Origin of the sequence: Virgisporangium aliadipatigenens (genome assembly GCF_016863615.1) — a bacterium.
Taxonomy (GTDB): Bacteria; Actinomycetota; Actinomycetes; order Mycobacteriales; family Micromonosporaceae; genus Virgisporangium; species Virgisporangium aliadipatigenens.
On record NZ_BOPF01000039.1, the window covers coordinates 1 to 57,437 of the forward strand.

Consider the following 57,437-nt stretch of genomic DNA (forward strand, 5'->3'; position numbering starts at 1 on the left):
CCGGCCTCGTCCGGGGCGTCCGCGCGGGCGGGTGAGCCGACGTCCTCCGGTGGGGCGTCCGGGCCGCGCGGTGCCGCGACTGAGGAGCGGCCGACGCCGGACGGTCCGCCCGCCCCGCCGCGAGGCGGTGAGCCGGCATCGCGCGATGGCTCGTTCACCGCTGGGGACGTTCCGTCCGCCGGCCGCGCGTCGGGTGGCCCGCAGGCCGACACGCCCGCTCCGTCCGGGGGCCGGGACTCGGATGCCGGTTCGCCGCTGCCCGCGGCCGGGGCGACGTCACGAGCGGCACGCGCCGCCGTGCCGGGGAGTGCGCCCGATGGGCCGTCGCGCCCCGAAGGACCCGGCGCCTCGGAGTCGACCGGAGCATCGCGTTCCGGCGCGGCCGGCAGAGCGACGCCCTCCGGCGCGGCCGGTGGGTCGGCTGCCGGGAGCGCATCGTCCGCATCCGGGCCGGTCCGGCTGGCCAAAACCGGGTCCACGCCACGGCATGCCGCGCCGGATCCCGAGCCGGAGCCGAGCGAGCACGCCGCGGCCCCGGTGTCGCCGGGACGGCCCGGGCGCGAGGAGCAGTCCGGTTCGCCGTGGGCGCAGCCGCCGGCGGTGCCGCAGAGCCGCTCCGACGCCGCCGGGAACGGTGCCGATCCATCGCTCGCCGATCGTCCCTCCGGACGGCACGGTGCGGTGGCGGGGCGCCCCGTCGGAACGTCCGGGCCGCCAGCCGGTGGGCCGGTGGGTGGCGGGCCGTCCGGGCAGGCTCCGGCGGTGGGGTCTTCGCCCTACGGGACACCGCCTCCGTACGGACCACCCGCGGGGTACGGACCGCCCGGACCCGGTGGGCCTCCCGGACCTGGTGCACCGCATGGACCCGGCGTGCCGCCCGGACCCGGTGGGGCGCATGGGCCTGGTGCATCGCCCGGAGCCGGTGGGCCGTCGCAAGGGCCGGGGATGCCGCCGCCTTATGGGCCTGGCGTGCCGCCTCAGGGACCCGGTGCGCAAGGGTCGGGGACCGGCGCACCGCAGGGACCGGGCGCACCCGGGCCGGGATCGAACGTCCCGGCGGGCGGCGCCGCAATGATGCCGCCGTACGGGCCTGGGCCCGGCGCGCCACACGGTGCGCCGTCCCAGGGACCGGGATCGCTTGGGCCCGGCGTGGCGCCGCTCTACGCGCCGGGCGGCGCACCACCGCAGGGACCTGATCCGCAAGGGCCGGGCGCGCAGGGGTCGGGATCGGAGGTCCCGCCGGGCATCGGCACGGTGCCGCCGGGTGCACGGGGGACCGGAGCCGGCGCACCGCCGCACGGGCTGGGCGTGCCACCGCCGTACGGGCCCGCACAAGGGCCGGGGGTCGGCGCACCGCCGCAAGGGCCGGGTGCCCCACCGCCGTACGGGCCGGCACAAGGGCCGGGGGTCGGCGCACCGCCACAGGGGCCGGGTGCCCCACCGCCGTACGTTCCGGGCTCGCCGGGGCCGGGGACCGGCGCGACGCCGCATGTGCCGGGCGTGCCGCCGTACGGGTCGCCGCCGCAGGGCTACGGGCCGGGGCAAGCGCCGGCCGTCCCGCCGGGGGCGTCGCCGAGCGCGCCGATGCCGCTCGGGCACACCTCCGGAGCACCCGCGCCGGGTGCGCCGATGCCGCCTGGCTATCCGCCGGCCGGGCCGCCGCCGCGTGGCTACCCGGGAGGCGAGCCGCCGATCGTGGGTGGGCCGGGTTCGCGAGCGGGCGAGCCGCCTGTCCCGGGCTACGAGCCGGGGGGACCGTCGACGTTCGGTGGGCCGCCGGTCGTTGGTGGGCCGGGTTCTCGGGCGGGCGAGCCGCCGGTTGTGGGTTACCCGACGGGTGCGGGGCCGCAGACGAGTGGGGGGCCGGCGCCGGGGTACCAGGCCGCCGATCCGGGTGGGCCGGGGGGCCGTTCGGAATCGCAGACACCGCCGGGCTACCCGTCAGGAGCGCCGATGCAGGGCTACCCGCCGCCGAACGCGCCGGAGGGACACCAGCCGCCCGCACCGGGCTACGCCGCACCGCCCCCGGGGTACGGGCCGCAGCAGCCCTACGGGGCCGGGCCGGAATCCACCCCGCCCGCGCAGCATTCGCCGGGTGGCCAGGGCGCTCCGGGGTCACCCGGAGCGCAGCAGCCCGCGACGGGTGGGCCTGGTGCTGAATCGCCGGGCGGTGGCCAGTTCCCCCAAAATCAGGGTGAGAACGACGGGTATGTACCGACGGCGGAGGAGTTTGCGCGACGTCGGGCGGTACGCCCGACGAGCCCGGTGGCGTCGATGGGGGTCCGCGGCATCGTCCGGAAGTCGACGATGGGGCTGGTCAGCCTCGCGCCGGGGCGGCGGGAACAGGAGCAGCGGCACCTGGTCGAGACGGTGCGGCGCAACTTCGGCGGCCTGCGCCAGGTGACCGTGGTCAACCCGAAGGGCGGCGCCGGTAAGACGGTGGCGGTGCTGCTGATGTCGATGACGTTCGGGCAGCGGCGCGGCGGTTACGTGCTGGCCTGGGACAACAACGAGACCCAGGGCACCCTGGGCATGCGGGCGCAGCAGGACTTCCACTCCCGCACGGTGCGCGACATGCTGCGCGACCTGAACCACTTCCAGGGCCCGACGGGCCGGGTCGGCGACCTGTCGCAGTACGTGCGTTCGCAGGGCGAGGGCATGTTCGACGTGTTGGCGTCGGACGAGTCGGCGACGGCTGGCGAGATGCTGACGTCGGCGGCGTTCGGCGATCTGCGTGAGGTGGTGAGCCGCTTCTACAAGCTCATCTTCGTCGACACGGGTAACAACGTCCGCGCGGAGAACTGGCAAGCGGCCATCGACGCGACGGATCAGCTCGTGGTGACGATGTCGGCGCGTAACGACTCGGCCGAGACGGCCGCACGGATGCTGGACCACCTGGAGCAGAACGGCCGCCACCGGCTGGTGCGCCAGGCGGTGACGGTGGTGTCGATGCCGCCGTCGCGGCGGGACCTGGACATCCCGTCGATCACGCGGCACTTCGCGGCGCGGACGCGCACGGTGATGCTGGCGCCGTACGAGCGGCTGATCGACTCGGGCGAACCGATCCGGTATGGCCAGATCTCGGCACCCACGCGCCTGGCGTGGCTGCGCATCGCCGCGGCAGTGGCGGAAGGCCTGTAGAGCGCCGCGGCAGTGGCGGAAGGCCTATAGCGCGGCCGCGGTGGCCGAAGGCCTGTGACAGGGGCCCGGGGGCGGATCGACTCGCCCCCGGGACCACAGGCCTGCTTAGCTTGCCAGAGCCTTCACGGCTTCCGGGTCGCTGTCCGCGAGAAACTGCGAGCAGCGTTCGGCTTCCTCGGTCTCGCCGATGGCGTCGGCGGCCCTGGCGAGGGCGTTGAGGCAGCGCAGGAAGCCCTGGTTGGGGCCGTGCGCCCACGGGACGGGGCCGTGGCCGCGCCAGCCGTTGCGGCGCAGCTGGTCGAGGCCGCGGTGGTAGCCGGTGCGGGCGTACGCGTAGGCCGTGACGGGTTCGTCGGCGGTGAGCGCGGCCTCGGCGAGGGCGGCCCAGGCGGCGCTGTAGGTCGGGAACCGCGCCGCGACCCGCTTGATCTCCGTGTCGGAGGTGCCGGCGGCGGTCAGCGCGGCGGCTGCCTCGTCGTCGGCGGGCAGCAGGGTCGGGGGAGCTTCGGGCAGGAGGTTCTGCATCCGACAAATTTAGCGGTTGTCGGCTGAACGGTTGAGCGTCGGTCCAGCGTGCGGATGGTGCGCCGGAGTGTGTCCGAGGACTACAAAAGAGGTCCGGAGCCTCCCCAGGACCCGGTAATGCGGCGGCTCGTCATCTCGGTGGCGGGCCGCCGTCCTCGTCCCAACGGTGTTACCTTGGTACCGTGGTAACAGTTGAGAGGGTTCAGACCGGACTGCGCATCGAGCGCCACACGCTCAAGGTCCTCAAGGGGCTCGCCGAGTACCTCGATCTCTCCCTCGGGGACCTGGTCGAGGGGATCGTGCTGCACGCGTTCGAGGGAAAGACGGCGTTCACCCCGGAGACCAGAGCCAAGATCGACCAGCTCAGGGCCGTCTACGGCCTCACCCTGACCGCCGCCGACGCCCACCATCTGAGGGAACGCCCATGAGTACGTTCGTTCTCCGCGACGGCTTCCCGCTGCCGCTCTCACCGGAGCGCGCCTTCCCGCTCTTCACTGCCCGCGGCGAGGAGTCCTGGGTGCCCGGATGGAAGCCGCGCTTCCCCACGCCCACCGACGACGACACCGCGCCCGGGACCGTGTTCGTGACGGCGCACGACACCACCTGGATCGTGCTCGACCGGCTCGCCGGCGAACACATCTCCTACGCCCGCGTCCGCCCCGGCCACAGCGCCGGCACGGTCTCCGTGGCGCTCGCACCCACCACCGGCGGCTGCACCGTCGAGGTCACCTACGCGATCACCGCACTCGGCGACGAGGGCTGGGCCGACTGGACGGCGATCGCGGGTGACTACGCCGGGTACCTTCGCTCCTGGCAGGAGGCGATCACCGATGCACTATCACGACCACAGCCCTGACGAGATCGAGTCCCGGGAGGAGCTGGCGCTGCACCTGGCGAAGGGCACCCTCGCCGGGCTGACCGTGCAGGGCCTGCGGCTCGACCTGGATCCGCCGGCGCTCGACGCGGTGGACGTGACCGGCACGCTCTTCGTCGGGTGCCGGTTCGACTCGACGGACACGTACACGGCGCTGGTGCGGCGCGGGGCGGTCGTGGTGCCGGAGTTCCCGCACCTGCCGTACCCGATGCAGCCGTCGCGCCTGTACACGGCCCAGGAACTGTCCGCGGGCTTCGAGACGCACGGCTTCGCCGGCATGTACGACACCGTCGTCTACGAACACTTCCGGGCGCACGGCGGGGCGCTGCCGGCCATCCGGGAGGCGCTCGGGCAGCGGATGCACGACCACGGCATCGACGACGCGCTGACGGACATCCTCGACGGCTGGGCCGAGCACCGGGGCGGGCCGGTCGTGGGTGTGATGGGCGGGCACGCCGAGCCGCGCGGTTCGGCCGGATACCGGGCCGCCGCGGCGATCGGCCACGGCCTGGCCCGCGCCGGTGCGCTGGTGGTGACGGGCGGCGGGCCGGGCGTGATGGAGGCGGTGAATCTGGGGTCGTATCTCTCGACGTTCGATCCGTCGGCCCTGGACGACGCCATGGGCGACCTGGAGAAGGCGCCGGACTTCCACGACCACGACCCGTTCACCGCGGCGGCGCTGCGGGTGCGGGACCGCTTCGCGGCGGACGTTCCCGACGACGACGTGCTGGCCTGGTCGAGGCACGGCGGGCTCTCGGTGCCGACGTGGCTGTACGGGCACGAGCCGGCCAACCTGTTCGCGGCCAGGATCGCCAAGTACTTCTCGAACGCCATCCGCGAGGACACCATCCTGCGCCTGGTGCGCGGCGGCATCGTGTTCGCCACGGGGCGGGCCGGCACCGTGCAGGAGATCTTCCAGGCGGCGACGAAGTCGTTCTACGCCACGGACGGCGAGAGCGGGCCGTTCGTCTTCCTGGGGCGCCGCTTCTGGACGGCGGAGCTGCCCGTGGAGTCGCTGCTGCGGCCGTTGCTGGCGCAGTCGCCGCACGGGGACCTGAGCGGCCTGATCATGGTCACCGACGATCCGGCCGAGGCGGTCGACATGATCCTGTCGCACGCCCCGGACGCGGACGCAAAGGAGGGCCAGCACCTCACGCCGTGATGTGCCGACCCTCCGGTAAGAGCTACTTGGCGAGCGTGGTGCCCGTCGAGCGCAGGTCCTCGCAGGCCTTGACGACGCGCTCGGCGAGACCGGCCTCGGCCGACTTGCCCCAGGCGCGCGGGTCGTACGCCTTCTTGTTGCCGACCTCGCCGTCGATCTTCAGCACACCGTCGTAGTTCTTGAACATGTGCTCCACGACGGGGCGGGTGAACGCGTACTGCGTGTCGGTGTCGACGTTCATCTTGACGACGCCGAAGTCCAGCGCGGAGCGGATCTCCTCCAGCAGCGAGCCGGAGCCGCCGTGGAACACCAGCGCGAGCGGCTTCTCCTTGCCGAACTTCTCGCCGACGGCCTTCTGCGCCTCGCGCAGGATCTCCGGGCGCAGCTTGACGTTGCCCGGCTTGTAGACGCCGTGCACGTTGCCGAACGTCAGCGCCGCCATGTAGCGGCCCTTCTCGCCGAGGCCGAGCGCGTCGACCATCGCGATGGCGTCGCCGGGGGTGGTGTACAGCTTCTCGTCGATCGCGCCGACGATGCCGTCCTCCTCACCGCCCACGACGCCGACCTCGATCTCGAGGACGACCTTGGCGGCGGCCGACAGGGCGAGCAGTTCCTCGGCGATCTGGAGGTTCTCCTCCAGCGGCACGGCCGACCCGTCCCACATGTGCGACTGGAACAGCGGCTGCTCCCCGCGCGAGACCCGCTCCTGCGAGATGGCCAGCAGCGGCCGCACGAACCCGTCGAGCTTGTTCTTGGGGCAGTGGTCGGTGTGCAGCGCGACGTTGATCGAGTACTTCTTGGCGACCTCGGCCGCGAAGGCCGCGAACGCCACCGAGCCGGTGATCATGTCCTTGACCGTGGGGCCGGAGAGGTATTCGGCGCCGCCGGTGGAGACCTGGATGATGCCGTCGCTCTCCGCGTCGGCGAAGCCGCGCAATGCCGCGTTCAGGGTCTGCGACGAGGTGACGTTGATGGCCGGGTACGCGAACGCGCCGTCTTTGGCGCGGTCCAGCATCTCGGCGTAGACCTCGGGCGTGGCGATGGGCATGGTGCGCACTCCTACGTGTGGAGGTTCAACTTCTGCCCGCAGTATCCCTGCTCCGTGCGCCCTGGTTCCGGGCGGGGCTGAGATTCAGGTCGTACCGTATAAGTCATGACCCAACCCGGCGAAGACCTGCATGAGCTGGACGTCCCGTCCGGGCGGGCGTTCGATGTGCCTGTCGCGGATGCCTATGAGCAGGATGTTCCGGCGAATCCCGCGACGGAGCGTCCGGTGCCGCGGGTGCGGTTCGACGCCGACGAGGCCGACGTCCTGGAGCAGAGCCAGGTGGTCGACCTCGACGACGACTACGACCGCTAGGGCCTGCCTCGTGGGTCACGTCGAGCCGAGGCGAGGCTCAGGCGGGCGTGATCCGCGAGGCAGGCCCTAGTACCGACGGAGGACGAAGTCGGGGGCGGAGCCTCCGGCGAGGAGGACGTCCAGCCGTCCCGAGAGGACCCAGGCGCCGCGCGGGGTCACCGCGACCGTGGTCGGCGCGCTCACCGGCCACTCCACCAGTCCGGTCGAACGCCCGGAGCGGAACCCGCGCGTCCCGACGATCGTGCGGACGGCGTCGGTGCCCGGGGCGCCGAGCGAGTTGGTGACCGCGATCAGCGTGCCGTCCCGGCGCACGGCCAGCCCGTCACCGCCCACCAGCGGCCTGTCCAGCGTGACCGCGCTGACCGCACGATTCGTTGTGATCTTCAGCAGGGCCCCGGTGGTGTAGTTGACCCCGAGCAGGTAACCCTCCGGGTGCCAGACGATCCCGTTGAGCCCGAAGCCCTCCGCGGCGAACCGCGCATCCGTCGCGAACGGCGTCGCGTGACCGCCCACGTCGACCTTCCACACGGTGTCGGAGACCGTGTCGGAGACATACGCGTTGCCGGCCGGGTCGAGCGTGACGTCGTTGGGCGCGAGGCCGAACCGCACCATGTGCAGCACCCGTCCGGTGCGCAGGTCGAAGATGCCCAACCCGCCGACCTTCTTGACGGTCTCCGGCGTGGAACGCGGACTCACACCCAGGTCGCCGTAGGTCACGAGGAGGCGCCCCCGCCGGGCGTCCACCGTGATCCCGAACGTGCTGATCATCCGCGGGTCACCGGCGAGCGGGCGCACGCCGCGCGGGGTCACCACGGACACGCTCCCCTCGGTGGCGGAACTGACGAGAAGAGCGTTGCGGGTGGGATCCCAGGCCACCCCTTCCGGGTGGAGCCCGGCGGCCGGAACGGTGACCTGTTCGACGGAGTGGGCGCTCGCCTGACCGCCGAAGAGCACGGCCGCCGCGACCACCACGGCGAAAATCGTTTTTCTCATGCGTCCCACCCTGTCGAGGCCGGAACGGCGTTGGCAGGACGGGCTTTCCCTGGGACCGGCAGGTCTACCTTTCGAGCTTCTCGGCGGTCTTGCGGGCGGCGATGAGGATCGGGTCCCACACCGGCGCGTAGGGCGGCGCGTAGCCGAGGTCGAGGCTGAGCATCTCGTCGACGGTCATGCCGTTCCACAGCGCGACGGCCAACGCGTCGATGCGTTTGGCCGCTTCGGCCCGGCCCACGATCTGGCCGCCGAGGAGCCGGCCGCTGCCGCGTTCGGCGATGAGCTTGACCGTCATGAACTCCGCCCGCGGGTAGTACCCGGCCCGGTTGGTCGACTCGACGGTGGCGGTGACGTAGGAGAACCCGGCGCGTTCGGCGTCGCTCTCGCGCAGCCCGGTGCGGGCGACCTCGAGCTTGCACACCTTGGTGACCGCGGTCCCGATCACCCCGGGGAACGTCGCGTAGCCGCCGCCGATGTTGATGCCGGCGACGCGGCCCTGCTTGTTGGCGTGCGTGCCGAGCGGGATGTGCACGGCCTGTCCGGTGAGCAGGTGCACGGTCTCCACGCAGTCGCCGGCGGCCCACACGCCGTCGGCGTCCACGACGCGCATGCGCCGGTCGGTCCGCAGCCCGCCGGTGACCCCGAGCGTCAGCCCGGCCTCCTTCGCGAGGGCGGTGTTGGGCCGGACACCGAGTCCCAGCACCACGATGTCGGCCGGGTGGGTCGCCCTGTCCGTCTCGACGGCGACGACGCGTCCGTCCTTTGTGGACAGTGCGCGGACGTTCTCGTCGGTGCGGATGGTGATGCCGAGGCCGTCCATGGCCTGGCGCACCAGTTCACCCATGTCGGGGTCCACTGTGGACATCGGCTGGCCGGCGCGTTCGACAACGGTCACCTCGACGCCGCGGCGCACCAACGCCTCCGCCATCTCGACGCCGATGTACCCCGCGCCGACGACCACCGCGCGGGCGGGCTTCTCCCGGTCGACCCACTCGCGCACCGCCGCGCCGTCGTCCAGGGTCTGCACGCCGAAGACCCCCGCCGTGTCGACGCCCGGCCAGTCCGGTTTCACCGGCACGGCGCCCGCCGCGTACACGAGCCGGTCGAAGCCGACCGTGCTCTCGCGGCCGCCGTTGTCCAGGTCGCGGGCGGTCACCTCGCGCCTGGCCAGGTCGATCCCGACGACCTCGTGACGCATGCGCACGTCGATGGCGTAGTCCTCGCGGAACGTCTTCGGGTCGCGCGCCACCAGCGCGTCCGGCCCGTCGACGACGTCGCCGACCCAGTACGGGATGCCGCAGGCGGAGTAGGAGGTGAAGTGCCCGCGTTCGAACGCGACGATCTCCAACTCGTCGACCTTGCGCCGGCGACGGGCCTGCGAGGCGGCGGACATTCCGGCGGCGTCGGCGCCGATGACCACGAGACGTTCGACCATCGGTCCAGTGTGCCCGGATCAGGTGCGGTGGAAGGAGAACGCCGGATATCCGACCACCCGCGACGGGTCCCCGGCGGGCACGTCGGCCGAGGTCGCCAGCGCCAGCCGGGTGACCCGCAGTCCAGTGTGCGCGGCCCAGGCGACAGTGCCGCGCAGCGCGAAGACCCCGCAGGCGTCCCGCACCCCGATCCGGTCGGCCGCGAGCGCCTCGATCGCGCCGGCGGTCCGTTCGTCCTGCCGCCGGGCCTGGTCGTCGGGCAGGTAGTGGGAGAGGTCGGTGCTGCACAGCACGACGGTGTCGGGTTCGCCGGCGAGGGCCGCGATCGTCACGACGACATCGTCCGATGTGGACACTCCGACGCACACCGGCACCACGGCCCGCCCCGGCAGAGCCCGCTGCACGAAGGGCACCTGCACCTCGAGGGAATGTTCCGGGGCGTGCGGGGCGTCGTCGACGCGGGCGTGCCCGTCGTGCGCCAGACCGCGGGTGACCGGATCCACGTCGACCTCACCGAGCGGGGTCAGCCACCGTTCCGCACTCGGTACCGCACACCCCTTCAGTGGAACTTTGTGTGCCGGCCCGAGCAGCACCACCCTTCGGATGCGTGCGGCGTGCTTCCTGAGCCGCGCGTACACGTGTGCGGCGACCCGGCCGCTGAAGCGGTATCCCGCGTGCGGCACCACATACGCCGCCGCGAGCCGGTCCCCCTCCGGAACGTCCACACCCGCCAGGTAACTGTCTATTGTGGACGCCAACGTCTCCGGATCGGCCGGGTAGAACATCCCCGCGACGGCCGGGTGCCGGACGGGTGACCGCGCCGCCTCCTCGCGTCTCATAGCGCCAGGGCGCGTCGATCGTGTTTGCCCGCACCGGGTTTCGCCGGATCGGCGAGGCGCAACGGCATCCGCCGCGACCCCCAGCCGCCCTCCGGCCCGTCGAACCTCCCGGGGATGACAGCACCGCAGGCACACCCGCCGTTGTCGTTCAGCCTGTAGTCGTTTATCTCGTACCAGTCACGCACAATGACAGGCGTATCACACTCCGGGCACACGGTGGTCTGGCCGTCAGGGTCGTGCACGTTGCCGGTGTAGACGTACCGGAGTCCGTGCTCCCGCGCGATCCGCCTGGCCTTTCGGAGGGTTTCCGGCGGAGTGCGAGGCACGTCGCGCATCTTGAAGTCAGGATGGAACGCCGAGAAGTGCAGCGGCACATCGGGCCCCAGGTGCTCCGCGAACCACGCGCACTCGGCCGCGATCTCGGCGTCGGAGTCGTTGTGCCCGGGGATGAGCAGCGTCGTCACCTCCAACCACACGTCGGTGGTCTTCAGGTATTCCAGCGTCTCCAGCACCGCCGGCAGCCTCGCGAACGTCACCTTCTCGTAGAAGTTCTCGCTGAACGCCTTGAGGTCGATGTTGGCGGCGTCCATGTGACCGTAGAACTCGGCGCGCGGCGCGGCGTTCATGTAGCCGGCGCTGACGGCCACCGCCCGGATGCCCCGCTCGCGACAGGCGTCCGCGACGTCCATCGCGTACTCCATGAAGATCACCGGGTCGTTGTACGTGAACGCGACGCTGCGGCACCCGAACTTCTCCGCCGCCCGCGCCAACCCGTCAGGACTCGCCGAGGCCGCCAGGGTGTTGGTTTCTCTGCTCTTCGAGATGTCCCAGTTCTGGCAGAACCGGCACGCCAGATTGCACCCCGCCGTCCCGAACGACAACACGGCGCTACCCGGCAGGAAGTGATTCAGCGGCTTCTTCTCGATCGGGTCCACGCAGAACCCCGACGAGCGCCCGTAGCTGGCGAGAACGATCTGGTCGTCGACCCGCCCCCGCACGAAGCACAACCCGCGCTGCCCCTCACGCAGCCGACAGTTGCGCGGACAGACGTCGCACTGGATCCGCCCGTCGTCCAACCCGTGCCAGTGAGCCGTCGGAACGGTGTACGGATCGGCCAGACTCAGCCGGTCGGGATCTTCGGACATGCCGGGTCACCTCCCAGGGCACACGCTACCCGCGGGACTGGTTATCCACAGGCCTCCACAGCGTTATCCACAGGGACGTACACAGCCCCCGGCAAAACCGGGCGACAGGGTCGGCTCGCGCCTGGGATCGTCGGATCCGTGATCCTCACCGTCTCGACCACGCACCGGCCGGCTACCGATCTCGGGTATCTGCTGGTGAAGCATCCTGACCGGGTTCACACGTTCCGCACGTCGTCCGGCGACGCGACGGTCTTCTTTCCCGAGGCCACGCAGGAGCGGTGCACCGCGGCACTGGTGCTGGACGTGGAGCCGGGGCGGGAGTTCGTCAACGACCGGGCGTTCGCCGCGTCGAGCCTGCTCGCGGCCGCGCTCAACCAGGTCTTCCGCAGTGCGCTGCGGGGGTTCTCCAAGGACCGGCCGGAGCTGGCCGGGACGGCCATCCCGCTGGAGATCTCCATCCCGGCCGTTCCGGGCGACGTGGCGAAGTTCTTCGGGCCCCTGGGTTGGACCGTGACGGCGAGCCCGATCCGGCTCGAGGAGCCGTGGGGTGACAGCCGCTACGTCGACCTCACGCTGAGCGGGACGTTCCGGCTCTCCGAGGCGCTCAACCAGGTGTATGTGCTGCTGCCCGTGCTGGACGACGAGAAGCACTACTGGGTGGCGCCGGACGAGGTGGACAAGCTGCTGCGGGCCGGCACGGGCTGGCTCGCCACCCACCCCGAGAAGCGGCTCATCGCCCGCCGCTACCTGGCCCACCAGCGGGCGCTGGTCAACCAGGTGATCGAGCCCGAGGAGCCCGACGAGCAGCGGCCCGAGCGCCCGAGGCCGCTGGCGGCCGTGCGGCGGGCGGCCGTTCGGGCGGCGCTGGAGCGGGCCGGGGCCACCCGGGTCCTCGACCTGGGCTGCGGGCAGGGTGCGCTCCTGGCCGAGCTGCTCGCCGACCGCAGGTACACCGAGATCGTGGGAGTCGACGTGTCACCGGGCGCGCTGGAGACCGCCGCCAAGCGGCTTCGGCTGGAACGGCTGCCGGAGCGGCAGCGTGCGCGCCTGCGCATGTTCCAGGGAAGCCTCGTCTATCGGGACGACCGACTGCGTGGATACGACGCCGCGGTCCTGATGGAGGTCGTGGAACACCTCGACGAGCCGCGCCTGCCCGCGCTCGTCGACGCGGTCTTCGGCCACGCACAGCCGGAAACCGTCATCGTCACCACCCCGAACCGGGAGTTCAACGTCCGCTACGAGGGGCTGACCGGCATGCGTCACGGCGACCATCGCTTCGAGTGGACGCGTGCGGAGTTCCGGGCCTGGGCGGAGGGCATCGCCGGCTACTCCGTCGCCTTCGAGGGCGTCGGGGACGCCGACGAGCTGCTCGGCGCCCCGACCCAGCTGGCCGTTTTCACCCGGAAGGAGAAGTCATGACCAGTGTGGTGCTGCCGGAGCTGTCGCTCGTCGCGCTCGTCGGCATCTCCGGCTCCGGTAAGAGCACCTTCGCGCGAACGCACTTCAAGCCGACCCAGGTGCTTTCGTCCGACGCGTTCCGGGCCATGCTCGCCGACGACGAGAACGACCAGTCCGCGACGGCGGAGGCGTTCGACGCGCTGCACTACGTGGCCGGCAAGCGGCTCAAGGCCGGCCGGCTCACCGTCGTCGACGCCACGAACGTCCAGGAGCACGCCCGCGCCTCCCTGGTGAAGGTGGCGCGTGAGCACGACGTGCTCCCCGTGGCGATCGTGCTCGACACCGACCTCGACACCTGTTGGGAACGCACGGAGGCGCGTACCGACCGGGACTTCGGCAAGGGTGTGCTGGTGCGCCAGCACCGCGCGCTGCGCAAGTCGGTGAAGCGCCTCGCCCAGGAGGGTTTCCGGAAGGTCTTCGTCGTCGCCGATCCGTCCACTGTGGAGGTTTCCTACCAGAAGCTCTACAACGACCGGAAGGAACTGACCGGGCCGTTCGACATCTTCGGCGACGTGCACGGCTGCTACGACGAACTCGTGGCGCTGATGGGGAAGCTCGGCTGGGAGGGCACCACCCACCCGGAGGGGCGCACGGCCGTCTTCGTCGGTGACCTCGTCGACCGTGGGCCGAACGCGCCCGCGGTGCTGCGGCTCGTCATGGAGATGGTGGCGGCCGGCACGGCGCTGTGCGTCTCCGGCAACCACGAGGCGAAGCTGCTGCGCAAGCTGCGCGGGCGCAACGTGCGCGTCTCCCACGGCCTCGCCGAAACCCTGGAACAGCTCGAAGCCAGCCCGGTCGAGGGTCTGGAGGGCTTTCTGGACGGCCTCGTCAGCCACTACGTGCTCGACGGCGGCAACCTCGTCGTCGCGCACGCCGGCTGCAAGGAGGCTTTCCAGGGGCGGGCGTCGGGCCGGGTGCGGGCGTTCTGCCTGTACGGGGAGACCACGGGTGAGACCGACGAGTACGGGCTGCCCGTGCGCTACCCGTGGGCGAACGAGTACCGCGGGCGGGCCATGGTCGTGTACGGGCACACCCCGGTGCCGCGCGCCGAGTGGGTCAACAACACCATCTGCCTCGACACCGGGTGCGTGTTCGGCGGCGCGATGACGGCACTGCGCTACCCCGAACGCCAACTCGTCTCCGTGCCCGCCGCGCGCGAGTACTACGCGCCGGCCAGGCCGCTCGAGACACCGCGCGGGGAGGGTCTTCTCCTGACGGACGTCACCGGGCGGCGTTCGATCGACACCGGCTACGGCCGGACAACCGTCAGCGCGGAAAGTGCCGCGGCGGCCCTGGAGGTGATGAGCCGGTTCGCGCTCGACCCGCGCTGGCTGCGGTGGCTCCCGCCGACGATGGCTCCCTCGTCGACCTCCACCGTCGAGGGCTACCTCGAACATCCGGCGCAGGCGCTCGCCGACTACGCCAAGGTGGGCGTGACCGAGGTGGTGTGCCAGGAGAAGCACATGGGCTCCCGGGCCGTCATCCTCGTGGCGCGCACACCGGAGGCGGCCGAGGCGGCGTTCGGGATCGCCGGGCCGGGAGCGGTGTGGACCCGCACGGGGCGGCCGTTCTTCGCGGACGCGGGCCCGATGCTCGACCGCGTGCGGGCGGCCGTGGACAAGGCCGGGCTCTGGGAGTCGCTGGGCACCGGGTGGGTCATGTTCGACGCGGAGATCATGCCGTGGTCGGCCAAGGCGCTCGGGCTCATCCGCGACCGGTACGCCTCGGTGGGGGCCGCGGCCGGCGCGGCGCTGCCCCGCGCCCTGGCCGTGCTCGACGCGGCGGCGGGGCGTGGGCTCGACGTCGCCGCGCTGCGCGATCGGATCGCCACCCGGGCCGGGCACATGGAGTCGTTCCGGCGGGCGTACCGGCAGTACTGCTGGCCGGTCGACGGGCTGGAAGGGCTGCGCGTGGCGCCGTTCGCGGTGCTGGCCGCCGCCGGCCTGAACGGTGTCACCCGACCCAACGACTGGCACCTGGAGCACGTGGACCGGCTGGTGGCGGCCGACCCGGAGCTGTTCGCCCCGACCCGCCGCATCGTCGCGAACGTGGCCGACGTCGACGCGGTCACCGACTGGTGGCTGGCGCTGACGGCCAACGGCGGGGAGGGGATGGTCGTGAAGCCGCTCGCCGGGGCCGACCCGGCCGGCCGCGTCCAGCCCGGGCTCAAGTGCCGGGGCCGGGAGTACCTGCGGCTAATCTACGGGCCGGACTACACCCTGCCGGCGCAGCTGTCGAAACTGCGCCGGCGGGGGCTGGGTCGGAAATGGCACCTGGCACGGGCCGAGTATCAGTTGGGTGCCGCGGCACTCGATCGGTTTGTCGCCGGGGAGCCGCTATGGCGCACCCACGAACTCGTCTTTGCGATTCTTGCGTGCGAGAGCGAGCCGGTGGACCCGAGGCTGTGAATATTCGCAGGCTTTACGCGCCGGTGGTGGCGCGCTTCTTCGAACGGCGTTCCCGGAAAATCTCGATGAATACCGGAAGCACCGAGATGAGGACGATCAGCGCCACCACCGGGAGGATGTACTTGTCGATGTCCTCCGGCGGAATCAGGTCCCGGATCTCCTTCGCGAGCAGGTAGCCGGCGAGGATGATGCCGTCGGTCCACAGGAGGCCGCCGATGACGTTCCACATGAAGAACTGGCGGGCCGGCATGTGCAGCACCCCGGCGACCGGGTTGAGGAACGTGCGCACGATCGGGATGAAGCGGGCCAGCACCACGGCCTTGGCCGGGCCGTACTTGGTGAAGTAGTACTCGGCCTTGTCGACGTACTCCTGCTTGAACAGCCGCGAGTTGGGCCGGGCGAACAGCTTCCGGCCGTAGCGGGCGCCCAGGTAGTGGCCGAGCTGCGCACCGAGGATGGCGCAGATCGGCGCCCCGATGAGCAGCAACGTCAGGCTGAGCTTCACGCCGACGAGGTCGACCGCCACGGTGGAGGCGGCGACGCCGGCGAGGAAGAGCAGGGAGTCGCCCGGCAGGAAGAATCCGACCAGGAGTCCGGTTTCGGCAAAAAGGATGGCCCACACACCGAAAATCCCGCCGGCTTTGATGTAGCCCTTGGGGTCCAGTGGGTTGAAGGCCATGACCTCGGACAAGGCCCGGGTCTTCTCAGCGGTGTCCACGGAGAGTCAATGTACCGGCCGTCAGACACTGACGGATGAACCGCCCGGCCACTCCGGCGGAAGGCCGCGCAGCGAGTCCGCCCGTCCCAGCGCCAGCGCGGCATAGGTCAGCCTGGCTGCCTCTTCGAGGTTGAAGACGCGCTTGAGGGCCAGATCGACGGAGTCCCCCAGGACCGAACACCCATGGTTACCGAGCACCACACAGTCGGTGCCGTCGCGGGAGGCGTCCGCGGCGGCCTCCGCCACCTCCGTCCCGCCCGGCGGGTGGAACGGCGTCCGAGCCACCCGGCGCACGAAGAACCGGTGATCGGTCGTCACCAGGCGTACCGGCTCATCCAGTGCATCGAGCAGCAACAGCGCCTGCGGATGCAGGTGGATGATGGCCGACACGTCCGGCCGGGCCCGGTAGGTGGCCACGTGCAGGGCCAGCTCACTGGTCGGAGCGGGCCCGCTGATCAGCGAACCGTCCCGGACGCGCACGCGCGACAGCTCCCCCACGGAAAGCTCGTCGAGCCACGCACCCGTCGGCGTCACCCAGATCTCGTCGGGGTCCTCAGCCCGGGCGGACAGGTTGCCGCCCGAGCCCACGACGAGACCCGCCGCCACCACTTTCCGGCCGGCCCGCACCAGGTCTTGGCACGGGCCGCGTCCGTCGACCACCCGCTACCGGGGGGCCTTACGGGTGGCGCGCTTACGCGGCGGGGTCAGCAGATCCGCGATCGTCCCGATCGCGGTCGGCACCAGCCGGTAGAACGCCCACACACCACGCTTCTCCCGCTCCAGCAGACCGGCTTCGGTCAGGATCCGGAGGTGGTGGCTCACGGTCGGCTGCGAGAGTCCCAGCGGCGCGGTGAGGTCACACACGCACGCCTCGCCATCGGGCGAGGACTGGATAAGGCTCAACAGCCGAAGGCGCGCCGGGTCGGCGAGCGCCTTCAGGACGCCGGCAAGTCGCTCGGCGTCAGCACGGTCGATCGGCTCGCCGGCAAGCGGCGAGATCTGAGGCATCGTCATTTCAGCCAACGCAGTTCCCACAAAACCCATCCTTCCACCAACCAGCATCGACTCGCCTGCATATACGCAGGTCCGAATCGACATTTTTTCAAGCCATGAGGCCGAGGTCAGCCAACGAGAACGCTGAGCGATAGATCATCCCAGCGGCGCGAATCGCCTCACCCGCGCCGCGATCGACGATAACCGCTACACCGGTCACTTCGGCGCCATTCCGCCGTAATGCCTCCACAGCGGTGAGCACACTCCCCCCGGTGGTCGACGTGTCCTCCACCGCGAGTACCCGTCGACCCGCTACGTCAGGCCCCTCGATACGTCGCTGAAGCCCGTGAGCCTTCTCACCTTTCCGTACTACGAAAGCGTCTAGTTCACGGCCTTGGGCAGCGGCGGCGTGGAGCATTGCGGTCGCCACCGGATCGGCACCCAGCGTGAGCCCACCGACGGCGTCGAACTCCAGGTCGGAGGTCGCTTCCAGCATGACCCGACCAACCAAGGGTGCTCCGGCATGGTGCAACGTCAGCCGACGCATATCGATATAGCTGTCCGCCTCCCGTCCTGACGACAACACGACTCGGCCATGCACAACGGCCACTTTCTGAATAAGTCTACGCAGCTCATCGCGGTCCGACATGGATCGCAGCGTATCCGGTCAGGATCGGTGAACGCCCTCGAAGTAGCGCTGCGCCGGCGGCGTGAGGAGCAACACGGCGGCGACGAGGGCCATCGTACCGAGCACCATGGAGCTGATGGATATCGATACGACCACTGCTTGGTCGAGCGAGGTCGTCGAGTCCGGATTGATTACGGCCTGTCCAAGTGCGCACACCCGGAGGAGCCCCAGCGCGCCCAGCAGAGCCGCCAACAGGAACCGGGCGACGTTGCTGCCGCGGCGGGTGTGCGTCGCCGCCAGCACCACCCCGGCGGCCGGAACCAGCCACGCGAAGACCACCAGCATCGCGTAGAACTCGACGACGAGCCGTTCGACGGTGCTGTTGAGATCACCCGAATCCTGCGAGACGGCACCGGCGAGAGCGAGCATGATCAGGAGAATCTCGGCCAGGGCGACGGCCACTCCCGTGTACGACAGGCCCACGGCGGTCGTCACCACGGCGCTGCCGACGGTGCGGGCACCCGGCTCGCGGGGCGGTGCCGGCGGGCGTGGCGGCCCGGCAAACCCGTAGTTGCTGTCCGGGTCGAACGGCAGCCCCGCCGCCGCGGTGCCCGCGAGAGCCGCGGCGGGCGGCATCGGGGGAACCGCCCCCGACGCGGGGACAGGCGACAGCGAGGGGGAGGCCCATCCGTCGTTCGTGCCCGACATAGCTCGGAGCGTACTAAGCCCGGTCTCCCGGGGACGGCCTACCGATCCGACCGCGCACGTCCCGCGAGATCCGCCGGATCAGCCGTCGCGGTAGATGCCGCACGCCCCACACCACGACCTTGTACCGCAGGCCGGGCACGCTCACCGGCCGGCCGCGCCGCAGGTCCCGCAGCCCCTCGCGCACCACGGCGTCGGCGTCGAGCCACATCCAGTCCGGCGTCCTCGACATGTCGATCCCGGCCCGCGCGTGGAACTCCGTGCGCGTGTACCCCGGGCACAACGCCGTGACGCGCACCCCGAGATGAGCGACCGCCCCGGCGATCGACTCCGAGAAGTTGGTGACCCACGCCTTCGTGGCCGGATACGTCGACCCCGGCTGCATCGACGCGAACCCCGCCACGGACGACACGTTGACGATCCCGCCGTGGCCGCGGTGGACCATGCCGGGCAGGGCCGCCAGGGTCAGCCGCATGACCGCGTGCACGTTGACGCGGAGCAGTTCCTCCTCGGCCGCCACGGAGGACTCGAGGAACGTCCGCCCCAGGCTGAAGCCGGCGTTGTTGACGAGCAGGTCCACGTCGCCGAGCCGGGCGGCGACGGCGTCGCAGCCTTCGGGCGTTCCCACATCGGAGGCAAGGACCTCGACGGAGCGACCCGTGTCCGCGCGGAGCACACCGGCGACGGAGGCCAGTCTCTCCGCGTCGCGGGCGACGAGGATCAGGTCGTAGCCCTCATGGGCGAGCCGACGGGCGAACGCGGCACCGATGCCGGACGTGGCACCGGTGACCAACGCGCGACCCGTCGGCTCCATCTCCTACGCGGACGGCGGGTAGTAGCCGCCGTCGACCGGCGGCTGCCACTCCGCCTGCGGCTTGCGGAAGAAGTCGTGCGACTGCGGCAGCGCCAGCAGGATCACCGCGATGAGCACGAGGATCAGCTGGAGGACCGAGCCCCCGGTGGAGACGAGGTTCGCCCAGCCCGGGGTGGCGTCCTCGATCCGGCGGGCCAGCTCGTCCTGGTCGATCCCGTTGACCTCGCCGCCGCCCCCGAGAAGGCTACCGGCGGCGGTGCCGAGCAGGCTGAACGAGACGCAGCAGAGGAACAGACCGCCCAGCACCCAGGTGACGATGCGGGCGGGCTGCTTGCCCTTGGAGTCGAAGAAGCCCAGGATGACCCAGGCGACCGCGAAGAGCACCGCGAGGCCGATGCCCACGTAGACGCCGATGTTGGTGCTGGTGATGATCAGGTCCCGGTCCTGGCCCTCCGGGACGTAGTCCTTGACGGCGTCGAGCGTCGGCCCGATGACCGCCAGGGCGGCGATGATGCCGAGCAGCTGAAGCGCCGCCAGCGCGTACAGGCAGTACACGGCGACGGTGACGGTGGTCGGCCTGGCCCTTGGGGCGGCGGGCTGGCCCGGCGTTTCGGGATATGCCATCAGGTATTCCCTTCGTGTGTTCCCGCGGTCACGCTATCGACCGCCCCTCGGGCTCGCGACCGTCCTGAGAAGGAGATCGTCTACGTCGTCTTGCGGGTGGATATCGCCCTCCGGACGGAGAGCCGCTTCTTGTCGTCGCCGAGATCGACCAGAACCCGGTCGCCGTCGTGGATCTCGCCGGCGAGCAGTGCCCCGGCCAACTGATCCCCGATGGCGGTCTGTACCAAACGCCGCAACGGCCGGGCGCCGTAGACCGGGTCGTACCCGAAGTCGGCGAGCCAGTCCCGGCCCGCGTCGGTGACCTCCAGCAGCAGCCGCCGGTCGGCGAGCCGCTTGGCCAGCCGGTCCAGCTGGATGTCCACGATCGAACGCAGATCCTCGCTGGTCAGGCCGTGGAAGACGACCACGTCGTCGAGCCGGTTGAGGAACTCCGGCTTGAAGTGCCCGCGCACCACCGCCATCACCGCGTCGCTGCGCTGCTCGTCCGAGAGCGTCGGGTCGGCGATCACCTGCGAACCCAGGTTGCTGGTGAGGATGAGGATCGCGTTGCGGAAGTCCACCGTGCGCCCCTGACCGTCGGTCAGCCGGCCGTCGTCGAGCACCTGCAGCAGCACGTCGAACACGTCCGGATGCGCCTTTTCCACCTCATCCATGAGGACGACGGAGTACGGCCGGCGGCGCACCGACTCGGTCAGCTGGCCGCCCTCCTCGTACCCGACGTAGCCGGGCGGGGCACCGAGCAGCCGCGCCACCGAGTGCTTCTCGCCGTACTCGCTCATGTCGATGCGGATCATGGCGCGTTCGTCGTCGAAGAGGAACTCGGCCAGCGCCTTGGCCAGCTCCGTCTTGCCGACGCCGGTGGGCCCCAGGAAGAGGAAGCTGCCGGTGGGGCGGTCCGGGTCGGCGATGCCGGCGCGCGCCCGCCGCACGGCCGACGAGACGGCGGCGACGGCCTCCTTCTGCCCGATCACCCGACCGGTCAGCTGCTCCTCCATGCGCAGCAGCTTGGCGGTCTCGCCCTCCAGCATCCGGCCGGCGGGAATCCCGGTCCAGGACGCCACCACGGCCGCGATGTCGTCGGCGCTGACCTCCTCCTTCAGCATCGCGCCGGCCGCCTGCAGGCTGGTCAGCTCCGCCTGGGCGCGGGTCAGTTCCTGCTCCAGCTCGGGGATGCGGCCGTAGCGCAGCTCGGCGACGCGGGCCAGGTCGATGTCGCGTTCGGCGCGCTCGGCCTCGCCGCGGAGGCGTTCGAGCTCCTCCTTGACGGTGCTGATCCGGCCGATGTGCTCCTTCTCGACGTGCCAGCGCTCGGTCAGGGCGGAGAGCTGCTCCCGGCGCTCCGCCAACTCGGCCTGGAGGCGGCTGAGGCGTTCGGCGCTGCCGGCGTCGGGCTCCTTGGCGAGCGCCATCTCCTCGATCTCCAGGCGGCGCACCACCCGCTCGATCTCGTCGATCTCGGTCGGGCGCGAGTCGATCTCCATGCGCAGCCGCGAGGCGGCCTCGTCGACCAGGTCGATGGCCTTGTCCGGCAGGAAGCGGTCGGTGATGTACCGGTCCGAGAGCGCGGTCGCGGCGACCAGCGCGCCGTCGGTGATCCGCACGCCGTGGTGCACCTCGTAGCGTTCCTTGAGGCCGCGCAGGATGCCGATGGTGTCCTCGACGCTCGGCTCACCCACCACGACGGGCTGGAAGCGGCGCTCCAGCGCGGGGTCCTTCTCGATGTTCTCCCGGTACTCGTCGAGCGTGGTGGCGCCGACCATCCTCAGCTCGCCGCGGGCGAGCATCGGCTTGAGCATGTTGCCGGCGTCCATCGAGCCCTCGCCCTTACCGGCCCCGACCACCGTGTGCAGTTCATCGAGAAACGTGATGATCTGTCCGTCGGAGTTCTTGATTTCCTCGAGAACGCTCTTGAGCCGCTCCTCGAACTGCCCCCGGTACTGGGCACCGGCGACCATCGCCGCCAGGTCCAGCGACACCAGGCGCTTGTCGCGCAGCGACTCGGGCACGTCACCGGCCACGATGCGCTGGGCCAGCCCCTCCACGATGGCGGTCTTGCCCACGCCCGGCTCGCCGATCAGGACGGGATTGTTCTTCGTGCGCCGGCTGAGTACCTGGATGACCCGGCGGATCTCCGAGTCGCGGCCGATCACCGGGTCGATCTTGCCTTCCTTGGCCCGGGCGGTCAGGTCGACGCTGTACTTCTCCAGCGCCTGGTAGGTCTGCTCGGGCTCGTCGCTGGTGACCTTCCGATCGCCGCCCCGGACCTGGGGGAACGCCGCCACGAGCGCCTCCTCCGAGGCACCCGAGCGCTTGAACAGCTCGGCGACCTGCCCACCGGTGCGGGCGAGCCCGACCAGCAGGTGCTCGGTCGAGGTGTACTCGTCCCCGAGCGAACGGGCGACCTGCTCGGCGGCCCCGATCGCGTTGGCGAACTCCCGGGACAACACCGGCTCGGCCACGCTCGAACCGGTGGCCGAGGGCAGCTTGTCGAGGGCGAGGGCGGCGGCGCGGCGCACGTCGGCCTGGTTGGCCCCGACGGCGCGCAGCAGTGCGGTGGCGGTCGAACCACCGGTGTCCAACAGAGCCAGCAGCAGGTGCCAGGGCTCAACGGTGGCGTGTCCGCGCTGCTTGGCCATGGCGACCGCGGAGGTGATCACCTCGCGGCTCTTCCTGGTGAGGCGTTCGGCGTTCATGACTCCCCGATAGGTGAGTGAAGGACGGCGTGGATACGGGTTGAGTCTACCCGGCTCAACTTTCCGCGCCTACTCTCCTTCGAGCACAACGTGGAACCAGGACCGCTCCCCGCCCTGCCCGACACCGAGCCACACCTCGCCCGGCCGGCCGAACGCCTGCACCGTGCCGTCCGCCGCCGCCCGCACCCGCTGCACGTAGCCGCCGAGATCCTTCGGCCACCAGTACCCCGTGTTGGACAGGAACCCGAACCGGCTGCCGGCCATCGCCAGATAACCACGCCCGAGCGCCACCGACGAGGTGCGCTGCGGACCCAGATCACGCGCCTCGCCGACCCCGAACCAGTGCCCGTCGCCGAGCAGCCACACGTTCACGATGCCGGACGGGCCGCCGGTGACCAGCCACAGTTCCGTCCCGTCGGCGGAGACCTCGAGGTCGACACTGGTCGGCGCCGGCGAGGAACCGGGTGGATCGGGCACCGCCTCCCAACTGCGGCCGCCGTCCCGGCTGGTCGCCACGTGCACCCGCCCCTCCTGCACGGACGCCGCCCACCGCTGGCGGGTCGCCGCGGCCGTCGCGCCGGCCCGCACCTGGCCCGGCAGCGCCGCCTGGCCGACCGGCACCTCCACCTCGATCAGCGGCCGGGTCTGACACACGCTGCCGAACGCGCAGTCCGGATCGCTGTCGCGCGCCGCGGCGATCAGTTCCGCCGGCAACTCGGCGACCGCCGTGAACGTCCGGCCGCTGTCGCGCGAGAAGAACCAGCTCCGCGGCCCGGTGTAGATCAGCACGGTGTGCGCGTCGACGGCGTCCATGTGCAGCTCGTCCGCCCAGGCGAACGGCAGCGGCCGCTCCAGCCAGCTCTGCCCGCCGTCGAACGTCACGAACAGCGCGCCCCGGCACCGCTGCCCGCAGTCGGCGAAGAGCGCGAAGCCGGTCTCCGATGACACGAACTCCAGCCCTCGAACCTGCTGACCGGTGAGCACGTCCACTTTGTTGTACCGCTCACCGGTGGGCACCCGCGGCACCGGGGATCCCATCGACGACGGTGCCGGCCGGGGCGGCGGGGTCGGCTCACAACTGCCGCCACCGCTGGCCGCACCGATCAGAAGCAGCACGATGAGCAACGTCGACCGTCTTTGATGCGTGCCCATCGGCGCCCCCGCTGCCAGTGAACACCCGGCGTCGAAGTGCCGTCTACACCACGTCGCGAATAACGGTATGTGATCGGCCGATTTCGGGGTCTTCCGCTCGAGCCCATCGACCGGTTACCGTGACGCCGTTCCACCCCTGGGGCCGGGTATCGGGAGTCGCCGTGAGCGTGCAGCAAGAGTCTTTCCGGGGTTTCGCCAACCCGGTCGATCCGGCGCCCGAGGAGTTGCGGGCGTGGGCCTACCGACCTGACTCCGTTCAGCTCGAGGACATGCCGGTCGACTGGGACCTTCTGGTCTCCAGCGATCGTCTGGTCCCCACGGTGTTCGAGCTGGCGCTGGATCCGGCCTGTCCGGCGCGGCGGTTCGCGCTGCACTCGCTGTACATCTACGCGGCCGACGCCATCCGGACCAACTTCCGGGCGCACCCGAAGCGGAAACTGCGCAAGTTCGTGGAGCTGGCCGAGGAGCAGGGCGACCAGTGGCTCACCACGTGGGCGCACAACGTGCGGCAGCTGCAGAGCGACCCGAGCCGGTTCGACTACCACGACTGGTGCGAGGGCGGGCTCGTTCGCAACCCGCGCCGCATCACCTGACCCCTTCGGGTAGTCGCCTCGGGCACACCGCACGTCACCGCCGCCTCTCGTCGGAGACAGTGACACGCGTCCATGCTCGACGCATGAAGTCACTGACACGCATAGTGATCACACTGGCGGTCGCCGGTTCGACGTTGGCGATCGCCGGCGCACCGGCGCGAGCTGCGTCCTGCACGACGCAGCGTTCCGGCACCAACGGAGCGTCGGCCACCTGCACCTCCGGCACCTACCGGGTCGGCATCGAGTGCGTCGTCCTGAAGCCCGGCGACCCGATCTCCACCATCCACTACGGCCAGTGGAAGACGGGCGGGGTCGCCTCGACGAAGTCCTGCGCCGGCGGCTCGCGCCTGTTCGACTTCTGGGCGGAGGAGGACTAGCCCGTCATACGCGAACGGGTGCGGCCCTGGGGGGACGCACCCGTTCCGCGGCGAACCGCTACCGCTGCCGCCAGACCACGACGGCGCTCTGGCTCAGCGGGACGATCTCCCGCCCGCGCGGGAACCCGGCCGAGCGGGTCTGCTCCAGGAGCTGATGCGCGTGCTCCAGCGCCTGCTCCAGGTCGGCGACCCGCTGCTGCAGCTCGGTCACCCAGTTCTCCAGGTCGATGATCCGCTTGATGCCGGCGAGGTTGACGCCCTCTTCCTGGGACAGGCGCTGGATCTCGCGCAGCAGCGCGACGTCGCGGGCGCTGTACCGGCGGCCGCCGCCCGGCGTGCGCTGCGCCTGGACCAGCCCCAGCCGGTCGTACTGGCGCAGCGTCTGCGGATGCATCCCGGCCATCTTGGCGGCCACCGAGATGATCAGGACCTTGGCCTCGGCCTCGAACTGCGTCACTGGGTCGACCTCCGTCCCGCCGCCCGGCGCAGCTCCGCGTCGATGCGGTCCCGCGACGCACGCGGGATGTGCGCGGCGAACTCCTCCAACGCCTTGCGCGCCTCCGGCGACAACTCCTTCGGCACCTCGACCTCAATGGTGACAAGCAGGTCGCCCGGCGCACCACCCCGGCGCGGCACCCCACGCCCCCGAACCCGCAGCACCCGGCCGGTCGGCGTCCCCGGAGGCACCCGCACGGTCACCTGACCGTCGAGCGTGGGCACGGTCAGGTCCGCGCCCATCGTGGCCTCCACGAACGTCACCGGCAGCGTCAGCGCCAGATCGTGCCCGGTGCGCGTGAACAGGTCGTGCTGCTTGACCCGGATCAGCACGTGCAGGTCGCCGGGGGGCCCACCGCGTTCGCCCGGCTCGCCCTTGCCGGCCAGCCGGATCCGCTGCCCGTCGGCGACCCCCATCGGGATGCGCACGGTCATGGTGCGCACCTTCGAGACGGCGCCGCTGCCCCGGCACTCGGGGCACTTCTCGTCGACGATCGTGCCCACGCCCTGGCAGTCCCGGCACGGGTCGGCCAGCTGGAACGCCCCCTGATTGGAGGTGACCAGGCCGACCCCCTTGCAGGTCGGGCAGGTGCGCGGCTCGGTGCCCGGCTTGGCCCCGGAACCCTTGCACACCTCGCACTGCCCCGGCGCCCGGATGGTCAGCGGCAGCGTGGTGCCCTGCACGGCCTCGACGAAGTCGAGCGTCAGCTCCGCTTCGACGTCCCGTCCGCGGTTGCGCCGTCCGTCCGCCTGCTGGCCGCCCGCCTGGAAGAACGAGCTGAACAGGTCGGAGATCCCGCCGCCGAACCGCCCGCCTGCCGCGGTGCCCGCACCGGGAGCCGGCCCCCGGTTGGCGAACAGGTCGCCGAGGTCGAACGGCACGCCTCCGCCGCCACCCCCGCCGGTGCGCGGGTTGCGCCGGAACGCACCCGAGCCGAACAGCGCGCGGGTCTCGTCGTACTCCTTGCGCTTGGCCGGGTCGGAGAGCACGGCGTTGGCCTCGGAGACGTCCTTGAACTTCGCCTCCGCGGCCTTGTCGCCGGGGTTGTGGTCCGGGTGCGACTCCCGGGCCAGCTTCCGGTAGGCCTTCTTGATCTCGTCGGTGGAGGCGGATCGGCCGATCCCCAGCACCTTGTAGTAGTCCTTCTCCAACCAGTCCTTGGAGCTCACCGTCCGCCTCCCCTCCGCTTACTCAGGATCCGCCACGCCGACCAGGGCCGGTCGGAGCAGCCGTTCGCCCAGCAGGTAGCCGCGGCGCATAACCGTGACGCACGTCGGCTCCGTCACGTCGGCGGAGGTCGAGTGCGCGACCGCCTCGTGCCGGGTCGGGTCGAACGGGTCGCCCTCCTCGCCGAAGGGCGTGAGGCCGAACTTCCCCACCGCCGCGACCAGCTGGTCGGCCACCGCCGCGAAGGGACCCGTGAGGTCGCCGTGGTCGCGTGCCCGATCCAGATCATCGAGAACGGGCAGGAGCGCCGCGAGCACGTTGCCGCTGGCCTGTTCGACCACCAGCGCCTTGTCCCGCTCGACCCGCTTGCGGTAGTTGGCGTACTCGGCCGTGATGCGCTGGAGGTCCTTGGTGCGCTCCTCCAACTGGGTGCGCACCTTGGCCAGTTCGGCCGGGCCGTCCTTCTCCGCGGCCGGCGCCGCCTCGGGCTCGGCCTCCTTCGCTTCCTTCTCCGCGGGGTCCGTCACGGAGTCGGCGGACTCCGTGACGTCCTTGGCGTCCGCGTCGACCTCGTCGGCCTTCGCGGCGTCGTCGGTCACGCCCTTGTCGGCGTCACGCGGCGCGTCGGTCACTTCTTGTCGTCCTCGTCAATGATCTCGGCGTCGACCACGTCGTCGGCGGCGTCCGTCTTGGTGAACGACGGGCCGCCGCCCGCCGCGTCACCGGCGCCACCGTCGAAGGGACCGCCGCCCGGCGTCTCACCCGCACCGGTCGCCTGCGCCTGCTGGTACAGCGCGCTGCCGGCGGCCTGCGAGACGGCCACGAGCTTCTCGTGCGCGTCCTTGATCTTCTCGGTGTCGGTGCCGCCGAGCGCGGAGCGCAGGTCGCCGAGCGCGTCCTGGATCTCGCCCTTGTTCTGGTCCGGGATCTTGTCGCCGTTCTCCGCGAGGAACTTCTCGGTCTGCCACTGCAGCGCCTCGGCGAGGTTACGGGTCTCCGCCTCCTCCTTGCGCCGCTTGTCCTCGTCGGCGTGGTCCTGGGCGTCGCGCATCATGCGCTCGATGTCGTCCTTGGGCAGCGCGGAACCGCCCGTGATCGTCATCGACTGCTCCTTGCCGGTGCCGAGGTCCTTCGCACCGACGTGCACGATGCCGTTGGCGTCGATGTCGAACGTGACCTCGATCTGCGGCACGCCACGCGGCGCCGGCGGGATGCCGGTCAGCTCGAACGTCCCGAGCTTCTTGTTGTACGCCGCCATCTCGCGCTCGCCCTGGTACACCTGGATCAGCACGGAGGGCTGGTTGTCGTCGGCGGTGGTGTAGACCTCGGACCGCTTGGTCGGGATGGTCGTGTTGCGCTCGACGAGCTTGTGCATGATGCCGCCCTTGGTCTCGATGCCCAGGGACAGCGGGGTCACGTCGAGGAGCAGAACGTCCTTGACCTCACCCTTGAGCACACCGGCCTGCAGCGCGGCGCCCACGGCGACGACCTCGTCCGGGTTGACGCCCTTGTTGGGCTCCTTGCCACCGGTGAGCGTCTTGACCAGGTCGGTGACGGCCGGCATGCGGGTCGAACCACCGACGAGGATCACGTGGTCCACGTCGCTGACCTTGATCCCGGCGTCCTTCACGGCCTGCTCGAACGGGCCCTTGCAGCGGTCCAGCAGGTCCTGCGTCATCCGCTGGAACTCGGCCCGCGAGATGCTCACGTCCAGGTGCAGCGGGCCGGAGGCCGACGCGGTGATGTAGGGCAGGTTGATGGTGGTGTTGGAGGCGGCGGAGAGTTCGATCTTCGCCTTCTCGGCGGCTTCCTTGAGCCGCTGCATCGCCATCTTGTCCTGCGCGAGGTCGATCCCGTGCTGCCCGCGGAACGTCTTCACCAGGTGGTCGATGATGCGCTGGTCCCAGTCGTCACCACCGAGGTGGTTGTCACCGGAGGTCGACTTGACCTCGATGACGCCCTCGCCCAGCTCCAGCAGCGACACGTCGAACGTGCCGCCACCGAGGTCGAAGACCAGGACGGTCTCCTCCTTGGAGCCCTTGTCGAGCCCGTAGGCCAGGGCGGCCGCGGTGGGCTCGTTGACGATGCGGGAGACGGAGAAGCCCGCGATCTCGCCGGCCTCCTTGGTGGCCTGCCGCTGGGCGTCGTTGAAGTACGCGGGAACGGTGATGACGGCGTCGCTGATGGTCTCGCCGAGGTACGCCTCCGCGTCGCGCTTGAGCTTCATCAGCACGCGCGCCGAGATCTCCTGCGGGGAGTAGCCCTTGCTGTCGATGTCGATGGACCACTTGGTGCCCATCTCCCGCTTGACCGAACGGATGGTCCGGTCCGGGTTGGTCACCGCCTGCCGCTTGGCCACCTCGCCGACGAGCACTTCGCCGTTGCGCGCGAACGCGACGATCGACGGCGTCGTGCGGGCGCCCTCGGCGTTGGCGATGACGGTGGGTTCGCCACCTTCGAGAACGGCGACCACCGAGTTGGTGGTCCCCAGGTCGATGCCGACCGCACGTGCCATGGTGGTGTTCCTCCGGATTGGCTATGCATGGAGAGTTGAGTCTGACGGGCTCAAGGTTAGAAGTTGAGTCTGCCAGGCGCAAGTATGCCCGACCGCGGGTTGGACTGTCGCGTTCGGCACTGATCAGGCACCCTTTACACCGTGACCTCACAGAGCGACCCTTCGCAGCCACCGGGCGAGTCCGGGCGGGCGCGGGCGCTCACCCCGGTTCCCCTGGCCAGGCGCACCAACAAGCCCAGCGAGCCGGGGCCGCCGGGGCCGCAGCCGACGCCCCGACCGGAGTCCGAAACACCGGCGGTCCCATCGTCGGTGACCGAACCGTTACCTACCCGGACGCCGCGCGAAGAGGCCGCGCCGGACATCCCTTCGGACGCTCCTGCGCCCGCTCCCGCCGAGGCCGCGGCGGGGCCCCAGCCCGACGGGCCGGCGCCCACCGAGCCGACATCCACGGAGACGCCCGCCGAGCCGACCGACGAAGCGCCGTCGGCCGTCGACCTGCCACCGACCGACGAAGCCGATCAGACGGAGCCGCCGGGCGAGCCCGCGCCGCCGCCGCAGCACGAGCCGGGGGACGGGGCTGCGGCGGAGCCGGAGACACCCGCCGTGCAGGAGCCGGACGTTCAGCAGGTGCGGCTCACCCTTCCCGAGATCCCCGCGGAGACGGATAGCGGGGCGGGGCCGGAGGCCAGGGCCGACGAATCGGCCAACCCGTTCTTCGCCCCGGCGTACGACCCGACGTTCATGCGGGAGGAGCCGCTGTTCCTGCCCGCCGACCAGCCGGATCCCTCCCTGCGCGGTGGCGCCCGCAGCCGCCTCGCCGCCGCACCCGCCGCACCGGAGAGGCCGGCCCGGGAGACGCCGCTCCCGGAGAAGCCGCTCCAGAAAAAACCGAAGCAGCAGCCGGACATCACCGCCGGCGGGGTGCCGTTCCTGATGCAGGCGCTCGGGCGGCTGCGGGACGTGCTCGTCTCGACCAGGTACACCCTGCGCACCCCGAGCGCGGAAAGGGCCACCGCGGACGCGGCCGCCACCCTGGCCCAGCTCGACGACTACCTGCTGCCCCGGCTGAGCCGGCTCGACGCGCCGCTGCTCGTGGGGGTCGGCGGTTCGACCGGTGCGGGCAAGTCGACGCTGGTCAACAGCCTGGTGCGGGCGCCGGTGAGCACACCGGGCGTGCTGCGGCCGACGACCCGGGCGCCCGTTCTGGTGTGCAACCCGACGGACTCGTCGTGGTTCTCCGCCAATCAGCTCCTGCCGGGGCTCACCCGCACCGCGAGCCCGAGCAACGACCCGGAGTCGATGCAGGTGGTGACCGCGCCGGGAATGACGCCGGGGCTGGCGTTCCTGGACGCGCCCGACATCGACTCGGTGGTGGAGGCCAACCGGGCACTCGCCGGGCAACTGCTCGCCGCCGCCGACCTCTGGCTGTTCGTGACGACGGCCGCGCGCTATGCGGACGCGGTGCCGTGGGGGCTGCTGCGCACCGCCCGGGAGCGCGGCACCGTCGTGGCCCTGGTCCTGGACCGGGTTCCGCCGGGGGCCGCGGACGAGATCGGGCCGCACCTCATGGGCATGTTGCGGGAGCACGGCCTGGCGAGCGCCCCGCTGTTCGTCCTGCCCGAGACCTCCCTCGACGGTCAGGGCCTTCTGGCGGAACGGGTTGTGCTCCCCCTGCGGGCCTGGTTCGACAAGCTGGCGAGTTCGGCGGCTGCGCGTTCGGCCGTGGTGCGGCAGACCGTCGGCGGGGCGGTCGACGCCCTGCAGCCGACCGTCGGGCGCCTGTCGGCCGCGGCCGAGGACCAGGTGAGCGCGGTGCAGGCGCTGGACGAGGCGGTGCGCACGGCGTACCGGGAGGCGTACCAGGCCGTCGAGAAGGGCATGCGCGACGGCGTGCTGCTGCGCGGGGAGGTGCTCGCCCGCTGGCAGGAACTGGTCGGCACCGGCGACCTCATGCGTGCGCTGCAGGCGCGGATCGGCCACGCGCGGGACCGGGTGGTGGCCGCGCTGACCGGGCGACCGGCGCCGGGGAAGCAGTTCCAGGCGGCGCTGGAGTCGGGCGTGGTGACGCTGATCCGCAGCGCCGGTGCCGACGCGGCCGAACGCACGGCCGCCGCCTGGCGGGCCCACCCGGCCGGCAAGGAGCTGGTGACGGCCGAACTGGCGTTCCCCTCGCCGGAGCTGGGCGAACGCGCCGAACGGCTGGTCCGCGACTGGCAGCGCGGCGTGCTGGACCTGGTGCGCGAGGAGGCGCAGGGCAAGCTGGCCCTGGCCAAGGCGAGCGCCTACGCCGTGAACGCCACCGGGCTGCTGGTGATGGTGAGCGTCTTCGCGGCGACGGCGTTCATCCCGACCGGGGCCGAGGTGGCGACCGCGGCCGGCACGACGATCGCGGCGCAGAAGGTGCTGGAGGCGATCTTCGGCGATCAGGCGGTGCGTTCCCTGGCGGAACGGGCGCGCACGGATCTGCTCAAGCGCGTCCGCACCGCCCTGAACGCCGAGGCGGACCGGTTCGACGCGGTGCGCGCCTCGACCGGGGTCGACCTCGGCTCTGCGCAACGGCTGCGCGACGCGGCCGCCGCCGTGGCGACCGCCCGCCGGGTCACCGACCTTCCGGCGCACGCGACCCAGGAGCTGCCCCGCCTCGCGCTGAACGGCGCCACCCGGCCGCCGACGGAGGAGCCCACGTGACGCTCACGACCAGCCCGTCCCGCGTCAACGCCGACGATCTCGTCAGCCGGGTCGAGGCGCTGAACGCGTTCCTGCAGACGGTCACCGGTGCCGTGCCGGAGGCGACGCTCGGCAAGGCCCGCGAGGTGGTGACGAAGGCCGGCAAGCGGCTCGCGCTGTCCCGGGACCACACCGTCGTGGCGCTCGCCGGGGCGACCGGCAGCGGCAAGTCCAGCCTGTTCAACGCCATCGCGAAGCTCCAGCTCTCGCAGGTGGGGGTGCGCCGGCCGACGACCGGTCTGGCACACGTCTGCGTCTGGGGACCGGACCGGGCCAAGCCGCTGCTGGACTGGCTGGGCGTGCCGTCGGGGCGCCGGTTCAGCCGGGAGAGCGCGCTCGACGGCGACGACGAGGCCGCCCTGCGCGGGATGGTGCTGGTCGACCTGCCGGACTTCGACTCGGTGCACGAGTCGCACCGCGCCGAGGTGGACCGCCTGCTCGAACTGGTCGACCTGGTGGTGTGGGTGCTCGACCCGCAGAAGTACGCCGACAAGGTGGTGCACGAGCAGTACCTGAGCCGGTTCACCCGGCACCGCGACATCACCGTGGTCGTGCTCAACCAGGCCGACCTGCTCGGTCAGACCGACGCCGAACGCGTCGTCGCCGACCTGCGCCGGCTGCTCGACGCGGACGGGCTGGTGGACGTTCCGGTGGTGATCACGTCTGCGGTGACGGCGCCGGGGACAGGTGCCCTGCGCCATGCGCTGGAGTACGGCGTGTCGAGCCGGCAGGGCCTGCTGCGCCGGTTGACCGCCGACGTGAAGGCCGTCGCGGAGGACCTCGCGCCGCTGGTGTCGGTGGAGGCGGGCGAGGCCGCGCTGGACCGGGACACGGTGCGCCGGCTGAGCGACGCGCTCGCCGACGCCGCCGGTGTGCCGGCCGTCGTGGAGGCCACCGAGCAGGCCTACCTGCACCGGGCGGGCCGGGCGATGGGCTGGCCGCTGGTGCGCTGGTTCCGGCGGATGCGGCCGGATCCGCTGCGGCGGCTGCACCTCGGGGGAGCGGGGCAGGCGGAGGTGGTGCCGGCGAGTTCGCTGCCGACGTCGACCGCCGCCGAGAAGGCCGCCGTGGCGCTCGCCGGGCGGGCCGTGGCGGACCGGGCGGTGAGCACGCACGGCTCCGGCGGCGTGCGCGCGCTTCCCGAGCCGTGGCCGGCCGCGTTGCTGGCGGCGGCGCGCTCGAAGCTGCACGACGTTCCCGACGCGCTCGACGTCGCGATCACCCGGACGGATCTCGGGTTGGCCGAACACCGGCTCTGGTGGCGGGTGGTGGGCATCGTCCAGTGGGTGGCGGCGGCGGTCGCGCTGGTCGGGCTCGCCTGGCTCGGGGTGCGGCTGTTGTGGCTGGTGCTGGGGCTGCCGGACCTGCCGGCGCCCACGTACGGCGGCATCCCGCTGCCGACCGCGATGCTCGCCGGTGGCCTGCTGTTCGGGTTGCTGCTGTCCGTGGTGGTCCGCCCGCTGATCACCATCGGCGCCCGCCGGGCCCGTCGCAGCGCCGACAAGAAGCTGCGCAACGCCGTCGCCAACGTGGCCGCCGAGATGATCGTCGAACCGGTGCGCGCGGTGCTGGGTTCCTACGGGCGGGCGCGGGAGACCCTCGCCCTGGTGCGGAAGAACTGAATGGACCTGCCCTACCTGCGGGAACACCCCGAGCATCTGCCGGCGTTCCTGACCCATCAGCGGCTGCGCGAGACACCCGTCTCCGGCGGCTCGATCTGTGTGGCGCAGCGGCTGACCCTGGAGGACGGCGCGTCGGTCTTCGCGAAGTCGCTGACCGGTGCGCCCGACGGCTTCTTCGCGGCCGAGGCCGCCGGGTTGCGGTGGCTCCGCGAGGCTCAGGCCGTTCCCGTGCCGGAAGTTTTGGTGGAACTGCCGGAGCTGTTGGCGCTCGAATGGATCGAGCCCGACGAGCCGTCGAAGCCCGCGGCGGAGCGCTTCGGGCGCGACCTGGCCGACCTGCACCGGGCCGGGGCCGACGCGTTCGGCGCGCCCTGGCCGGGGTTCATCGGGCGGCTGCCGTTGGACAACGCGGCCGGCGACGCGCGGTGGGCGGAGTGGTTCGTGGCGCGGCGGCTGGCGCCGTTCGTGAAGCTGTCGGTCGACCGGGGCGCGATCTCGGCCGCCGACGCCGCGGTGCTGGACCGGGCGCTGGAGCGGATCCCGGCCCTCGGCGGCGACGAGCCGCCGGCGCGCATCCACGGTGACCTGTGGTCGGGCAACGTCGTGTGGGCCGCCGACCGCGTGTGGCTGGTGGACCCGGCCGCCCACGGCGGTCACCGCGAGACCGACCTCGCGCTTCTCGCACTTTTCGGTGGAACGCCTCTGCTGGAACGCGTCATCGCCGCCTACGACGAGGCGTGGCCGCTGGCCGACGGCTGGCGCACCCGGGTCCCGGCGCACCAGCTGTACCTGCTGCTGGTGCACACCGCGCTCTTCGGCGGCGGCTACCGGGACGCCGTGATGCGGGCCGGGCGGGCACTCCTGTGAGCACCCGCCCGGGCCCCTGTTACCAGCGGTTCTTCGGCAGCGACGGCGCCGTGGCGCCGCGCGCGTGCGGTTCGAAGACCGGCTCGACGGCCGGGCAGCTCGCGCCACGCGGCGGCAGCTTGCCGGTGATCAGGAACGCGTCCGTCTTGCCGGAGACGCAGGTGCTCTTCTCGTAGGCGTAGTGCCCCCAGCCGTCGTAGCGAAGCAACGGCGCCTTCGCCTGGGACGCGGCGGCGGTCGCCCACTGCCACGGGGTCGCCGGGTCGTACCGAGAGTTGACCATCAGGAGCGAGTCGACGCCGCGGATCTTCAGGTCGTGCTGCGGGTTGCGGACCCTGTTCTCCAGGCCGATGCAGCCGAGCGTGGCGCCCCAGCCGAGCGGCGACACCTGCATGTCCGGCGCCACCAGGGTCTGCGACGCGATGCGCATGGCCTTCAGTTCGGCGTAGTTGCGCACCGGCAGCGCCCAGTCCTCGCAGAACACGGCGGTGAACGGGTCGGTGACCAGTTCCTGCACGGTCGGGCCCTCGAACGCGCCGGCCGGCAGTTGCGCGGTGGCGCCGTTGCCGGCCTTCTCCAGGGTGTCCATCAGCTCGGTGACGTAGTCCCAGTTGGGGCCGTAGAACGAGCCGTTGAGCTCGCTCAGGTAGCGCAGCGGCGTCACGACCCAGGTGCTGCCGTCGGGCAGCTCGAAGACCAGTTCGCCCGCCTCGGCCTTCTTGAGGATCTCGTGGTGGATCGCCCGCACGTCACGGCCGTGCTGGATGCACAGCGTGCTGCGTCGACACCAGGCGACGAACTGGTCGAAGTTCTCCTGCGCGGCGCGGCTCTCCGTGCTGACGAAGCCCCACGTGGTCTTCAGGCTGTGGTCCATGTTGCTGTCGAGCACGAAGCGGCCCACCCGCTGCGGGAACAGCTCGGCGTAGGCCGTGCCCATCAGCGTTCCGTAGGAGATGCCCAGGTAGTTGAGCTTCTTGTCGCCGAGGCCGGCGCGGATCGCGTCCATGTCGCGGGCCACGCTGTTGGTGTCCACGAAGTCGTACAGCGGTCCGGTGTTGCGCCGGCAGTTCTCCACCCAGGCGCGGTTGAACGCCTTCAGCTCGTCGAACTGCGCCTGATTGGTCGGCTCCTCGAAGGCCGGGAACGGCTGGTCCTCGCACTGCACCGGGTGGCTGTTGCCGACCCCGCGCGGGTCGAACCCGACGAGGTCGTAGTGCCGCTGCAGTTCCTTGGTGAAGATGTCCCCGGTCTGCTTGATCAGCTCGGCGCCGGGACCGCCCGGACCGCCAGGGTCCATGACCAGGGTGCCCACCCGGGCGGCCGGGTCGAGCGCCTTGCGCCTGGCCAGCGCGATCTGGATGGTGGGGCCGTTCTTCCGGCTCCAGTCGATCGGAACGGTGACGGTGCCGCAGTCGGCTTCCGGAGCGTCCACGCACGGCGCCCACGCGATCGGCGGGACCGCGCCGGCCCCGTCGGGTGCCGGTGCCGCCTTCGCGACCCCGGGCAGCAGGCCCACCAGCGTGACGGCGCCGGCGAACGCGACGGTGACGCGTCTGCCTGTTCGGTTCACGTAGCCTCCCCCTAGTTCATCAACGAACTTGACTGGGGAAAACCTTGGTACATCGATGCACATCACGCATCCCCCTCAGGAGGCACGGGCACCCTTAGGGATCCGGGTAGGGTTGGCTGATGACGGTGCGGGCACTGACCGACCGCTACGGTCGGGTCGCCACCGACCTGCGCGTGTCGTTGATCGACAAGTGCAATCTGCGCTGCACCTACTGCATGCCGGCCGAGGGCCTGACCTGGCTGCCGAGCGAACGACTCCTCACCGACGACGAGGTCGTTCGCCTCGTGCGCATCGCGGTCACCCGGCTCGGGGTCGATGAGATCCGGTTCACCGGCGGGGAGCCGCTGCTGCGGCCCGGACTCGTCGGGATCGTCGCCGCGACGGCGGCCCTCGATCCACGCCCACAGATCTCGCTCACCACCAACGGCATCGGCCTCACCAGGCACGCGTCGCCGTTGCGGGAGGCCGGGCTGGACCGGATCAACGTCTCGCTGGACACCCTGGAGCCCGAACGCTTCTTCGAGCTGACCCGCCGTCGCCGACTGACGGAGGTGCTCGACGGGCTCGATGCGGCACGGGCCGCCGGGCTCGGGCCGATCAAGCTCAACACCGTGCTGATGCGCGGGGTCAACGACGACGAGGCCGTTCCGCTGCTGCGTTTTGCGCTGGCCCAGGGCTACGAGCTGCGGTTCATCGAACAGATGCCGCTCGACGCCGGGCACGTGTGGCGGCGGGACACCATGGTCACGGCCGCGGAGATCCTGGCGGCTCTGCGCACGACGTTCCACGTGGAACCGGACCCGGAGCATCGCGGCGCCGCACCCGCCGAGACGTGGCTGGTGGACGGCGGACCGGCGAAGGTCGGGGTGATCGCGAGCGTGACCCGCCCCTTCTGCGGCGCCTGCGACCGGACCCGGCTCACCGCCGACGGCGCCGTGCGCTCGTGCCTGTTCAGCCGCACCGAGACCGACCTGCGCGGGCTCCTGCGCGACGGCTCCTCCGACGACGCGATCGCCGACGCGTGGGCCGGGGCGATGGCCGCCAAGCTGCCCGGGCACGGGATCGACGATCCGTCGTTCCTGCAGCCGAGCCGGCCGATGTCGGCGATCGGGGGCTGACATGGTGCTGGTGCGTTACTTCGCCGCCGCGCGCGCCGCGGCCGGGGTCACCGAGGAGAAGATCGAGGCGGACTCGCTCGGCGCCGTGGTCGAGGCCGTCGTTTCACTTCACGGGGAACGCCTCGCGCGGGTCCTCACCGCATGTAGCTTCCTGGTCGACGGCCTCTCCAGCCGTGACCTCGCCGCTCCGTTGCAGCCGGGGGCGACCGTCGACGTGCTGCCCCCGTTCGCCGGAGGATGATCATCGTAGTGTTCTTCGTGGTGCTGTTCGCCGTTCTCGGACTGCTCCACCTGTACCTGTGGAAACGGCTCGTCAAGGACACGTTCGTCAGTCGCCGGCGGCGACGCGTGGGCGGGTGGGTGACGGTCGCGCTCGCCGTGATGACGGTCGGCACGTTGATCGCCACCCGGTCGGCGCCGATCTCCGTGTCCCGGTGGATCGCGTGGCCGGGGTACGTGTGGCTCGCGATCATGTTCTACCTGTTCGTGATCCTGCTGGTGTTGGAGATTCCGCGGCTGGTGCTGCGGCTGACCTGGGCGCGCGGGGGCGCGGATCCCTCGGCGCCCGCGGTGTCGGCGGCGGCCGGGTCGGTCGGGGTCTCCCGGGACGACGACGCGGCCTCTTCCTCCTCCCCCGCCTCCTCGGACGACCCGGCCAGCGGTGTTGTCGGCCGGGACGTCGGCGTCGACGCGGTCGCATCGCCGGGTGCTGCCGGGCCGGCCGGGACCGGCGCCGCGGCTCCGGATACCGACGGGGCGGCGCCCAACCCGTCGCGGCGGCTGCTACTCGCCCGCGGTCTGGCCGTCGCGGCCGGCGTGACCTCCGTGGCGACGGTCGGCTACGGCATGACCCAGGCCCTCGGCGGCCCGCAGCTCGACCGGGTGCGCGTCCCGCTGGCCAGACTCCCCCGCGGCATGGACGGCTTCCGCATCGCCGTCGTCTCCGACATCCACCTCGGCCCGCTGGCCGGCCGGGCGCACACGACCCGGATCGTCGACGCCATCAACGGCACCGACCCGGACCTCATCGCGATCGTCGGCGACCTGGTCGACGGCAGCGTCGAGGAACTCGGTGCCGCCGCCGAACCGCTCGCCCGGCTGCGCGCCACGCACGGCAGCTTCTACGTGACCGGCAACCACGAGTACTACTCCGGCTATGAGCAGTGGATCGACGAGGCCGCCGAGTTGGGCCTGCGCCCCCTGCAGAACGAACGCGTCGAGATCGACGGCCTCGACCTCGCCGGCGTCAACGACGTCACCGGCGACGCCTTCGCGCACGGCCCCGACTTCGAGAAGACGCTCGGCGACCGGGACCGCGACAAGGCGGTCGTGCTCCTCGCCCACCAGCCGGTGGTGGCCGAGGACGCGGCCCGGTACGGCGTCGACCTGCAGCTGTCGGGCCATACGCACGGCGGGCAGATCCAGCCGTTCGGGGCGCTGGTGGCCGTGGAGCAGCCGATCGTGTCCGGGCTCGGGACTGTCGACGGCACCAAGGTCTACGTGACGAACGGCGCCGGGTTCTGGGGGCCGCCGGTGCGAGTGGGAGCGCCGCCCCAGGTCTCCGTGATCGAACTCCGCACCACCTGACCGGCCCGCGCCGGCCCTCAGTCGAGCAGGTAGGGGCCCTGGGTGACGGCCAGTCGGGCACGGCGCATGCCACTGCGGTAGGCGATGGCCCAGCCGTCGTCGCCCTGGGGCAGCTGAGCGATGTCCGCGTCGGCGACGGCGATCTCCCGGTCGACGTCGGCGAGCACGCGGCGCCGTTCGGCCCGGCGGGCGTCCTCCACCCAGGAGGCGAGGATCAGGATCGCGCGCGGGTTCATCCGCCAGGCGAGGACAGCGTCGCGCTTGTCGTAGACGGTGGTGACGTCGCGCATCGCGTGGGCGAGCACCTCCGCCGCACCGGCCTCGGAGATCGGCGGCCTCTTCGTGGTCGTCATGCCGAGCGATCGTGGCGGATATCGGGCCGCCGGCGCAGGTGCCACGGTGGGGACATCCGCTGTCACCTTCCGCTGTCCTGCGCCGCGCGCGAGACTGGGCCGCATGGGCGACGACCGGCCCCCGTGGGCCCGACGGCTACGCGCGGAACGCCTCGCCCGAAGCTGGTCACAGGCCGACGTGGTGCGTGCGCTGGCCGCCCACGGAAATCTCGCCGGCCACGACTCGCTCGTGCGCCAGTGGAAGCGCTGGGAGTCCGGCGAGGTGCACCCGGGTCCGTTCCACCAGCGGATCATCGCGCGGACCTTCGGGACCGCCACGGCCGTGATCTTCCCGCCCGAGCGCGATGACCCCCGTCCGACGGCCGACGCCGAGCTGTCCACGGTCGAGGTCCTCGAACGCATCCGCGCCTCCGCCGTCGACCAGGCGACCATCGACGCGCTGCGGCACACGGTGCAGCGGCTCAGCCGCGAGTACTCGCACGCCTCCCCGGCGCCGCTCCGCGACGAGGCCCAGCGCTGGCTGTCCCGCTTGACCGGATTGCTCGACCGGCGACTCAGCCTCGCCCAACACCGGGAGGTGCTCGTTCTCGCCGGGCGGCTGGCGCTGCTGGTGGGCTGCGTCGAGTACGACCTGGACCGGCGCGCCGACGCGGAGGCGACCCGCCGTGCCGCGCACTCGCTCGGCAAGGAGGCCGGGAGCGCGGATGTGGTCGGCTGGGCGCACGAGATGAGTGCCTGGTTCGCGCTGACCCAGGATCGCTGCCGCGCGGCGATCGCCGCTACCGATGCCGGCCTCGACGCCGTCGACCTCTCGCACAGCGTCGGGGTGCAACTGCTGGCGCAGCGTGCCCGGGCGTGGGCCCGCCTCGGCGACCGGCGCGAGGTCGAGATCTCCCTGGATCGCGGCCGGGCGCTGCTGGACTCGCTGCCCTACCCCGAGGACGTCGACGATCACTTCGTCGTGGACCCCGCCAAGTGGGACTTCTACATCACCGACTGCTATCGCGATCTCGGCGAGGACACGCTTGCCGCCATGTACGCCCACGAGGTGCTGCGCACGTCGACCGATCCGACGGGTGCGCTGATCAAACCGATGCGCGCGGCGGAGGCACGTATCACGCTCGGCGTCGTGGCCGCGCGGGCCGGTGAACTGGAGGAGGCGCTCGCCGAGGGCGAACGGGCGCTGTCGCACGGCCGCCGTTCGTTGCCGGGCCTGCTGATGCGATCCCGCACGCTGGCCGCCGCGCTGCGTAAGCGCTTCCCGGGAGAGCGTGCCGTGGACGAATTCACGGAGCGGCTGCGCGCGCTCGCGTCCTGACCGACGGATGATCGTGGATCTTGGTGCACGAGGGTTGATCCACTGCGCCGGAGGCAGCACTGGTGCTCCACGATCCACGATCTTCACCCTGGGGAGCACGCCCCGACCGGCGTGGCGGTGTCGGCCGCCGGGACGCGGGCGTGACATCATGCGCTGTGCCTCCGGACAGCGTCGGAACTTTCGTTGCGGACCTGCACATCCACTCGAAGTACTCGCGCGCGTGCAGTCGCGATCTCGACCTGGACAACCTGACCTGGTGGGCCAGGCGCAAGGGCATCACCCTGCTGGGCACCGGCGACTTCACGCATCCGGCGTGGTTCGACCATCTGCGGGATGCGCTCGTGCCGGCCGAGCCCGGCCTGTATCAGCTCGCCCCGGAACGCGCCGAGGCGATCGCCCGCAAGCTGCCGCCGGTCCTGGCGAGCGCGGATCAGCCGGTGCGGTTCCAGCTGTCGGTGGAGATCTCCACGATCTACAAGCGTGGCGACAAGACGCGCAAGGTGCACCACCTGATCTACCTGCCGGACTTCGAGGCGGTGCAGCGGTTCAACACGGCGTTGGGGCGGATCGGCAATCTCGGCTCCGACGGGCGGCCGATCCTCGGGCTGGACTCGCGGGACCTGCTGGAGATCACGCTGGAGGCGAGCCCGGACGGGTACCTGGTGCCGGCGCACATCTGGACGCCGTGGTTCAGCGCGCTCGGTTCGAAGTCGGGTTTCGACGCCATCGCCGACTGCTACGCCGACCTGGCCCACCACATCTTCGCCGTCGAGACGGGCCTCTCCTCCGACCCGGAGATGAACTGGCGGGTCTCCTCGCTCGACAACTACCGCCTGGTGTCGAACTCCGACGCGCACTCGCCGCCGGCCCTGGCCCGCGAGGCGACGCTGTTCAGTACCGCGCTGGACTACTTCGCCGTGCGCGAGGCGATGCGCACCGGCGAGGGACTCAGCGGCACGATCGAGTTCTTCCCCGAGGAGGGGAAGTACCACGCGGACGGGCACCGCGCCTGCGACGTCAACTGGCAGCCGGCGCAGACCCGCGAGGCACAGGGGCGCTGCCCGGTCTGCGGCAAGCCGCTGACGGTGGGCGTTCTGCACCGGGTGGAGGAGTTGGCGGACCGGCCGGAGGGCTACGAACCCCAGGGAGCCCCGGACGTCACGCACCTGATCCAGCTGGCCGAGATCCTCGGCGAGGTCAACCGGGTCGGGCCGAAGTCGAAGACGGTCGAGACGCAGCTGCGTTCGATGGTGTCGACGCTCGGCCCCGAGCTGGGGATCCTGCGCGACGTGCCGCTCGACGACGTGACCCGCGCCGGCGGCGAACTCGTCGGCGAGGCCATCGGCCGGTTGCGTCGCCGCGAGGTGCACCGCGTCCCCGGATACGACGGCGAGTACGGGGTCATCCGCCTGTTCGAGGACGCCGAACTGCGCACCGACGGCGCGGACACGCTGTTCGACGTGGCGCCGGTGCCGAAGCAGCGCACGGCCGAACCCAAGCCGAAGGCGCCCCGCGTGAAGGCCGAGCCGCCCGCGCCGCCTCCCCCGCCGCCGCCCGCCGTCTCCCCGCACCGGGAGTGGGAGCCCATGCTGGCCGGCATGGAGGAGGTCGGCACCGGGCTGCTCGACCGGCTGGACGCGTTGCAGCGGGTCGCGGCGGCCGCGCCCGGTGGGCCGGTGCTGATCGTGGCCGGCCCCGGGACGGGCAAGACGCGCACGCTGACCCACCGGGTGGCGTACGTCTGCGCCGAGCTGGGCGTCTACCCCGAACGCTGCCTCGCGATCACGTTCACCCGCCGGGCCGCGGAGGAGCTGCGCGAACGCCTCGACGGCCTGCTCGGTCCGGTGAGCGCCGACGTGACCGTGGCGACGTTCCACAGCCTGGGCCTGTCGATCCTGCGGGAGAACGCCGCCGCCGTGGGCCTGTCGCCGGAGTTCCGCATCGCGGAGGAGTCGGAGCGGATCACGGCGCTGATCGAGTCCGGCGCCGCGAGCACCGAACGCGAGGCCCGCAAGCTGATCACCAACGGCGTCCCGGGTGAGCACACAGCCGCGTACGCGAAGGCGATGCGGGCCCGCGATCTGGTGGATCTCGACGAGCTGCTGACGCTCCCGGTGGCGCTGCTGCGCGACGACCGGAAGGCGAAGCAGCGCTACCGCGAGCGCTTCGAGTGGATCTTCGTCGACGAGTACCAGGACGTCGACCCCGTGCAGTACGAACTGCTGCGCCTGCTCTGCCCGCCGGACGGCAACCTGACCGCGATCGGGGACCCGGACCAGGCGATCTACTCGTTCCGCGGTGCCGACGTCGGCTACTTCCTGCGCTTCTCGCAGGACTTCGAGGACGCCCGCACGGTGCGCCTGACCAGGAACTACCGCTCGTCCGCGCCGATCCTCGCCGCGGCCGTCCAGGCGATCGCCCCGTCGTCACTGGTGCCGGGGCGGCGCCTCGACCCCGCCCGGGTCGACCCCGAGGCGCCCCAGATCGCCCTCTATCCGGCCGGGTCGGTGGACGACGAGGCGGCCTTCGTTGCCCGTTCCATCGATGAATTGGTGGGTGGGACGTCGCACCGCACGGTCGACTCGCGGGCGGCGACCCCGGACGGCGTCGGTTTTTCCGACATCGCGGTCCTGTACCGGACGGACGGGCAGGCGGCGGCGGTCGTGGACGCGCTGTCGCGGGCCGGGATCCCGGTCCAGAAGCGCTCGCACGACCGGCTGCGGGACCGCCCGGGCGTCGCGGTGATCGCGCAGGAGCTGCGCTTCGCGAGCGGGCTCGGGGGCTCGATCGCGGCCCGGATCCGGCTGACCGCCCAGGTCCTGACCGAGCGGCCGGCGCTGGACGCCGCGGTCCCGCCGGAGGACCTGTGGTCGGCGGTCGAGCTGCTCACCCCCCTCGCGGCCCGCTGCGGCGACGATCTACCTACCTTCCTGGGGGAACTGGCAACCGGCGCCGAGGTGGACGCGTGGGACCCGCGCGCCGACCGGGTGACCCTGTTGACGCTGCACGCGTCGAAGGGCCTGGAGTTCCCGGTGGTGTTCCTCGTGGGCTGCGAGGACGGCCTCGTCCCGCTGCGCCGGCCGGGGAAGCCGCTGACGCCCGACGAGGAGGCCGAGGAGCGCCGGCTCTTCTTCGTGGGGCTGACCCGCGCGCAGGACCGCCTGTTCGTGTCGCACGCCAGGCGCAGGTTCCGCCACGGCGCCGAACGCGACATGCCCGTCACGCCGTTCCTGGCCCCGATCGACGCCGGCCTCTTCGAACGGCGGGGCGCCGATGCCCCGAAACGCCCGAAGGACCGCCAACTCCGCCTGATCTGAGTGGTCAGCGGCGTTCGGTGGAGACGACCAGGGCCACGCCGGCGATGATCACTGCGCCGGACGCGATGATCGCCGGGGTGATCGGCTCGGCGACGAAGAGCGCGCCCAACGCGACCGCCACGACGGGGTTCACGTACGCGTACGTGGCCGTGAGCGAGATCGGCGCGCTCTGCAGCAGCCACACGTACGCCGTGAACGCCACCAGCGAGCCCGCGATCACCAGGTAGGCCAGCGCCGCCCACGATCGCGCGGAGACGTCCCACCCGCTGAGCGGTTCCCCCGAAAGAACCCCGCCCAGCAGCAGCACAGACCCACCGACCAGCGACTCGTAGACGGTCGCCACGAAGGGATCGGCCGGCAACGGCAGGTACTTCGACGCGAACGACCCCGTCGCCCAGCACGTGGCGGCCCCGAGCACGATGAACGCCCCCACGACCGGCACCTCCCCGGTCCGCCCGCTGAACCACACCAGCCCGGCCAACCCGCCGAACCCGACCAGCACCCCGGCGAACGTCTTCACCCCCGGCCGGTCCCCGCTGGCGGCGCGCATCACCACGACCAGCAGCGGCACGAGCGCGACGAGCAGGGCGGCGACGCCGGACGGCACCGGCCCACCGGGCGGGTCGGCCTCGGCGAAGACGACGACCCCGTTGCCGAAGGCCAGCAGCAGCGAGCCCACGAGCCCGGCGGCGAGGAACTGCCGCACACTCACCCGTAGGCGGCGAACCCCACCCCGAACGGCGAGAATCGCGGCCAGGATTCCGCTGGCTAGGACAAACCGTATACCGGCGGACAACAACGGCGGTAAGGTCTCGACGGCGATCCGGATCGCCAGGTATGTCGACCCCCAGACGACGTACACGATCAGTAGCGCCGTCCATACGGCCGCCCCGGAGGGCGGGGGCGCAACCGGATCGGGCGAACTCGGGGCCGGATCGGCAACCGGAGTGCTATTGGTAGGCGGCTCCATCGCTGATCCACGCTACGGTGACCGGAGAAGCCGTGTCCCGCGTTCCGTGACCGGTGTCTCAGCCGAACGGGCGTGGGTACAGAAGGGTATGCGGATGTCGATGTACGGACCGCCCGGCGGACCGTACCCGGACCGGCGGGACGGCGAACGGGCGCCCCGCGAGCGGCGCGCCTGGGCCGACGCGGCCACCAGGGATGCTCCGCCGCGCCGCGAACCGCCCGCCGCGCCGCCGTCCGCATCGTCGACCCCGGCCGGGCGGTCCGGCTTCCGGCCCACCGAGCCGGTCGGCTACCGGTACTCCGACGCCGGCCGCGGCGAACCCTTCGCCGGCGAGGCATTTCCCGGTACGCCCTTCCCCGGTGAGTTCGACTTCGGCGGGCCGGACCGCGGCGGGCGTTTCCGCAACGCCGGCGACGACGGGCGCCGCGACCCCGGTGCCGATCCCCGGCGCGAGGCCGGCCGGCCCCGACACGCCGGCAATCCGGGAGCCGACGCCCCCGATGGCCTTCCCCGCGGCCCCGGCGCCGACTTCCGCCGCGGACCGGCCGACGCCGCCGGGCGCCGCGACGCCGGTGCCGATCTTCGACGCGAGCCGGACACGGCCTTCCGCCGCGACGCCGCCGCCCGCCGCGACCCGGCCGCGACGGCGCAGCGCCGGGAGCCGGTCGCCATGCGGCAGGACCGGGCGATGCGCCACGACTCCCCCGGCGGCGACCTCAGACGCGGCAGCACGTTCCGCCAGGACGGCGCTCCCGGCGGCAACGGCGGCGACCTGAGGCACGAGCGCTACGACCGCCGCGATTCCGGCGTCTCCGGCGGCGGCCCCTACGACGGCGGCAACTGGCCCGGCTGGGCCGACGGCGTGACCTGGCAGGACGACAGCCGCGCCCGGGGCAACGCGCGCGAATACGACCCGGGCCGCCCGGGTGGGCATGCCGTTCGGGATGTCGAGGACGGGACCGATCTGTACCGGGCCGGCTACGACTATCCGTCGGAGTGGGAGGATCCCGGCTTCGTCGAGCCCGGGTTCGTGGATCCGAGATATGGGCCGGGGCCGGACAAGCCGGGCGAGGTGTGGGCACCGGCCCGTGCGCCGGAGGGCGGCGGCGGGCGCGTCACCCGGTGGATCGTCGGTGTGCTGTGCCTGCTGGTGCTGGTCGCCGGGGGCGGCGTGGCGTACTACCTCATCGCGCGGGACCGTTCGGCGGGGGCGGGTGACACCGCCGGTCCGTCGCCGGCCGCGGAGCCGCCGGCGCAGGCGTCCGCCAAGGCGAGCGCGCCGCAGCCGTCCGCGGCGGCGTCACGCAGTTCGGCGGCGGGGCCGGCGGAGGATGCGCGCACCGCGAAGGTCGGCGACTGCCTCGTCAACAAGGGCACGGAGAGTAAGCCGGAAATGCGCCGCGTGACGTGCGCCGCGAACACCTACCAGGTGCTGAAGCGGATCGACGGCACCGCGGACAAGAGCAAGTGCGACGGCACGCCGAGCCTCACCGACTGGTACTTCTACGATCACCCGGACAACAGCCGGGACTTCGTGCTCTGCCTCAAGAAGCGGACCTGAGGCGGCGCCGGAGCGGCGCGACACGCCGTGTCGGCTTTTCCTGCCGGGTCGCTTTTGAAGCTTCGTACGGCTGTGCTAATCTCGCCGAGTCGCTTTCATCTGCGGCAGGACCTGCACCTTTGCCGTCCGCTACAGCCGTATAACGCTGTCTAGCGCTAACTTTAGACTGCCCGATAGAGCCCTCGCATGCCCCAAAACGAGGATGCTCTACCGGTATCTAGGCGTCTGGCTAGACAGCCGGATAGAGTCCTCGCGTGGATCCGGTCCGTAACCCGTATGCCCCTGGCGCCGGCCAACGCCCACCCGAGCTGGCCGGCCGGGACAGGGAGCTCGAGGTCTTCGACGTCGTTCTCGAACGCATCGCGCGTGGCCGCCCGGAGCGCTCACTCGTACTCGCGGGACTACGCGGTGTAGGCAAGACCGTTCTGCTCAACACGCTGCGCTCGCAGGCGTTCTCCCGTCGGTGGGGTGCCGGCAAGATCGAGGCGCGTCCCGATCAGTCCCTGCGCAGGCCCGTGGCGGCCGCCCTGCACATGGCGATCCGCGAGCTCGCCCCCCGGCACCGCGTCCCGGATCGGATCGACGACTTCCTGGGCGTGCTGAAGGCGTTCGGACAGAAATCGAATCCGACCGGAAAGCTGCGGGACCGGTGGCAGCCGGGGATCGACGTGCCCGCGGTCGCCGGGCGGGCCGACTCCGGCGACATCGAGATCGACCTGGTCGAACTCTTCACCGACGCCGCCGCGATCGCCACCGACCTGGGGACCGGCGTGGCGCTGTTCATCGACGAGATGCAGGACGTCGCGCCCGACGACCTCTCCGCGCTCTGCGCCGCCTGCCACGAACTGTCCCAGACCGGCGCGCCGCTCATCGTCGTCGGCGCCGGCCTGCCGCACCTGCCGGCCCTGCTCTCGGCGCAGAAGTCCTACTCGGAGCGGCTGTTCCGGTATCAGCGCATCGACCGGCTCGACCGGATCTCCGCCGATCTCGCGCTGACCGCGCCGGCCGAGCGGGAGGACGTCGAGTTCGAGGTCAAGGCGCTCGACGAGCTGTACGAGGCGTCCGGCGGCTACCCCTACTTCGTGCAGGCGTACGGCAAGGCGACCTGGGACCACGCGCCCCGTTCGCCGATCACGGCGGCCGACGTGCGGGTCGCCGCGCCCGAGGCCGAGGCGGAACTGGCGGTCGGCTTCTTCGGTTCGCGGTACGAGCGCGCCACCCCGGCCGAGCGCGAGTACCTGCGCAGCATGGCCCTGCTCGCGCCGAGCGACGACATGGCCGGTGCCGTCCCGACCGCGGAGATCGCGAGGTCGCTCGAGCGCAAGCCCGCGAGCCTCTCCCCGGCCCGCGACGCACTGATCAAGAAGGGCCTCATCTATTCAGGGGAGCGCGGAACCGTAGCCTTTACCGTTCCCCACTTCGGTCGCTATCTCCGCAGCCAACCCACAGAGTAAAGAGCTTCATTGCGACGGTCCGTCGGGCGCATTACCGCTGCTCCCGCCGGACCGCTCCGCTTCCCCGTCCGCGTGCAGTTATTCGGTGCGGGGGATCGGGATCTCACGCTTCTCGATGGCCGCGGCCATGACCTCCGGGAAGAGGTCCGGCGTGCAGGCGAAGGCGGGGACGCCCAGCGCGGCGAGCGCGGCCGCGTGTTGGTGGTCGTACTCGGGGGCGCCGTCGTCGTTCAGCGCGAGGAGCACCACCACCCTTACGCCGGCCGCCGTCATGGCGGCCACGCGGCGGAGCATCTGTTCGGCCGAGCCGCCCTCGAAGAGGTCGCTGATCAGGATCAGTACCGTGTCGCGCGGCCGGGTGATCAACTGCTGGGCGTAGGCGAGGGCGCGGTTGATGTCGGTGCCGCCGCCGAGCTGCGTGCCGAAGAGCACGTCGACCGGGTCGGCCAGCCGTTCGGAGAGGTCGACGACCGCCGTGTCGAAGACGACCAGCGACGTGCGCAGCGCCGGCAGCGACGCCAGCACCGAGGCGAACACCCCCGCGTACACCACCGACGTGGCCATCGACCCGGACTGGTCGACGCAGAGCACGATGTCCCGCTTGACGGCGTTGGTGCGGCGGCCGTAGCCGACGAGGCGTTCCGGGACGACGGTGCGCAGGTCCGGCTGGTAGTGCTTGAGGTTGGCGCGGATGGTGCGATCCCAGTCGATGTCGCGATGGCGCGGCCGGGAGGTGCGGCTCGCCCGGTTGAGCGCGCCGTTGACCGCCGCTCGGGTCTTCTGTTCGATGCGTTTGCGCAGGTCCTCGACGACCTTGGCGACGACGGCACGCGCCGTGCGGCGGCTGGCCTCCGGCATGACGCGGCCGAGCGACAGCAGCGTCCCGACGAGGTGCACGTCCGGCTCGACGGCGTCGAGCATCTCCGGTTCGAGCAGGAGGCGCTGGAGGCCGAGGCGTTCGATGGCGTCGGCCTGCATGACCTGAACGACGCTGGACGGGAAGTACCGCCGGATGTCGCCGAGCCAGCGGGCGACGCGCGGCGAGGAGGAGCCGAGGTCGCCACCGCGCGAACCGCCACCGGGCGTGCCGCGCCCGTCGGAGTCGTAGAGCGCGGAGAGCGCCTCGTCCATGCCGGCGTCGGTGGCGGAGAGCTCGGTGCCCGTCCCGTCGGCGTCTCCCCCGCCCAGCACGAGCCGCCACCGCCGCGCCTTCTCCTCATCCACGGCCCACCCCCAGCAGCAGTTCGACGGTCGGCAGGACCAGGTCGCCGCGCTCGTGCGGGCCCGCCGGCTCGGCCGGAGCCGCATCAGCGGAGTCCCAGCGGCGCACGCGCTCGCCGATGGCCCGCCGGTGCGGCGCCGGGAACGCCCCGAACGTCCGCCGCAACAACGGCAGCACCTCGTCGAAGTTCCCCGCGGGAATGCCCTGCAGCCAGGAGTCCACCAGCCGCAGCAGCGGCTCGTCGTGCAGCAGCACCAGCCCCCCGCCGGCGACGAACCCCTCGATCCACGCGGCCCCGTGCGCCGGCGGCACCCCGACGGTGAGCACCGCGCCGAGCCGCCGTCCGACGGTGTCCCGGTCGAGTCGTCCCGCGTCGTGCAGCAGTCGCGCGAAGCGGCCGCCCAGCAGCCCCGGCAGGTCGGCCCGGTCGGCGACCTTCGCCACGGCGTCGAGCCACTCCCCGAGGGCCTCTTCGGACAGCAGCGGCACCGCGGAGTGCACGGCGTCGACGCGTTCCTTCATGGCGCGCGCGGCGTCCTCGTCGAGCCCGGTGACCGCGGCGGCGAACCCGACCCGGATGCGCGTCAGCATCGTGGCGGTGACGACCCGCAGCGAGGCGACGTCGGTGCCGCGCACGTCGCCGTAGCGCAGGGTCCTGGCCAGTTCGGGCAGGGCGTCCATCAGGTGCGCCACGTCGGTGTCGAGGGCCATGCGGTCCGAGAGCGCACGCAGCACCCGCCCGAACGCCCCCGGCAGGTCGGCCAGCAGGCACCGCTGCACGAGGCGGGACACCTCGCCGAGCGTGTTCGCGGCGCCGGCGAGCTCCACGGCGCGCGTGGTCGCCGCCGCCGGAACCGTTGCCCCGTAAGCACTCGCCGCGATCACGTCGACGGCGAACTCGGGCTGCCACTCCAGCCGCCACGCCTCCCAGAACGTCCCCCTGCCGCCGCGGTCCTCGACCGGCTTGCCCCACGGCACGTCGAGCAGCCGCAGCCGGTGCAGCAGGCGGCTGCGGTCGGCGTCGATCTCGCGCCGCAGGTCGAGCCGCTTCTCCTCGGTGCCGGCCGAGGGCGGGAAGCGCAGCCGCTTCTGGGTCGCGGCCAGGTCCCGGGCCAGTGGCACGCCGGGTGTGTCCGCGGGGATCTCGCCGAGGCGTTCGCCGATGACGAGCCGGCGGTTCACCAGTTCGACCCGGAGCTCGTCGCCGTCGCAGAGCACGGCGCGGGTGGCGTCGGTGACCTCGGCGAGCCCCGCGAGCGGCCGGCCGCGCAACGTGGCGAGCGCCTGCGCCAGCCGAACGGCCTCGATGACGTGCGCGCTGGAGACGGGCAGCCCTTCCGCGCGCAGGACCGCGGCGACGGCGACGAGCCAGCGTTCGATGACGCGGTCCGGCGCGGTGAACAGGTGGTGGTACCAGCCGGGCGAGGTGACGCCGGCGCCGTAGCCGCGCCACGAGGCGAGCCGCCCGTGGGTCCACGGCACCCAGGTGAGATTGACCTTCGTCCGGGCGAGCCCCTTGAGGGTGCGCGTGTCGTGCGCGGCCGGCGGCAGCGGGTCCGTGAGCGCCGGCACGTGCCAAGCCCCGCACACGACGACGACGGTCGCGAACGCCTTCCGCGCGGCCCGGATCTGTTGCCGCATATAGGCTTCGCGCCGCTCGTCATCGCCCGAGGTGCCCTGGCGGACGGCGCCCATGGCGGCCGCGATCGCCTCGAACGGCGCCAACGCATCACCGTCCACAGTGGACGTCTGATGCTCGACGACGTCCTCCCACCACCGCTCGGGATCGTCATAACCGGCCGCGGAGGCCAGCTCCCCGATGGGATCCTGACGCACACTGTCCACAGTGGACTCGTCCGCCGGATCGCTCCCGGCGGCGAACCGGATCGCCGCCGGCAGGTCGATGAAGCGCACCGGCACCTCGTGCGTCACCGCCCAGCGGATCGCCTGCCACTCCGGCGAGAACTCCCCGAACGGCCAGAACGACGCCTTCGCGGCGGCATCCCCCGAGGACGGGTAGGCGAGCAGCGCCACCGGCGGCCGCAGCCCGTCGTCGAGCGCCCACGCGACGAGCGGATCCGCTTCCGGCGGCCCCTCGATGAGCACGATGTCCGGCCGCACCTGCTCCAGCGCCCGCGCGACGGCGCGCGCGGAACCCGGCCCGTGGTGCCGGATGCCGAGCAGGTGGACGGCCGGCTCACTCACCGGAGCGCGCAGCCCGGTAGAAGTCGCGCCAGCCGTCCCGTTCCCGCACCACGGTTTCGAGGTACTCCTGCCAGACGACGGCGTCGGAGACGGGGTCCTTGACGACGGCCCCGACGATGCCGGCCGCCACGTCGCCGGCCCGCAGCACCCCGTCGCCGAAATGCGTGGCCAGCACGACGCCGTTGACCAGCACCGAGATGGCCTCGGCGGTGGACATGGTGCCGCTGGGCGACTTGAGCCGGGTCCGGCCGTCCTCGGTCACTCCCGCGCGCAGCTCCCGGAACACGGTCACCACCCGCCGGATCTCCTCGTACGCCGGCGGCAGGTCGGGCAGTTCGAGCGCCCGCCCGAGGTCGGCGACGCGGCGCGACACGATGTCGATCTCCTGCTCGGCGTCGGCGGGAACGGGCAGCACCACGGTGTTGAACCGCCGCCGCAGCGCGCTGGAGAGTTCGTTGACGCCGCGGTCCCGGTCGTTGGCGGTGGCGATGACGTTGAACCCCTTGCGCGCGGCCACTTCCTGCCCCAGTTCCGGGATGGGCAGCACCTTCTCCGACAGCACGGTGATCAGCGAGTCCTGAACGTCCGACGGGATGCGGGTCAGCTCCTCCACGCGCGCGATGCCACCGCCGGCCATCGCCTTCATGACGGGACTGTCCACGAGTGCCGCCCGGGTGGGCCCCTCGGCCAGCAGGCGGGCGTAGTTCCAGCCGTAGCGGATGGCCTCCTCGGGCGTGCCGGCCGTCCCCTGCACCATCAGCGTCGAGTCGCCGCTGATGGCCGCCGCGAGATGTTCGCTCACCCAGGTCTTGGCCGTCCCGGGCACCCCGAGCAGCAGCAGCGCGCGGTCGGTGGCGAGCGTGGCGACGGCGACCTCCATGAGCCGGCGCGGCCCGATGTACTTGGGCGTGATGACGTCGCCGTCACCCAGCAGGTACGTCACGACGGCCTGCGGCGACAGCTTCCAGCCGGGCGGCTTCGGCCGGTCGTCGCCGGCGGCCAGCAGGGCCAGCTCGGTCGCGTACTCGGCCTCGGCGTGCCGGCGTACCACGTCAGTCACGGGTTAGCTCCTCGTTCATCCGGTAGCGGAACCGCAGGACGTCGGTCAGATGGTCGACGGCCGACAGGCGCGGGTCGTCGGGACGGTGCCCGGCGAGCGTGTCCCGCAACGCACCCAGGCCGTCCACTGTGGACACCGGCAGCCGCGTGCCGGCGAGCGCGGTGAGGCCGGCGAGCCGCCACGCGGAGGCGCCGCCGCGGATCAGCACGCCGAGCGCGTCGACCGCCGCCTCGGCCAGCGGCCGCGGCCACGGGCGGGGGCACAGTTCCAGCAGGCGTTCGACGCCGGCCGCGGTCGCCCGGCCGGGGTCGCGGCGCAGCACGGCGGCCGCCCGTTCGGCGCGCAGGTCGACCGGCAGCACCTCGTACAGCGCCTCGAGCAGGAGCCGGTCGTCGGGCCGCTGCGAGGTCGACGGTTCGCTCCAGAGGCGGTCGACCATGACGGCGGCCCACTCGCTGTTGTCCTGGCCGGCGGCCGCCCGCCCGAGCCCGCGCCGCAGCACGCCGGTCCACTCGTCGTCGATCGCCTTGTCCAGCAACGTTTCCGGCCGTCCCCAGGTGCCGAGCGGCGTGCGCGCCAGCACCTCCTCGAGCCACCACGCGCGCTGTCCGGTGCCGGCCGGGGCCCGCGCCGTCACGCCGTCGCGCTGCATCGACCGGTCGCACTGCGCCGGTGGCCGCACGTCGACCCGCGCGCCGTCGACCCGCACGCAGCCGCGCGCCCGCACGGCCATCCGCAGGGCGTAGGCGCTGTCCGGCAGTCGCGCCAAGAGATCGAGGGCGACCACCCTTACCTCTCGTCGCGGGTCGTCGAGCGCGCGTTCGAGGATGTCCTCGTCCACTCTGGACAGTCCTATGTGGAACGTCTTCAGCAGCGCCGCGCGGTCCTCCGCCGTCTCGCTGTCCCACGTGGTGGTGAGCTGCATGCGCGCCAGGTGCGGATCGCGGCGCCGCACCGCGCTGAGGTGACCCACCCGCCGGCCGATCGGTGCGAGGTCCCAGCCCTTGACGATTTCCCGCTCGTCGGTCTCGCCCAGCAGGTAGCGCCACTCGTCCCGCTGAACGGCGAGCCAGCGGGCGCGTTCGCCGCCGGCCTTCGCGAGCGCGGGGCGCAGCTGCCGGTGCCGGCGACCCAGGTCGAGCAACTCGGGCAGCAGTTCACCGGGTGCGCGCCGGCCGGCGCCGAGCCACTCGTCGACGAGTTCGAGGCGGGTCTCGGCATTGCGCGCGGCACCGGCCACCCGCACGGGATCGAGCAGCCCCGCGAGCCGAACGGCGGCCGCCCGCGGCGCGGCCGGCACGGTCTCCTCCGGCGCCGCCTCCGGCAGCGCGACGCCGGCCTCGGCCCGCACACCCGCCCGCATCCGCAGCCCCTGCGCGGCGGCGGCGTCGAGCAGGGCGCCCGGGCCGCCCGGGACCGGCCGCCGGTCGGTGCCCACCAGGGCGGCGGAGACGACATCAGTCCACTGCGGTCCCTGCAGGCTGCGGTCCTCGCTGCTCACAGTACGACCACCCGCCCCTCGACCCAGGCGGTGAGCACCCGCACGCCAGAAAGGCCGTACTCGCCGAAGACCCGGCACGGCCTGCCCCCGGCGGCGGCCACCAGGTCCCACGGCTCCCCGAGCAGCGGCAGCGCGTCACCGGCGGCGTCGATCAGGTGGGTGCGGGTGGGCACCACGCCGTCGAGCAGCACCGGCCACCGGTCGGTCCACGGATCGCCCGCGAGCGCGGTGGCCCACTCGTCCAATGCTTGCTGGATGCCGACGCCTTCCGGCTTGCCGCCGGTCTGCTCCCCGCGCGTTTTCACCAGCGCCCGCAGCGGCGCGGCACCCGGATAGAAGCACAGCTCGCCGGGAAAGGCGGTGCCCGGCACGAAGTCCCCCACGAGCGGCTGTCCCGGCCCGGCGAAGCTCATCACCAGCGCGGGCCGCCCGGTGGCGTTCCCCCGAAGCCACGCCCGGCGGGTGCTCAACTGCTCGTCGATCTCGTCCCGCACGCCCAGCACGGCCCAGGTGTCGGCGACCGGCGCGGTGGCGAGCACGTCCTCCGTCCGGACCTGGATGCCGACCCGCGCGGCGACCGTGGCGGCAAGCTCCGCCGGCAACTCCGCACGCCGCAGGAACCCGCGCACGAGCAGCCGCAGCAGCCCCAGCTCGGTCACCAGCCGCTCCGGCACCCCCGACACCGCCGCCGCGGCGAGGCGCCGCACCATGGCCGCCGCGCCCGGCGCCTTCGCGTCGACGAGCCGCGCCGCCTGCAGGTCGAACGGCTCGTACCCGGCCGTGGCCAGCCCGGCGACGCCGGCGCGCACCTGGTCGGTGAGCCACCGGTCGAGCTCGGCCAGCCCGGCCTCCACCTGCTCGGCCCGCTTCGCGACGGTCTTCGGGTTGACGGTCCGCGGCGCCGCGGTGGAACGGCGTGCCGCCCGCGCGGCCCGCGCCGCCATCCAGGCGTCCGCCCACTGCGGCGGCAGGTCGGGCTTGACCCGCGCGTCGGACCAGCGCAGCAGCAGGCCGACCGCGTGCTTGCACGGCACCTTCCGGCTCGGGCAGGTGCATCTGAACGCGGGACCGCTCAGGTCGACGACGATCTGGTAGGTGCCGCGGCCCCGGCATCGCCCCCACACCGCGTCGGCCTCGTCCCACCCCTCGTCCGACCACCCGGAGTCACCGGCGAGCGACTGTGCGGCGCGGCCGGCCGACGCGTCGGGGGCCAGCGCGAGCACCTGCTCCGGGCTCCATCGGGGCACCTCGACCTCGGCCATCGCATCAGAGCGTAGTCAGTGGGTCCGACGTTTTCGGAAACGGCCATACCTTGCGTAAACGCCGCACTACCGGGGTAGAACGCTTCCATGGCGCTCATTCGTACAGCGGCCCGGACCCTGCTCGGCGCACTCTTCGTCACCAGTGGCGTCCAGGCCTTACGCAACCCCGACAGGTTCGTGACCCGAGCCAAGCCGGTCACGGATCGCATGTCCACCGCACTGGAGGCGGCGAGCCTGCCCACCGACACCGAGACGCTCGTCAAGGCGAACGGCGCGATCCAGGTTGCCGGCGGCGCGCTGCTGCTGACCGGTATCGCGACCCGTCCCGCCGCGGCGGCGCTCGCCGGTTCGCTGGTCCCCTCGACCGTGGCCGCGCACCCGTTCTGGGCCGAGTCCGACCCCGAACGCCGCGCCGACCAGCAGGTCCAGTTCGCCAAGAACATGGGTCTGCTCGGTGGGCTGCTCTTCGCGACGATGGACCGGGGCGGCAAGCCCTCCCTCGCGTGGCGCACCAAGCACGCCGCGAAGGCCGCCAAGCGCGAGGCCAAACTGGCCGGCGTCACGACGGCTCTCGCCGGTGCGTCGACGGCGCAGAAGGCCGGCAACGCGGTGCGTCGCGCCGGCGGTGCGGTCTCCTGGACCGCGGGCAACGCCGCCGGACGGGCCACCGGTGCCGCGAAGCGTGCCGGCGACGCCGCGAGCCACGCGGGCCGTTCGGTGAAGCGCAGCGCGAAGACCGCACGCCGCGAGGCGCGGATCGCGGTGCGTGCCGCCCGCCTCGGCCGCAACCTCCCGTTCTGACCGTTGACGCGTGAACTTCGTGAAGTTCGCGCACACCGGGTTCGACCGGCCGGACCGGCGGCCGCCGCTCGGCTACGGTGCGGAGGATGTCGACCACGGCCGGTCCGGCGGACAGGGCGGCTCCCCTTGCGGAGCTGCTGCGCCGTGCCGAATGGAGTCCCCGACAGCTCGTCGCAGCGATCAACCGCAGCCTCTCGCAGAACGGTCGCGAGAGGTTGCGGCTTGATCCGACCGCGGCGTACCCGTGGATCCGGCGCGGCTACCGGCCACGTCCACCCATCCCGGCCATCGCCGCCGGTGTCCTGTCGGCACGTCTCGGCTGCCCGATCACCGAGGCGGATCTCTGGCCGGCCCACCGCGATCGGGGACTGCCAGCGCGTGGAGCCGCCGAGAAGCTGGACGGCGACGTTCTCACCGCACTGGACGACCTCGTCGTCCTCGCGGCCGCTCCGGCAGCTCCCATCGTGGAGGCCTCCGGCCGGGACCTGTTGACCGCCGTCCGTGACCGGTCCACCGCCGGAAGCCCGATCCCCTCGCCCCGGGCCGGTCGCGAACATGTCGGCGCCGAACAGGTCGACCTGATCAGCGCCCACGTCACGGCCCTGCGCCGGCTGGACGACCGGCACGGCGGCGGCGTGCTGAGCATCCGCTACATCACCGGCGAACTCCGCAACGTCCGCGACCTCGTCGCGGCGGCCAACCACACCGCCGGGACCGCCCGGCGGCTCACGGGCGTCCTGGCCGACCTGGCTCAACTTCTGGGTTGGCTGCACTTCGACGCCAGCAACTTCGGCGCGGCGGAGCGCTACCTGCTGTTAAGTACGGCCGTAAGTCGCGCAGCGGGGGCTACCGACCGTGCTGCGAACGCCATCGGCATGCTGGCGTACGTGTCGGCTTCCCGGGGCCACGGCAGGGCGGCGGTCGGGCTGGCGGAGACGGCGCTCGGCGAGGGAAGCGGCGACCCGGTACTCCGCGCGCGGCTGCTCGGCCGGGTGGCGACCGCTGCTGCGGCGAGCGGCGACCTGGAGCTGTTCCTGAGGCGTGCTGATCAGGCGGTCGAAGTGCTGAGCGGCGACGACCGGTCCGGTGCGCCGTTTCTCTACTACCTGAATCCGGCACAGCTCGCGGCCGAGCGCGGACAGGCACTTGTCGGACTGGCCGCGCACCTCCCCGACCCCCGGTCGGATCTGCTCAGCGAAGCGGTCGACCTCCTGCGCGACGCCGTCCGTGATCAGCTGGCACCGGACGCACACGGCGCGATCTACCCGCGTTCAGCGCTTTTGCACACGTCGTTTCTCGGACGTGCGCTGCTGCTGTCGGACGCACCCGCTCAGGCGGTCGATTCGCTCCGGGTGGGGCTCGGACTGCTCGACGGTGTGCGATCACCTCGCAGCCGGGGTCATCTCCGTGCCCTCCGCCCGATGCTGGTGGAACGCGCGCGATCGTCGTCGGTGATCGGAGATTTCCTGCCCGAGTTCGACAGGGCACTATCGCACCATGACGGGGAGCCCGGTCGTGATCGAGATGCGCCGATCCAACCATCCGGACGCGGTCCGGCTGCTTGAGGCGTTTCTCCGCGATCAGGTCGAACGGTACGGCTATGCGGATCCGGTGGACCTCGACCCGGCGGACTTCACCCCGCCCGGCGGAGCCTTCGTCGTCGCCTACCTGGACGGTGCGCCGGTCAGCTGCGGCGGCTACCGCCGGCACGGCGCCGGCATCGTGGAGATCAAGAAGACGTACACCGTCCCTGAAGCCAGAGGACACGGGGTCGGGCGCCGGGTTCTGTCCCGGCTGGAGGAGCTGGCCGTCGATGCCGGCGCGCGGCAGGCTGTCCTGGAGACGGGGATCCGTAACGACGCCGCAGTGGCGATGTTCCGGAGCCTCGGCTATCGGCCGATCGACGGGTATGTGCCGGGGCGGGACCCTGACATCAATCGTGCCTTCGCCAAGCGGCTGACCTGACCAGGTTCACGTTGTTCACGGTCGCGCCCGGTTCCACCGTCGGGACGGTGGTGGTCGACTGGGTGTCGTGAAGAGACCCGCGATTTCGGTGGCAGGCGCCGCTGAGGTGCTCGCGCACGCCCTGCGTGGAGTCGCGACCGCCTA

Annotated in this window: 49 protein-coding genes and 1 pseudogene (1 of these 50 running past the window's edge); 23 read left to right on the forward strand and 27 right to left on the reverse strand. The window is 72.0% G+C overall.

The genetic code is table 11. The features are described from left to right. Positions 1 to 1,491 precede the first annotated feature (1,491 nt). On the forward strand, positions 1,492 to 3,141 hold the full coding sequence (locus Val02_RS47825) for a MinD/ParA family ATP-binding protein (protein WP_444546008.1): 1,650 nt from the start codon (positions 1,492 to 1,494) through the stop codon (positions 3,139 to 3,141). Positions 3,142 to 3,246: 105 nt separating this feature from the next. On the opposite strand, the gene Val02_RS38015 is transcribed toward Val02_RS47825, so the two are convergent. After that, a complete protein-coding gene (locus Val02_RS38015) occupies positions 3,247 to 3,666 on the reverse strand; it encodes a DUF3151 domain-containing protein (protein WP_203904166.1) in 420 nt (139 codons plus the stop codon). 182 nt (positions 3,667 to 3,848) lie between these two features. Between Val02_RS38015 and Val02_RS38020 the strand changes: the two genes are divergently transcribed. Genes Val02_RS38020 through Val02_RS38030 form a run of 3 tightly spaced genes read left to right on the forward strand, consistent with a single transcriptional unit; the run spans position 3,849 to position 5,702 of the window. After that, complete coding sequence (locus Val02_RS38020) at positions 3,849 to 4,094, forward strand: hypothetical protein (protein WP_203904167.1); 246 nt, start codon at positions 3,849 to 3,851, stop codon at positions 4,092 to 4,094. Then, positions 4,091 to 4,522, forward strand: a complete 432-nt coding sequence (locus Val02_RS38025; RefSeq protein WP_203904168.1) for an SRPBCC family protein — start codon at positions 4,091 to 4,093, stop codon at positions 4,520 to 4,522. Before Val02_RS38020 ends, Val02_RS38025 begins: the two co-directional genes overlap by 4 nt. Next, positions 4,497 to 5,702 (forward strand): LOG family protein, encoded by a 1,206-nt coding sequence (locus Val02_RS38030; RefSeq protein WP_203904169.1) that lies wholly within the window; start codon positions 4,497 to 4,499, stop codon positions 5,700 to 5,702. The genes Val02_RS38025 and Val02_RS38030 overlap by 26 nt, the downstream gene beginning before the upstream one ends. Positions 5,703 to 5,724: 22 nt before the next feature. Here Val02_RS38030 and fbaA read toward each other — a convergent pair whose 3' ends face one another. Further along, complete coding sequence (fbaA, locus tag Val02_RS38035) at positions 5,725 to 6,750, reverse strand: class II fructose-bisphosphate aldolase (protein ID WP_203904170.1); 1,026 nt, start codon at positions 6,748 to 6,750, stop codon at positions 5,725 to 5,727. A gap of 105 nt (positions 6,751 to 6,855) precedes the next feature. Here fbaA and Val02_RS38040 point away from each other — a divergent pair, with 105 nt between their 5' ends. Next, positions 6,856 to 7,062 (forward strand): Rv3202a family protein, encoded by a 207-nt coding sequence (locus Val02_RS38040; RefSeq protein WP_203904171.1) that lies wholly within the window; start codon positions 6,856 to 6,858, stop codon positions 7,060 to 7,062. Between the two features lie 66 nt (positions 7,063 to 7,128). Here Val02_RS38040 and Val02_RS38045 read toward each other — a convergent pair whose 3' ends face one another. From Val02_RS38045 to amrS, 4 genes are all read right to left on the reverse strand, one after another. Continuing rightward, complete coding sequence (locus tag Val02_RS38045; RefSeq protein ID WP_203904172.1) at positions 7,129 to 8,055, reverse strand: hypothetical protein; 927 nt, start codon at positions 8,053 to 8,055, stop codon at positions 7,129 to 7,131. Between the two features lie 64 nt (positions 8,056 to 8,119). Beyond that, positions 8,120 to 9,490 carry an FAD-dependent oxidoreductase gene (locus tag Val02_RS38050; RefSeq protein WP_203904173.1) on the reverse strand — a complete coding sequence of 457 codons (1,371 nt, stop codon included), beginning with the start codon at positions 9,488 to 9,490 and terminating at the stop codon, positions 8,120 to 8,122. A gap of 18 nt (positions 9,491 to 9,508) precedes the next feature. Next, positions 9,509 to 10,327, reverse strand: a complete 819-nt coding sequence (gene amrB / locus Val02_RS38055; RefSeq protein ID WP_203904174.1) for an AmmeMemoRadiSam system protein B — start codon at positions 10,325 to 10,327, stop codon at positions 9,509 to 9,511. Then, a complete protein-coding gene (amrS, locus tag Val02_RS38060) occupies positions 10,324 to 11,472 on the reverse strand; it encodes an AmmeMemoRadiSam system radical SAM enzyme (protein WP_203904175.1) in 1,149 nt (382 codons plus the stop codon). Before amrS ends, amrB begins: the two co-directional genes overlap by 4 nt. A 138-nt stretch (positions 11,473 to 11,610) precedes the next feature. On the opposite strand from amrS, the gene Val02_RS38065 reads away from it, so the two are divergent. Together Val02_RS38065 and Val02_RS38070 are read left to right on the forward strand one after the other, a co-directional pair. Then, complete coding sequence (locus Val02_RS38065) at positions 11,611 to 12,891, forward strand: 3' terminal RNA ribose 2'-O-methyltransferase Hen1 (RefSeq protein ID WP_203904176.1); 1,281 nt, start codon at positions 11,611 to 11,613, stop codon at positions 12,889 to 12,891. After that, positions 12,888 to 15,338 (forward strand): polynucleotide kinase-phosphatase, encoded by a 2,451-nt coding sequence (locus tag Val02_RS38070; RefSeq protein WP_203904177.1) that lies wholly within the window; start codon positions 12,888 to 12,890, stop codon positions 15,336 to 15,338. The genes Val02_RS38065 and Val02_RS38070 overlap by 4 nt, the downstream gene beginning before the upstream one ends. A 13-nt stretch (positions 15,339 to 15,351) precedes the next feature. Here the strand turns inward: Val02_RS38070 and Val02_RS38075 are convergent, their stop codons facing one another. The 9 genes from Val02_RS38075 to Val02_RS38115 form a co-directional block, all read right to left on the reverse strand. Then, a complete protein-coding gene (locus Val02_RS38075) occupies positions 15,352 to 16,017 on the reverse strand; it encodes a DedA family protein (RefSeq protein WP_203904241.1) in 666 nt (221 codons plus the stop codon). 60 nt (positions 16,018 to 16,077) lie between these two features. Further along, positions 16,078 to 16,716, reverse strand: coding sequence for a class II aldolase/adducin family protein (locus Val02_RS38080; RefSeq protein WP_203904178.1), 639 nt, complete (start codon positions 16,714 to 16,716; stop codon positions 16,078 to 16,080). 3 nt (positions 16,717 to 16,719) lie between these two features. After that, positions 16,720 to 17,100, reverse strand: coding sequence for an ArsR/SmtB family transcription factor (locus tag Val02_RS38085; protein WP_203904179.1), 381 nt, complete (start codon positions 17,098 to 17,100; stop codon positions 16,720 to 16,722). Between the two features lie 58 nt (positions 17,101 to 17,158). Further along, the gene (pyrE, locus tag Val02_RS38090; RefSeq protein ID WP_203904180.1) at positions 17,159 to 17,698 is read right to left on the reverse strand and encodes an orotate phosphoribosyltransferase; all 540 of its coding nucleotides are present in this window, start codon (positions 17,696 to 17,698) and stop codon (positions 17,159 to 17,161) included. 18 nt (positions 17,699 to 17,716) lie between these two features. Further along, positions 17,717 to 18,385, reverse strand: a complete 669-nt coding sequence (locus tag Val02_RS38095) for a hypothetical protein (RefSeq protein ID WP_203904181.1) — start codon at positions 18,383 to 18,385, stop codon at positions 17,717 to 17,719. Between the two features lie 13 nt (positions 18,386 to 18,398). After that, positions 18,399 to 19,196: an SDR family NAD(P)-dependent oxidoreductase gene (locus Val02_RS38100; RefSeq protein ID WP_203904182.1), complete on the reverse strand. Its 798-nt coding sequence runs from the start codon at positions 19,194 to 19,196 to the stop codon at positions 18,399 to 18,401. A 3-nt stretch (positions 19,197 to 19,199) separates the two neighbouring features. Then, the gene (locus tag Val02_RS38105; RefSeq protein ID WP_203904183.1) at positions 19,200 to 19,820 is read right to left on the reverse strand and encodes a hypothetical protein; all 621 of its coding nucleotides are present in this window, start codon (positions 19,818 to 19,820) and stop codon (positions 19,200 to 19,202) included. Positions 19,821 to 19,900: 80 nt separating this feature from the next. Next, complete coding sequence (gene clpB / locus Val02_RS38110) at positions 19,901 to 22,513, reverse strand: ATP-dependent chaperone ClpB (RefSeq protein WP_203904184.1); 2,613 nt, start codon at positions 22,511 to 22,513, stop codon at positions 19,901 to 19,903. Between the two features lie 69 nt (positions 22,514 to 22,582). Further along, the gene (locus Val02_RS38115; RefSeq protein ID WP_203904185.1) at positions 22,583 to 23,629 is read right to left on the reverse strand and encodes a beta propeller repeat protein; all 1,047 of its coding nucleotides are present in this window, start codon (positions 23,627 to 23,629) and stop codon (positions 22,583 to 22,585) included. 197 nt (positions 23,630 to 23,826) lie between these two features. On the opposite strand from Val02_RS38115, the gene Val02_RS38120 reads away from it, so the two are divergent. Then, a complete protein-coding gene (locus Val02_RS38120; protein WP_203904186.1) occupies positions 23,827 to 24,258 on the forward strand; it encodes a hypothetical protein in 432 nt (143 codons plus the stop codon). A gap of 83 nt (positions 24,259 to 24,341) precedes the next feature. Beyond that, entirely contained in the window at positions 24,342 to 24,635 is a 294-nt protein-coding gene (locus Val02_RS38125) for a hypothetical protein (RefSeq protein ID WP_203904187.1), read from the forward strand. Between the two features lie 58 nt (positions 24,636 to 24,693). Here Val02_RS38125 and Val02_RS38130 read toward each other — a convergent pair whose 3' ends face one another. The 4 genes and pseudogenes from Val02_RS38130 to dnaK form a co-directional block, all read right to left on the reverse strand. After that, positions 24,694 to 25,038 (reverse strand): heat shock protein transcriptional repressor HspR, encoded by a 345-nt coding sequence (locus tag Val02_RS38130; RefSeq protein WP_203904242.1) that lies wholly within the window; start codon positions 25,036 to 25,038, stop codon positions 24,694 to 24,696. Positions 25,039 to 25,088: 50 nt separating this feature from the next. Further along, a complete protein-coding gene (dnaJ, locus tag Val02_RS38135) occupies positions 25,089 to 26,300 on the reverse strand; it encodes a molecular chaperone DnaJ (RefSeq protein ID WP_203904188.1) in 1,212 nt (403 codons plus the stop codon). Positions 26,301 to 26,318: 18 nt separating this feature from the next. Next, a pseudogene (gene grpE, locus Val02_RS38140) lies at positions 26,319 to 26,918 on the reverse strand (nucleotide exchange factor GrpE); the annotation flags it as partial. An 8-nt stretch (positions 26,919 to 26,926) separates the two neighbouring features. After that, positions 26,927 to 28,813 (reverse strand): molecular chaperone DnaK, encoded by a 1,887-nt coding sequence (gene dnaK / locus Val02_RS38145; RefSeq protein WP_203904190.1) that lies wholly within the window; start codon positions 28,811 to 28,813, stop codon positions 26,927 to 26,929. Positions 28,814 to 29,746: 933 nt separating this feature from the next. Here dnaK and Val02_RS38150 point away from each other — a divergent pair. From Val02_RS38150 to Val02_RS38160, 3 genes are read left to right on the forward strand one after another with little or no spacing between them, the layout of a single operon-like run. After that, on the forward strand, positions 29,747 to 31,501 hold the full coding sequence (locus Val02_RS38150) for a P-loop NTPase family protein (RefSeq protein ID WP_239153659.1): 1,755 nt from the start codon (positions 29,747 to 29,749) through the stop codon (positions 31,499 to 31,501). Further along, a complete protein-coding gene (locus Val02_RS38155; protein ID WP_203904192.1) occupies positions 31,498 to 33,162 on the forward strand; it encodes a GTPase in 1,665 nt (554 codons plus the stop codon). Before Val02_RS38150 ends, Val02_RS38155 begins: the two co-directional genes overlap by 4 nt. Continuing rightward, positions 33,163 to 34,029 (forward strand): fructosamine kinase family protein, encoded by an 867-nt coding sequence (locus Val02_RS38160; protein WP_203904193.1) that lies wholly within the window; start codon positions 33,163 to 33,165, stop codon positions 34,027 to 34,029. A gap of 19 nt (positions 34,030 to 34,048) precedes the next feature. Here Val02_RS38160 and Val02_RS38165 read toward each other — a convergent pair whose 3' ends face one another. Then, positions 34,049 to 35,599, reverse strand: coding sequence for an alpha/beta fold hydrolase (locus Val02_RS38165; protein WP_239153647.1), 1,551 nt, complete (start codon positions 35,597 to 35,599; stop codon positions 34,049 to 34,051). Positions 35,600 to 35,718: 119 nt separating this feature from the next. Between Val02_RS38165 and moaA the strand changes: the two genes are divergently transcribed. From moaA to Val02_RS38180, 3 genes are read left to right on the forward strand one after another with little or no spacing between them, the layout of a single operon-like run. Beyond that, the gene (moaA, locus tag Val02_RS38170; RefSeq protein ID WP_203904195.1) at positions 35,719 to 36,717 is read left to right on the forward strand and encodes a GTP 3',8-cyclase MoaA; all 999 of its coding nucleotides are present in this window, start codon (positions 35,719 to 35,721) and stop codon (positions 36,715 to 36,717) included. A gap of 1 nt (position 36,718) precedes the next feature. Then, positions 36,719 to 36,958: a MoaD/ThiS family protein gene (locus tag Val02_RS38175; protein WP_203904196.1), complete on the forward strand. Its 240-nt coding sequence runs from the start codon at positions 36,719 to 36,721 to the stop codon at positions 36,956 to 36,958. Beyond that, a complete protein-coding gene (locus tag Val02_RS38180; RefSeq protein ID WP_203904197.1) occupies positions 36,955 to 38,304 on the forward strand; it encodes a metallophosphoesterase in 1,350 nt (449 codons plus the stop codon). Before Val02_RS38175 ends, Val02_RS38180 begins: the two co-directional genes overlap by 4 nt. A 17-nt stretch (positions 38,305 to 38,321) precedes the next feature. Here Val02_RS38180 and Val02_RS38185 read toward each other — a convergent pair whose 3' ends face one another. Further along, positions 38,322 to 38,657, reverse strand: coding sequence for a hypothetical protein (locus tag Val02_RS38185; protein ID WP_203904198.1), 336 nt, complete (start codon positions 38,655 to 38,657; stop codon positions 38,322 to 38,324). 103 nt (positions 38,658 to 38,760) lie between these two features. Here Val02_RS38185 and Val02_RS47830 point away from each other — a divergent pair, with 103 nt between their 5' ends. Both Val02_RS47830 and Val02_RS38195 read left to right on the forward strand, forming a co-directional pair. Then, positions 38,761 to 39,975 carry an NsdA family TPR-like regulatory protein gene (locus Val02_RS47830; protein ID WP_239153648.1) on the forward strand — a complete coding sequence of 405 codons (1,215 nt, stop codon included), beginning with the start codon at positions 38,761 to 38,763 and terminating at the stop codon, positions 39,973 to 39,975. Between the two features lie 140 nt (positions 39,976 to 40,115). Further along, positions 40,116 to 43,292: a UvrD-helicase domain-containing protein gene (locus tag Val02_RS38195; RefSeq protein WP_203904199.1), complete on the forward strand. Its 3,177-nt coding sequence runs from the start codon at positions 40,116 to 40,118 to the stop codon at positions 43,290 to 43,292. A 4-nt stretch (positions 43,293 to 43,296) separates the two neighbouring features. Here the strand turns inward: Val02_RS38195 and Val02_RS38200 are convergent, their stop codons facing one another. Beyond that, positions 43,297 to 44,154, reverse strand: a complete 858-nt coding sequence (locus Val02_RS38200; protein ID WP_239153650.1) for an EamA family transporter — start codon at positions 44,152 to 44,154, stop codon at positions 43,297 to 43,299. Positions 44,155 to 44,356: 202 nt separating this feature from the next. On the opposite strand from Val02_RS38200, the gene Val02_RS38205 reads away from it, so the two are divergent. Beyond that, positions 44,357 to 45,823 (forward strand): LppU/SCO3897 family protein, encoded by a 1,467-nt coding sequence (locus Val02_RS38205; protein WP_203904200.1) that lies wholly within the window; start codon positions 44,357 to 44,359, stop codon positions 45,821 to 45,823. Positions 45,824 to 46,077: 254 nt separating this feature from the next. After that, positions 46,078 to 47,277 carry an ATP-binding protein gene (locus Val02_RS38210; protein WP_203904201.1) on the forward strand — a complete coding sequence of 400 codons (1,200 nt, stop codon included), beginning with the start codon at positions 46,078 to 46,080 and terminating at the stop codon, positions 47,275 to 47,277. A 78-nt stretch (positions 47,278 to 47,355) separates the two neighbouring features. Here the strand turns inward: Val02_RS38210 and Val02_RS38215 are convergent, their stop codons facing one another. The 5 genes from Val02_RS38215 to Val02_RS38235 are packed head-to-tail and all read right to left on the reverse strand — an operon-like array spanning position 47,356 to position 54,527. Next, complete coding sequence (locus Val02_RS38215; RefSeq protein ID WP_239153651.1) at positions 47,356 to 48,501, reverse strand: VWA domain-containing protein; 1,146 nt, start codon at positions 48,499 to 48,501, stop codon at positions 47,356 to 47,358. Then, on the reverse strand, positions 48,494 to 50,704 hold the full coding sequence (locus Val02_RS38220; RefSeq protein ID WP_239153652.1) for a DUF5682 family protein: 2,211 nt from the start codon (positions 50,702 to 50,704) through the stop codon (positions 48,494 to 48,496). Before Val02_RS38220 ends, Val02_RS38215 begins: the two co-directional genes overlap by 8 nt. Then, the gene (locus Val02_RS38225; RefSeq protein WP_203904203.1) at positions 50,697 to 51,764 is read right to left on the reverse strand and encodes an ATP-binding protein; all 1,068 of its coding nucleotides are present in this window, start codon (positions 51,762 to 51,764) and stop codon (positions 50,697 to 50,699) included. Before Val02_RS38225 ends, Val02_RS38220 begins: the two co-directional genes overlap by 8 nt. Further along, entirely contained in the window at positions 51,757 to 53,265 is a 1,509-nt protein-coding gene (locus Val02_RS38230; protein ID WP_203904204.1) for a DUF5691 domain-containing protein, read from the reverse strand. The genes Val02_RS38225 and Val02_RS38230 overlap by 8 nt, the downstream gene beginning before the upstream one ends. After that, entirely contained in the window at positions 53,262 to 54,527 is a 1,266-nt protein-coding gene (locus tag Val02_RS38235; RefSeq protein WP_203904205.1) for an SWIM zinc finger family protein, read from the reverse strand. The genes Val02_RS38230 and Val02_RS38235 overlap by 4 nt, the downstream gene beginning before the upstream one ends. A gap of 87 nt (positions 54,528 to 54,614) precedes the next feature. Between Val02_RS38235 and Val02_RS38240 the strand changes: the two genes are divergently transcribed. From Val02_RS38240 to Val02_RS38255, 4 genes are all read left to right on the forward strand, one after another. Continuing rightward, positions 54,615 to 55,328 carry a DoxX family protein gene (locus Val02_RS38240; RefSeq protein ID WP_203904206.1) on the forward strand — a complete coding sequence of 238 codons (714 nt, stop codon included), beginning with the start codon at positions 54,615 to 54,617 and terminating at the stop codon, positions 55,326 to 55,328. A gap of 86 nt (positions 55,329 to 55,414) precedes the next feature. After that, positions 55,415 to 56,893, forward strand: a complete 1,479-nt coding sequence (locus Val02_RS38245) for an NsdA family TPR-like regulatory protein (RefSeq protein ID WP_239153653.1) — start codon at positions 55,415 to 55,417, stop codon at positions 56,891 to 56,893. Beyond that, positions 56,826 to 57,293: a GNAT family N-acetyltransferase gene (locus Val02_RS38250; protein ID WP_239153654.1), complete on the forward strand. Its 468-nt coding sequence runs from the start codon at positions 56,826 to 56,828 to the stop codon at positions 57,291 to 57,293. The genes Val02_RS38245 and Val02_RS38250 overlap by 68 nt, the downstream gene beginning before the upstream one ends. 67 nt (positions 57,294 to 57,360) lie before the next feature. Continuing rightward, on the forward strand, positions 57,361 to 57,437 hold the start of the coding sequence (locus tag Val02_RS38255; RefSeq protein ID WP_203904207.1) for a hypothetical protein. 445 nt of this gene lie beyond the right edge of the window; 77 of the gene's 522 nt are visible here — the first part of the coding sequence; it begins with the start codon at positions 57,361 to 57,363; the stop codon falls past the right edge of the window.

Excerpts from the sequence above, each read along its gene's own strand:
- Val02_RS38015 (WP_203904166.1), bottom strand. The coding sequence starts at position 3,666 with ATGCAGAACCTCCTGCCCGAAGCTCCCCCGACCCTGCTGCCCGCCGAC.
- Val02_RS38025 (WP_203904168.1), top strand. The coding sequence starts at position 4,091 with ATGAGTACGTTCGTTCTCCGCGACGGCTTCCCGCTGCCGCTCTCACCG.
- Val02_RS38030 (WP_203904169.1), top strand. The coding sequence starts at position 4,497 with ATGCACTATCACGACCACAGCCCTGACGAGATCGAGTCCCGGGAGGAG.
- fbaA (WP_203904170.1), bottom strand. The coding sequence starts at position 6,750 with ATGCCCATCGCCACGCCCGAGGTCTACGCCGAGATGCTGGACCGCGCC.
- Val02_RS38040 (WP_203904171.1), top strand. The coding sequence starts at position 6,856 with ATGACCCAACCCGGCGAAGACCTGCATGAGCTGGACGTCCCGTCCGGG.
- Val02_RS38045 (WP_203904172.1), bottom strand. The coding sequence starts at position 8,055 with ATGAGAAAAACGATTTTCGCCGTGGTGGTCGCGGCGGCCGTGCTCTTC.
- Val02_RS38050 (WP_203904173.1), bottom strand. The coding sequence starts at position 9,490 with ATGGTCGAACGTCTCGTGGTCATCGGCGCCGACGCCGCCGGAATGTCC.
- amrB (WP_203904174.1), bottom strand. The coding sequence starts at position 10,327 with ATGAGACGCGAGGAGGCGGCGCGGTCACCCGTCCGGCACCCGGCCGTC.
- amrS (WP_203904175.1), bottom strand. The coding sequence starts at position 11,472 with ATGTCCGAAGATCCCGACCGGCTGAGTCTGGCCGATCCGTACACCGTT.
- Val02_RS38070 (WP_203904177.1), top strand. The coding sequence starts at position 12,888 with ATGACCAGTGTGGTGCTGCCGGAGCTGTCGCTCGTCGCGCTCGTCGGC.
- Val02_RS38075 (WP_203904241.1), bottom strand. The coding sequence starts at position 16,017 with ATGGCCTTCAACCCACTGGACCCCAAGGGCTACATCAAAGCCGGCGGG.
- Val02_RS38085 (WP_203904179.1), bottom strand. The coding sequence starts at position 17,100 with ATGGGTTTTGTGGGAACTGCGTTGGCTGAAATGACGATGCCTCAGATC.
- pyrE (WP_203904180.1), bottom strand. The coding sequence starts at position 17,698 with ATGTCGGACCGCGATGAGCTGCGTAGACTTATTCAGAAAGTGGCCGTT.
- Val02_RS38095 (WP_203904181.1), bottom strand. The coding sequence starts at position 18,385 with ATGTCGGGCACGAACGACGGATGGGCCTCCCCCTCGCTGTCGCCTGTC.
- Val02_RS38100 (WP_203904182.1), bottom strand. The coding sequence starts at position 19,196 with ATGGAGCCGACGGGTCGCGCGTTGGTCACCGGTGCCACGTCCGGCATC.
- Val02_RS38105 (WP_203904183.1), bottom strand. The coding sequence starts at position 19,820 with ATGGCATATCCCGAAACGCCGGGCCAGCCCGCCGCCCCAAGGGCCAGG.
- clpB (WP_203904184.1), bottom strand. The coding sequence starts at position 22,513 with ATGAACGCCGAACGCCTCACCAGGAAGAGCCGCGAGGTGATCACCTCC.
- Val02_RS38125 (WP_203904187.1), top strand. The coding sequence starts at position 24,342 with ATGAAGTCACTGACACGCATAGTGATCACACTGGCGGTCGCCGGTTCG.
- Val02_RS38130 (WP_203904242.1), bottom strand. The coding sequence starts at position 25,038 with ATGGCCGGGATGCATCCGCAGACGCTGCGCCAGTACGACCGGCTGGGG.
- dnaK (WP_203904190.1), bottom strand. The coding sequence starts at position 28,813 with ATGGCACGTGCGGTCGGCATCGACCTGGGGACCACCAACTCGGTGGTC.
- Val02_RS38150 (WP_239153659.1), top strand. The coding sequence starts at position 29,747 with ATGCAGGCGCTCGGGCGGCTGCGGGACGTGCTCGTCTCGACCAGGTAC.
- Val02_RS38160 (WP_203904193.1), top strand. The coding sequence starts at position 33,163 with ATGGACCTGCCCTACCTGCGGGAACACCCCGAGCATCTGCCGGCGTTC.
- moaA (WP_203904195.1), top strand. The coding sequence starts at position 35,719 with ATGACGGTGCGGGCACTGACCGACCGCTACGGTCGGGTCGCCACCGAC.
- Val02_RS38175 (WP_203904196.1), top strand. The coding sequence starts at position 36,719 with ATGGTGCTGGTGCGTTACTTCGCCGCCGCGCGCGCCGCGGCCGGGGTC.
- Val02_RS38180 (WP_203904197.1), top strand. The coding sequence starts at position 36,955 with ATGATCATCGTAGTGTTCTTCGTGGTGCTGTTCGCCGTTCTCGGACTG.
- Val02_RS38185 (WP_203904198.1), bottom strand. The coding sequence starts at position 38,657 with ATGACGACCACGAAGAGGCCGCCGATCTCCGAGGCCGGTGCGGCGGAG.
- Val02_RS47830 (WP_239153648.1), top strand. The coding sequence starts at position 38,761 with ATGGGCGACGACCGGCCCCCGTGGGCCCGACGGCTACGCGCGGAACGC.
- Val02_RS38205 (WP_203904200.1), top strand. The coding sequence starts at position 44,357 with ATGTCGATGTACGGACCGCCCGGCGGACCGTACCCGGACCGGCGGGAC.
- Val02_RS38235 (WP_203904205.1), bottom strand. The coding sequence starts at position 54,527 with ATGGCCGAGGTCGAGGTGCCCCGATGGAGCCCGGAGCAGGTGCTCGCG.
- Val02_RS38240 (WP_203904206.1), top strand. The coding sequence starts at position 54,615 with ATGGCGCTCATTCGTACAGCGGCCCGGACCCTGCTCGGCGCACTCTTC.
- Val02_RS38245 (WP_239153653.1), top strand. The coding sequence starts at position 55,415 with ATGTCGACCACGGCCGGTCCGGCGGACAGGGCGGCTCCCCTTGCGGAG.
- Val02_RS38250 (WP_239153654.1), top strand. The coding sequence starts at position 56,826 with ATGACGGGGAGCCCGGTCGTGATCGAGATGCGCCGATCCAACCATCCG.